General features: G+C 66.3%; 50 protein-coding genes and 1 tRNA gene. 38 read left to right on the forward strand and 13 right to left on the reverse strand.

Annotated features, from left to right (window positions below; all coding sequences use genetic code 11):
* Positions 1–158: 158 nt before the first annotated feature.
* Together ACIPXZ_RS02525 and ACIPXZ_RS02530 are read right to left on the reverse strand one after the other, a co-directional pair.
* A complete protein-coding gene (locus ACIPXZ_RS02525; RefSeq protein WP_400590609.1) occupies positions 159–761 on the reverse strand; it encodes a GDSL-type esterase/lipase family protein in 603 nt (200 codons plus the stop codon).
* Between the two features lie 153 nt (positions 762–914).
* Complete coding sequence (locus ACIPXZ_RS02530; RefSeq protein ID WP_400590549.1) at positions 915–4,712, reverse strand: multifunctional oxoglutarate decarboxylase/oxoglutarate dehydrogenase thiamine pyrophosphate-binding subunit/dihydrolipoyllysine-residue succinyltransferase subunit; 3,798 nt, start codon at positions 4,710–4,712, stop codon at positions 915–917.
* A 347-nt stretch (positions 4,713–5,059) separates the two neighbouring features.
* Between ACIPXZ_RS02530 and ACIPXZ_RS02535 the strand changes: the two genes are divergently transcribed.
* The 7 genes from ACIPXZ_RS02535 (at position 5,060) to ACIPXZ_RS02565 (ending at position 12,829) form a co-directional block, all read left to right on the forward strand.
* Complete coding sequence (locus ACIPXZ_RS02535) at positions 5,060–6,391, forward strand: hemolysin family protein (RefSeq protein WP_400590550.1); 1,332 nt, start codon at positions 5,060–5,062, stop codon at positions 6,389–6,391.
* Complete coding sequence (locus tag ACIPXZ_RS02540) at positions 6,384–7,466, forward strand: hemolysin family protein (protein ID WP_400590551.1); 1,083 nt, start codon at positions 6,384–6,386, stop codon at positions 7,464–7,466. Before ACIPXZ_RS02535 ends, ACIPXZ_RS02540 begins: the two co-directional genes overlap by 8 nt.
* Positions 7,467–7,689: 223 nt before the next feature.
* Positions 7,690–8,658, forward strand: a complete 969-nt coding sequence (locus ACIPXZ_RS02545) for a patatin-like phospholipase family protein (RefSeq protein WP_400590552.1) — start codon at positions 7,690–7,692, stop codon at positions 8,656–8,658.
* A gap of 133 nt (positions 8,659–8,791) precedes the next feature.
* Positions 8,792–9,760 carry a metal ABC transporter solute-binding protein, Zn/Mn family gene (locus tag ACIPXZ_RS02550; protein WP_400590553.1) on the forward strand — a complete coding sequence of 323 codons (969 nt, stop codon included), beginning with the start codon at positions 8,792–8,794 and terminating at the stop codon, positions 9,758–9,760.
* A gap of 110 nt (positions 9,761–9,870) precedes the next feature.
* Positions 9,871–10,635, forward strand: a complete 765-nt coding sequence (locus tag ACIPXZ_RS02555) for a metal ABC transporter ATP-binding protein (protein WP_400590610.1) — start codon at positions 9,871–9,873, stop codon at positions 10,633–10,635.
* Positions 10,636–11,523, forward strand: a complete 888-nt coding sequence (locus ACIPXZ_RS02560) for a metal ABC transporter permease (RefSeq protein WP_400590554.1) — start codon at positions 10,636–10,638, stop codon at positions 11,521–11,523.
* On the forward strand, positions 11,516–12,829 hold the full coding sequence (locus ACIPXZ_RS02565) for an MFS transporter (RefSeq protein ID WP_400590555.1): 1,314 nt from the start codon (positions 11,516–11,518) through the stop codon (positions 12,827–12,829). Before ACIPXZ_RS02560 ends, ACIPXZ_RS02565 begins: the two co-directional genes overlap by 8 nt.
* Here the strand turns inward: ACIPXZ_RS02565 and ACIPXZ_RS02570 are convergent.
* Positions 12,771–13,208 carry a Fur family transcriptional regulator gene (locus ACIPXZ_RS02570; RefSeq protein WP_400590556.1) on the reverse strand — a complete coding sequence of 146 codons (438 nt, stop codon included), beginning with the start codon at positions 13,206–13,208 and terminating at the stop codon, positions 12,771–12,773. The genes ACIPXZ_RS02565 and ACIPXZ_RS02570 overlap by 59 nt on opposite strands.
* A 155-nt stretch (positions 13,209–13,363) precedes the next feature.
* On the opposite strand from ACIPXZ_RS02570, the gene ACIPXZ_RS02575 reads away from it, so the two are divergent.
* Positions 13,364–14,197 carry an aldo/keto reductase gene (locus ACIPXZ_RS02575; RefSeq protein WP_400590557.1) on the forward strand — a complete coding sequence of 278 codons (834 nt, stop codon included), beginning with the start codon at positions 13,364–13,366 and terminating at the stop codon, positions 14,195–14,197.
* 30 nt (positions 14,198–14,227) lie between these two features.
* On the forward strand, positions 14,228–14,914 hold the full coding sequence (locus ACIPXZ_RS02580) for an MBL fold metallo-hydrolase (protein WP_400590558.1): 687 nt from the start codon (positions 14,228–14,230) through the stop codon (positions 14,912–14,914).
* A gap of 98 nt (positions 14,915–15,012) precedes the next feature.
* On the opposite strand, the gene ACIPXZ_RS02585 is transcribed toward ACIPXZ_RS02580, so the two are convergent.
* Both ACIPXZ_RS02585 and ACIPXZ_RS02590 read right to left on the reverse strand, forming a co-directional pair.
* Positions 15,013–16,113, reverse strand: a complete 1,101-nt coding sequence (locus ACIPXZ_RS02585; protein ID WP_400590559.1) for a PLP-dependent cysteine synthase family protein — start codon at positions 16,111–16,113, stop codon at positions 15,013–15,015.
* A gap of 27 nt (positions 16,114–16,140) precedes the next feature.
* Positions 16,141–16,506, reverse strand: a complete 366-nt coding sequence (locus tag ACIPXZ_RS02590; protein ID WP_400590560.1) for a cupin domain-containing protein — start codon at positions 16,504–16,506, stop codon at positions 16,141–16,143.
* Between the two features lie 108 nt (positions 16,507–16,614).
* On the opposite strand from ACIPXZ_RS02590, the gene ACIPXZ_RS02595 reads away from it, so the two are divergent.
* From ACIPXZ_RS02595 to ACIPXZ_RS02605, 3 genes are read left to right on the forward strand one after another with little or no spacing between them, the layout of a single operon-like run.
* The gene (locus ACIPXZ_RS02595; RefSeq protein ID WP_400590561.1) at positions 16,615–17,454 is read left to right on the forward strand and encodes a sulfurtransferase; all 840 of its coding nucleotides are present in this window, start codon (positions 16,615–16,617) and stop codon (positions 17,452–17,454) included.
* A gap of 42 nt (positions 17,455–17,496) precedes the next feature.
* Positions 17,497–18,660, forward strand: a complete 1,164-nt coding sequence (locus ACIPXZ_RS02600; protein ID WP_400590562.1) for an NAD(P)-dependent alcohol dehydrogenase — start codon at positions 17,497–17,499, stop codon at positions 18,658–18,660.
* Positions 18,657–19,085 (forward strand): HIT family protein, encoded by a 429-nt coding sequence (locus ACIPXZ_RS02605; protein WP_400590563.1) that lies wholly within the window; start codon positions 18,657–18,659, stop codon positions 19,083–19,085. The genes ACIPXZ_RS02600 and ACIPXZ_RS02605 overlap by 4 nt, the downstream gene beginning before the upstream one ends.
* Before the next feature lie 80 nt (positions 19,086–19,165).
* Here the strand turns inward: ACIPXZ_RS02605 and ACIPXZ_RS02610 are convergent, their stop codons facing one another.
* From ACIPXZ_RS02610 to ACIPXZ_RS02635, 6 genes are all read right to left on the reverse strand, one after another.
* On the reverse strand, positions 19,166–20,149 hold the full coding sequence (locus ACIPXZ_RS02610) for a beta-ketoacyl-ACP synthase 3 (protein WP_400590564.1): 984 nt from the start codon (positions 20,147–20,149) through the stop codon (positions 19,166–19,168).
* A gap of 85 nt (positions 20,150–20,234) precedes the next feature.
* A complete protein-coding gene (gene hrpA, locus ACIPXZ_RS02615) occupies positions 20,235–24,245 on the reverse strand; it encodes an ATP-dependent RNA helicase HrpA (protein WP_400590565.1) in 4,011 nt (1,336 codons plus the stop codon).
* 268 nt (positions 24,246–24,513) lie between these two features.
* A tRNA-Arg gene (locus tag ACIPXZ_RS02620) sits at positions 24,514–24,589 on the reverse strand.
* A 110-nt stretch (positions 24,590–24,699) separates the two neighbouring features.
* Positions 24,700–26,226 carry an FAD-dependent oxidoreductase gene (locus ACIPXZ_RS02625; protein WP_400590566.1) on the reverse strand — a complete coding sequence of 509 codons (1,527 nt, stop codon included), beginning with the start codon at positions 26,224–26,226 and terminating at the stop codon, positions 24,700–24,702.
* A complete protein-coding gene (locus tag ACIPXZ_RS02630; protein WP_400590567.1) occupies positions 26,226–27,098 on the reverse strand; it encodes an FAD:protein FMN transferase in 873 nt (290 codons plus the stop codon). Before ACIPXZ_RS02630 ends, ACIPXZ_RS02625 begins: the two co-directional genes overlap by 1 nt.
* On the reverse strand, positions 27,095–27,583 hold the full coding sequence (locus ACIPXZ_RS02635; RefSeq protein ID WP_400590568.1) for an FMN-binding protein: 489 nt from the start codon (positions 27,581–27,583) through the stop codon (positions 27,095–27,097). The genes ACIPXZ_RS02630 and ACIPXZ_RS02635 overlap by 4 nt, the downstream gene beginning before the upstream one ends.
* A 162-nt stretch (positions 27,584–27,745) precedes the next feature.
* Between ACIPXZ_RS02635 and argS the strand changes: the two genes are divergently transcribed.
* The 23 genes from argS (at position 27,746) to ACIPXZ_RS02750 (ending at position 51,168) form a co-directional block, all read left to right on the forward strand.
* Positions 27,746–29,395 (forward strand): arginine--tRNA ligase, encoded by a 1,650-nt coding sequence (argS, locus tag ACIPXZ_RS02640; protein WP_400590569.1) that lies wholly within the window; start codon positions 27,746–27,748, stop codon positions 29,393–29,395.
* Complete coding sequence (gene lysA, locus ACIPXZ_RS02645) at positions 29,396–30,880, forward strand: diaminopimelate decarboxylase (protein WP_400590570.1); 1,485 nt, start codon at positions 29,396–29,398, stop codon at positions 30,878–30,880.
* A 20-nt stretch (positions 30,881–30,900) separates the two neighbouring features.
* Positions 30,901–32,205, forward strand: a complete 1,305-nt coding sequence (locus ACIPXZ_RS02650; protein ID WP_400590571.1) for a homoserine dehydrogenase — start codon at positions 30,901–30,903, stop codon at positions 32,203–32,205.
* Entirely contained in the window at positions 32,206–33,309 is a 1,104-nt protein-coding gene (gene thrC, locus ACIPXZ_RS02655) for a threonine synthase (protein ID WP_400590572.1), read from the forward strand.
* Between the two features lie 12 nt (positions 33,310–33,321).
* Positions 33,322–34,284, forward strand: a complete 963-nt coding sequence (gene thrB / locus ACIPXZ_RS02660) for a homoserine kinase (RefSeq protein ID WP_400590611.1) — start codon at positions 33,322–33,324, stop codon at positions 34,282–34,284.
* 211 nt (positions 34,285–34,495) lie between these two features.
* Entirely contained in the window at positions 34,496–36,601 is a 2,106-nt protein-coding gene (gene rho, locus ACIPXZ_RS02665) for a transcription termination factor Rho (protein ID WP_400590573.1), read from the forward strand.
* A gap of 94 nt (positions 36,602–36,695) precedes the next feature.
* Positions 36,696–37,769 (forward strand): peptide chain release factor 1, encoded by a 1,074-nt coding sequence (gene prfA / locus ACIPXZ_RS02670; RefSeq protein ID WP_400590574.1) that lies wholly within the window; start codon positions 36,696–36,698, stop codon positions 37,767–37,769.
* Positions 37,770–37,776: 7 nt separating this feature from the next.
* Positions 37,777–38,664: a peptide chain release factor N(5)-glutamine methyltransferase gene (gene prmC / locus ACIPXZ_RS02675; RefSeq protein WP_400590575.1), complete on the forward strand. Its 888-nt coding sequence runs from the start codon at positions 37,777–37,779 to the stop codon at positions 38,662–38,664.
* A gap of 48 nt (positions 38,665–38,712) precedes the next feature.
* Positions 38,713–39,687 carry an L-threonylcarbamoyladenylate synthase gene (locus tag ACIPXZ_RS02680; RefSeq protein ID WP_400590576.1) on the forward strand — a complete coding sequence of 325 codons (975 nt, stop codon included), beginning with the start codon at positions 38,713–38,715 and terminating at the stop codon, positions 39,685–39,687.
* Complete coding sequence (locus tag ACIPXZ_RS02685; protein ID WP_400590577.1) at positions 39,688–40,437, forward strand: WecB/TagA/CpsF family glycosyltransferase; 750 nt, start codon at positions 39,688–39,690, stop codon at positions 40,435–40,437.
* Complete coding sequence (locus ACIPXZ_RS02690) at positions 40,434–41,396, forward strand: glycosyltransferase (protein WP_400590578.1); 963 nt, start codon at positions 40,434–40,436, stop codon at positions 41,394–41,396. The genes ACIPXZ_RS02685 and ACIPXZ_RS02690 overlap by 4 nt, the downstream gene beginning before the upstream one ends.
* Positions 41,397–41,612: 216 nt before the next feature.
* A complete protein-coding gene (locus ACIPXZ_RS02695; RefSeq protein WP_400590579.1) occupies positions 41,613–42,728 on the forward strand; it encodes an MraY family glycosyltransferase in 1,116 nt (371 codons plus the stop codon).
* An 86-nt stretch (positions 42,729–42,814) separates the two neighbouring features.
* Positions 42,815–43,318, forward strand: coding sequence for a hypothetical protein (locus tag ACIPXZ_RS02700; protein ID WP_400590580.1), 504 nt, complete (start codon positions 42,815–42,817; stop codon positions 43,316–43,318).
* 73 nt (positions 43,319–43,391) lie between these two features.
* Positions 43,392–43,607: an AtpZ/AtpI family protein gene (locus ACIPXZ_RS02705; RefSeq protein WP_400590612.1), complete on the forward strand. Its 216-nt coding sequence runs from the start codon at positions 43,392–43,394 to the stop codon at positions 43,605–43,607.
* A gap of 78 nt (positions 43,608–43,685) precedes the next feature.
* Positions 43,686–44,486: a F0F1 ATP synthase subunit A gene (atpB, locus tag ACIPXZ_RS02710; RefSeq protein WP_400590581.1), complete on the forward strand. Its 801-nt coding sequence runs from the start codon at positions 43,686–43,688 to the stop codon at positions 44,484–44,486.
* 74 nt (positions 44,487–44,560) lie between these two features.
* Positions 44,561–44,779 (forward strand): ATP synthase F0 subunit C, encoded by a 219-nt coding sequence (atpE, locus tag ACIPXZ_RS02715; protein WP_066210942.1) that lies wholly within the window; start codon positions 44,561–44,563, stop codon positions 44,777–44,779.
* 47 nt (positions 44,780–44,826) lie between these two features.
* A complete protein-coding gene (locus ACIPXZ_RS02720) occupies positions 44,827–45,375 on the forward strand; it encodes a F0F1 ATP synthase subunit B (protein ID WP_400590582.1) in 549 nt (182 codons plus the stop codon).
* Positions 45,375–46,202, forward strand: coding sequence for a F0F1 ATP synthase subunit delta (locus ACIPXZ_RS02725; protein WP_400590583.1), 828 nt, complete (start codon positions 45,375–45,377; stop codon positions 46,200–46,202). The genes ACIPXZ_RS02720 and ACIPXZ_RS02725 overlap by 1 nt, the downstream gene beginning before the upstream one ends.
* A gap of 79 nt (positions 46,203–46,281) precedes the next feature.
* Positions 46,282–47,919: a F0F1 ATP synthase subunit alpha gene (atpA, locus tag ACIPXZ_RS02730; protein WP_400590613.1), complete on the forward strand. Its 1,638-nt coding sequence runs from the start codon at positions 46,282–46,284 to the stop codon at positions 47,917–47,919.
* Between the two features lie 89 nt (positions 47,920–48,008).
* Positions 48,009–48,899 (forward strand): F0F1 ATP synthase subunit gamma, encoded by an 891-nt coding sequence (locus tag ACIPXZ_RS02735; protein ID WP_400590584.1) that lies wholly within the window; start codon positions 48,009–48,011, stop codon positions 48,897–48,899.
* Between the two features lie 84 nt (positions 48,900–48,983).
* Positions 48,984–50,438 carry a F0F1 ATP synthase subunit beta gene (gene atpD, locus ACIPXZ_RS02740; RefSeq protein WP_400590585.1) on the forward strand — a complete coding sequence of 485 codons (1,455 nt, stop codon included), beginning with the start codon at positions 48,984–48,986 and terminating at the stop codon, positions 50,436–50,438.
* Positions 50,439–50,440: 2 nt separating this feature from the next.
* Positions 50,441–50,716 (forward strand): F0F1 ATP synthase subunit epsilon, encoded by a 276-nt coding sequence (locus tag ACIPXZ_RS02745; RefSeq protein ID WP_400590586.1) that lies wholly within the window; start codon positions 50,441–50,443, stop codon positions 50,714–50,716.
* A gap of 20 nt (positions 50,717–50,736) precedes the next feature.
* Positions 50,737–51,168 (forward strand): DUF2550 domain-containing protein, encoded by a 432-nt coding sequence (locus ACIPXZ_RS02750; protein ID WP_400590587.1) that lies wholly within the window; start codon positions 50,737–50,739, stop codon positions 51,166–51,168.
* 68 nt (positions 51,169–51,236) lie between these two features.
* On the opposite strand, the gene ACIPXZ_RS02755 is transcribed toward ACIPXZ_RS02750, so the two are convergent.
* Together ACIPXZ_RS02755 and nucS are read right to left on the reverse strand one after the other, a co-directional pair.
* Positions 51,237–52,469: an N-acetylglucosamine-6-phosphate deacetylase gene (locus tag ACIPXZ_RS02755; RefSeq protein ID WP_400590588.1), complete on the reverse strand. Its 1,233-nt coding sequence runs from the start codon at positions 52,467–52,469 to the stop codon at positions 51,237–51,239.
* Between the two features lie 182 nt (positions 52,470–52,651).
* The gene (nucS, locus tag ACIPXZ_RS02760; RefSeq protein WP_400590589.1) at positions 52,652–53,347 is read right to left on the reverse strand and encodes an endonuclease NucS; all 696 of its coding nucleotides are present in this window, start codon (positions 53,345–53,347) and stop codon (positions 52,652–52,654) included.
* Positions 53,348–53,612: 265 nt separating this feature from the next.
* On the opposite strand from nucS, the gene ACIPXZ_RS02765 reads away from it, so the two are divergent.
* The 3 genes from ACIPXZ_RS02765 to ACIPXZ_RS02775 all read left to right on the forward strand — a co-directional run bounded on the left by ACIPXZ_RS02765 (position 53,613) and on the right by ACIPXZ_RS02775 (position 56,128).
* A complete protein-coding gene (locus ACIPXZ_RS02765; protein ID WP_400590590.1) occupies positions 53,613–54,839 on the forward strand; it encodes a hypothetical protein in 1,227 nt (408 codons plus the stop codon).
* Between the two features lie 70 nt (positions 54,840–54,909).
* Entirely contained in the window at positions 54,910–55,251 is a 342-nt protein-coding gene (locus tag ACIPXZ_RS02770) for an ATP/GTP-binding protein (RefSeq protein WP_400590591.1), read from the forward strand.
* Positions 55,252–55,324: 73 nt separating this feature from the next.
* Positions 55,325–56,128 (forward strand): alpha/beta hydrolase, encoded by an 804-nt coding sequence (locus ACIPXZ_RS02775; protein ID WP_400590592.1) that lies wholly within the window; start codon positions 55,325–55,327, stop codon positions 56,126–56,128.
* Positions 56,129–56,324 lie beyond the last annotated feature (196 nt).

Raw genomic sequence — 56,324 nt, forward strand, 5'->3', positions numbered from 1 at the left:
CCCCGCCTACATGGCTTATAACTCCCCTTTATACCTAAACTAAAATCTCCTATTTTGCGTACCACACGGGTGGGCCGGGGCCCGGGGGGGGGCGGGGGGGGGGGGGGGGTCCACCCCCCCCCCCCCCCCCACAACTGCGCACTCAACGGCGGGGAAAGTCAGGCGGTGGGCTCCGCGATGTTCAGCCACTGGAACCAGCCACGGTGCAGCACGAGCCACGCCATCAGACCGTAACCCGCCTGGCCGGGCGCTCCGGCGTTGGCCGAGAGGTCGTTGCGCCACTGCTCGTGATTGAGCAACGGCGAGAAGGTGTCCACGTAGAGGTGGTGGCGACGTGTGGTGACATCCGCGAAGGCCGTGTTGAGTTCCGCGAGGCGACGGTTCTGAGAGGGGTCCAGTGTGGGCGGCGGGCCGACCACGAAGACCGAGACGCTCGCCTGCGAGGCGTGGTCAAGAATATTGGCCAGGTTCAGCCGGCTCCGTGCCGTGGACATCCCGAACTCGATGTCCCGTCCCGAGAGGCCGATGACGAGGCGATTCTCATAGCCTTGGCCGAAACGGCGGCCGGTCTCCTCTGCCCAGCGGGCGGAGAGCCCCTCGGTGCCCTCCTCGGGACAGGGGAGGGTGTAACTCTCCAGGCTGAATTCCCCGCGTGGCGTGCGGGCGAGGACCCGCCCGAACCAGCCGAGAGCCCGGGGATCCCCGAATCCGGCGAGCAGTTCATCGCCGATGGCGGCAATCCGAAGCTTCCTGTCCTCCACGTCGTCCTTTCGCATGTTTGATGCGCCGTCTGCGGCGCTGACACCCCCACTCCATTAAACGCCAACACCCGCCCCCGCGCCGGAAGACGCGAATGGCGGGTGTGGCTCAGCCATGCGGCGTCGTCGTCGGAGAGCGACGACGACGCCGGTCGATCACGGCCTGTGGTCGAAAGCCTGCTGCAGCAGCAGGGCGTTCTCGGCAGCGTGGCGCTTGCCGGTTCCGGCCGCGGTGGACGCCGAAGCCGGGCGGCTGACGACGCGCAGCGGACGGTCCAGGGACGGCGCCAGGTTCAGGGCCATGAAGCCCCACGGGCCCTGGTTGGCCGGCTCATCCTGGGCCCACACGACGTCCGCGTTGGGGTACTTGGCGAGCTCGGCCCGGATCTCCTCCAGGGGCAGCGGGTAGAGCTGCTCGACCCGGACGATCGCCGTGCTGGTGTCCTGGGCCTTGTCCCGATTGGCCAGCAGATCGTAGTAGAGCCTGCCGGCGACCAAGATGACCCGCTTGACGCCCGCAGGATCCACCGCAGCGTGCTCGCTGATGACGGGCTGGAAACCGCCCGTGGTGAAATCGGCGACCGAGCTGGCTGCCGCCTTGAGTCGAAGCAGCTGCTTCGGCGTGAAGACGATCAGCGGCTTGTGCGGGCGGCTGTAGGCCTGACGGCGCAGCAGGTGGAAGTGGTTCGCCGCGGTGGTCGGCTCCGCCACCACCATGTTGTTCTCGGCGCACATCTGCAGGAAACGCTCGATACGGGCGGAGGAGTGGTCCGGGCCCTGGCCCTCGTAGCCGTGCGGCAGCATGACCACGAGGGAGGAACGCTGGCCCCACTTCTGCTCGGCCGAGGAGATGAACTCGTCGATCACGGTCTGGGCGCCGTTGACGAAATCGCCGAACTGGGCCTCCCACATGACCAGCGCTTCGGGACGCTCCACCGAGTAGCCGTACTCGAAGCCCATGGCCGCGTATTCGGAGAGCAGCGAGTCGTAGATCCAGAGCTTGGCCTGGTCCTCGGAGAGGTTGGCCAGAGGCATCCACTCCTTGCCGTTCTTCCGGTCGTGGAACACCGCGTGGCGCTGGACGAAGGTGCCGCGCCGGGAATCCTGGCCCGCGAGACGCACCGGGACGCCTTCCATGCTGAGGGAGCCGAAGGCCGCGATCTCGCCGAAGCCCCAGTCGATACCGCCTTCGCGGGACATCTGCTCACGCTTCTCCAGAAGCTGCTTGAGCTTCGGGTGGACCGTGAAGCCCTCGGGGATGGCCAGGTGGGTCGCGCCGATGTGGGCGAGCGTCTGGGGGCTGATGGCAGTGGTGGTCGGAGTGTTCACCAGGCCGTCGTTGCGCTGGGCCAGAGGGCGCTCGATGCCCGCGACGGCCGCGGAATCCGCCGTGATGACGGGGACCGGCGAGGTCTGTGCCGCGTGGGTCTCCGCGAAGACCCGCTCCAGGCGTTCCTGGTAGTCGCGGAGCAACTGCTCGGCCTCATCCTCGGTGATGTCGCCACGACCGATGAGAGCTTCCGTGTAGAGCTTGCGAACGCTGCGCTTGGCCTCGATCAGGCTGTACATGAGCGGCTGGGTCATGGAGGGATCGTCGCCCTCGTTGTGACCGCGGCGACGGTAGCAGACCATGTCGATGACGACGTCCTTGTGGAACCGCTCGCGGAACTCGAAGGCGAGCTGAGCCACACGGACCACGGCCTCGGGGTCGTCGCCGTTCACGTGGAAGATCGGCGCCTGGATCATCTTCGCGACATCCGTGGAGTAGGTGGACGAGCGCGAAGAGGACGGCGAGGTGGTGAAGCCGACCTGGTTGTTGACGATCACGTGGATGGTGCCGCCGGTGCGGTAGCCCCGCAGCTGGGAGAGGTTGAGGGTCTCCGCCACGACGCCCTGGCCTGCGAACGCGGCGTCGCCGTGGACGAGGATCGGCAGCACCGGGAAGCTGGTTCCCTGATCGAGCAGGTCCTGCTTGGCGCGGACGATGCCCTCCAGCACGGAGTCGACGGCTTCCAGGTGGGACGGGTTCGCTGCGAGGTAGACCTTGGTGGTGTTCCCGGCTTCGGAGGTGAAGGTTCCCTCGGTGCCGAGGTGGTACTTCACGTCGCCGGAACCTTGGACGCTGCGCGGATCCTGGGTTCCTTCGAACTCGCGGAAGACCTGAGCGTAGGTCTTGCCGGCGATGTTCGTCAGGACGTTCAGGCGGCCACGGTGGGCCATGCCGACGGCGACCTCGTCCAGGCCCTTGTCCGCGGCGTCGGAGATGATCGCGTCCAGCAGCGGGATGAGCGATTCGCCGCCTTCGAGGGAGAAGCGCTTCTGACCCACGAACTTGGTCTGGAGGAAGGTCTCGAAGGCTTCAGCTGCGTTCAGACGGGAGACGATGCGCAGCTGCTCGTCGCGGCTCGGCTTCGAGTACGGGTGCTCCAGCTCGTCCTGGAACCACTGCCTCTCCTCGGGATCCTGGATGTGCATGTATTCGATGCCGGTGGTGCGGCAGTACGCGTCGCGGAGCACGCCGAGGATCGTGCGGAAGGGCAGGAACGGCTTGCCGCCGAATCCACCGGTCGGCCACTCGCGGTCCAGGTCCCAGAGCGTCAGGCCATGGGTGAGGATGTCGAGATCGGGGTGCTTACGCTGGACGTACTCCAGAGGATCCGTGTCCGCCATGAGGTGGCCGCGCACACGGTAGGAGTGGATGAGCTGCTGGATGCGGGCGACCTTGTTGATCTCGTCGCTCGGGTCCACCTGGACGTCGGGGCGCCAGCGCACGGGCTCGTAGGGGATGCGCAGTTCTTCGAAGATCTCGTCGTAGAAGTTCTGCTCGCCCAGCAGGAGCTGGTGCACGATGCGCAGGAACTCACCCGAGCCGGCACCCTGGATGACACGGTGGTCGTAGGTGGAGGTCAGGGTGATGATCTTGCCGACGGCCATCTCGGCGAGCTTCTTCTCGCTGCTGCCCTGGAATTCTGCGGGGTACTCGAGAGCGCCGACGCCGATGATCGCGGCCTGGCCCTTGGAGAGGCGCGGAACCGAGTGCACGGTGCCGATGCCGCCGGGATTGGTCAGCGAGACGGTGGTCCCGGAGTGGTCGTCGGCGGTGAGCTTGCCGTTACGGGCGCGCTTGATGAGGTCCTCATAGGTGCGCCAGAACTCTGCGAAGCGAAGGGACTCGGCCTTCTTGATGTTGGGCACCACGAGAAGACGGGTTCCGTCCGGCTTCGGCATGTCGATGGCGATGCCGAAGTTGACGTGCGCGTTCTGGACGGCGACGGGCTTGCCGTCCTGCTCGTCGTAGGTCACGTTCATGGACGGGAACTGGTGGAGCGCCTTCACGACGGCATAGCCGATGAGGTGCGTGAAGGAGACCTTGCCGCCACGGGCGCGGGCGAGGTGGTTGTTGATCACGACGCGGTTGTCGATCAGCAGCTTCGCCGGGACGGCGCGGACGCTGGTGGCCGTGGGGACTTCCAGGCTGGAGACCATGTTGGCCGCGATCGCCTTGGCCGGGCCACGGAGGACCTGGACGACGTCCTGCTCGTTCGGGGAAGAGGAAGAGGGGGCGCTCTTGGGCAACTGGGCCGGGATCGGCGCAGTGGCCGTGGTGCGGTTTCCGTCCTTGGCGACGACGCGCGGCGGGGCCTTGGGCGCTGGGGCCGGAGCCGTGCTCGCAGCGGGGGCCGCGGTGGAGGCGGGGGCCGTGCTGGCCGCCGCGGGCGCAGGCGCTGCGGCGGGTGCCGGGGCCTGCTGGGTCTTCGTCGCGGTCGAGACGGCCGGCAGAACCTGAGTCTGCGTGGCCGAGCCCTGCCCGGCGGAACCGTAGTTTTCGAAGACAGACCACCACTTGGAGTCCACGGAGGACTTGTCCTTCAGAAACTGCTCGTAGAGCTCATCTACAAGCCACTCATTTCCGCCGAACTCTTCGGGTAGACGGTGGTTTGGCTGCTCTGGCACGTGATACGCCTCTTCCATTTTTTGTTTGCCCGCTGGAATGAGAGCCGGCCTCGGTGCCGGCCTGGTCCAGTGCCGGGGTTGCGTGAACCCAGACCCTTGCCAGTCTAATGAGGTGCCTTGCTGAGGGCTAATCTACAGAGCGTAAAAGTTTGCGTGCCGTTCGGGCGCTCCTGCGGATAGACTGTTGGAGTTATGGACAGTCATTCCAGGTGCCGGCCTGGACGATCCCGACGCCGACGCAGCAGGACTGCGCATCAGGCCTCGAGTCCGGCCGGCAGACACCGAAACCGTGCCCATCGACCCTACTGCAGCGTGCCTGCCTCCGTCCGGGGAGGTGAGAGCGCGCCATGGAATGGCTTCTTCTGCTGATCGGCTTCCTGCTGATCCTGGGAACCGGATTCTTCGTCGCGGTCGAATTCTCCCTGGTCGCGCTTGATCAGGCCCAGGTTCAGGCCGCAGTCGACGACGGCGATCAAGCCGCCGTTCCTCTGCTCGCCTGTCTGAAATCACTTTCCACCCAGCTGTCGAGCTGCCAGCTCGGCATCACACTCACCACCCTGCTGACCGGCTACGTCCTGGAGCCGTCCGTGGGCAAGTTGTTGGAGACCCCTCTCCGGGCGGTCGGACTCGCTGAGTCGGGTGCCGTCTCCCTCGTGATCGCCATGATCGTGGCGACCGTCTTCTCGATGATCCTCGGCGAGCTGGTGCCGAAGAACCTCGCCATCGCTCAGGCCATGGTCATCGGCAAGGCGGTGGCGCGGCCCCAGCTGGTCTTCACCGCGATCTTCAAGCCGGCGATCGTGCTGCTGAACGGCTTCTCCAACAAGGTGCTCGGCATCTTCGGGCTGGAAGCCAAAGAGGAGATCTCCGGCGCCCGGACACCGGACGAACTCGCCTCCTTGGTGCGGCGGTCCGCGGAGCTCGGAACGCTTGATGCGGGCACTGCCGAATTCGTCGCCAGAACCCTCCGCTTCTCGGACAAGACCGCGGCCGACGTCATGACGGCCCGTTTCCGGATGGAGGCCTTGGGGGCGGATGAGCCGGTCACCGCCGTGCTCGACGCGGCCCGCGCGTCGGGATACTCGCGTTTCCCGGTGACGGGGGATTCCGTGGATGACATCCGCGGCGTCGTTCACATCAAGAAGGCAGTGGCGGTCCCTCCCGCCAAGCGTGCCGAGCTGGAAGTGGGATCCCTCATGACCGAGGTGTTCCGTGTCCCGGAGACCATCCCGCTGGATGATCTGATCGCTGAACTGAGGGCCGCCAATATGCAGATGGCGGTCGTGCTGGACGAATACGGTGGCACGGCCGGCGTAGTGACCCTTGAGGATCTGGTGGAGGAGATCGTGGGAGAGGTGGCCGATGAACACGACCGCCGTCGTCCCGGAGTCCTCCAGGCGGCCGACGGCCGCTGGTTCTTCCCCGGCCTGTTGCGGCCCGACGAGGCGGAAGCCCAGATCAAGGGCCTCGCGATCCCCGAGGACGGCGCCTACGAGACGGTGGGTGGCTTCGTCATGAGCGCGCTCGGCCGGATCCCGGTGGCCGGCGACCACATCCCGGTGCTCTCCGGGGAGCTTCGGGTGGTCCGGATGGACGGCCGCCGGGTGGACCGGCTGGCCTATCTGCCGGCGCCGGAACCGGATGGTCTGTCTGCTGAGGAAGGAGGCCGTCATGAGTGACTGGATGGGCATCGTCTGGCTCGTCGTGCTGCTGCTCGGCAACGCCTTCTTCGTGGCGGCGGAGTTCGCCATCATGTCCGCTCGACGCAGTCAGATCGAGCCGTTGGCCGAGGCGGGTTCGCGTCGGGCGCAGACCACTCTGAAAGCCATGGAACAGGTTTCCCTGATGCTCGCCTGCGCGCAGCTGGGCATCACGGTCTGTTCGCTGCTGATCCTGCAAGTGGCCGAACCGGCGATCCATCATCTGATCGCCGAACCGCTTGAGCATCTGGGCATTCCGGAGGCTCTTGCCGGCGGTCTGGCGTTCGCCGCGGCGCTGGCCGTGGTGACGTTCCTTCACGTGACCTTCGGTGAGATGGTGCCGAAGAACATCTCGGTCTCCGCGGCGGACAAGGCGGCCCTGCTGCTGGCTCCCGTGCTCTCGGCGCTCGCAACGATCGTCCGCCCGATCGTGGGCACGCTGAACTGGACGGCCAACCACGTGCTGAAGCTCATGCGTGTCGAGCCGAAGGACGAGGTGACCTCGAGCTTCACCTTGGAAGAGGTGCAGTCGATCGTCCAGGAGTCCACCCGCCACGGCCTGGTGGAGGACGACGCCGGCTTGTTGAGCGGTGCTCTGGAGTTCTCAGAACGGACCGCGGCCCAGGTCATGGTTCCGCTGAATCGTCTGGCGACCCTCAGCGAGGGTGCGACCCCGCAGCAATTCGAGCGCATGGTGGCCAAGACCGGCTACTCGCGTTTCCTGCTCAAGGATGAGGACGGTGAGCTCTCCGGATACCTTCACGTGAAGGACGTCATCTCGATCCCCGAATCGCAGTACGGTCTTCCGATCGCGGAGAACCGCCAGCGTTCCCTGGTGAACATCGCCCCCGAGCTGGAGGTCGAGGATGTGCTGGCCAGGATGCAGAAGAGCGGATCCCACGTGGCCCGGGTGGTCGAGCCGGACGGCTCGACTCTGGGGGTGCTGTTCCTGGAGGACGTGATCGAGGAGCTGGTGGGGGAGATCCAGGACGAGACCCAGGCGAAGGACGCCGGGCGGTACTGGGAAGCCCACCGCGGTTCCGAAGCGGACTGATTCTGAAGAGGCCCGCCGTCGTTGACGGCGGGCCTCCGGTCTTTCCGGATCGATTGCGTCCTGCGCCGTGGGTGTGCAACCATTTTCCTGATCGTGATCCACGGCAGGAGGTGAGACCCATGTGTGCAGTATCCGTAATGGGTGCTCCCTCCAAGGTACGGTCGCGCGGCTGAGGTAGCCGCTCTGGGAGCGCCTGACAGGCAATTCGCGAAAGGCGACTCCCATGAACACCACATCTTCTTCATTCCCGGTCTCTTCATTCCCAGGTCCTGAGGCACTGGAAGACTCTGACCGCCAGGAAATGCCCAGGACTCCCCGCCGCGCCTTGGTGATCGGTGGCGGAGGTGCGGCAGGCAACGCCTGGGCACTCGGCCTGATCGCCGGACTGGCTGAGGCGGGCCTCGATGTCACCGAATCGGATCTCATCGTAGGGACCTCCTCCGGGTCCACCGTGGCCGCACAGATCACGTCCGGCGCCGGTCTGGCGCAGCTCTACGAAGCGACCCAGGCACCGATTCCGCCGCAGCACCGTGCCGGGACGCGGCACGGCCACGGTCCAGGGCCGAAGGTCTCCGGAGCGGGCTACCTGGACTGGTCTCAGCAGCTCATCGACTCCTCGAAGGATCCGGGCGAGATGCGACGCCGTCTCGGTGCGGCGGCCCTGGAACGGGACGGCTCAGGGGGTGCGGACGCCGAGCAGTGGCGCACCGTGGTCGCGTCCCGCTTGCCCGGGGCGCACTGGCCGCCGCAGCGAGTGCTGATCCCCGCCGTCGATGCCTTCACGGGGGAGCCGGTCGTGTTCGACCGGGACAGCGGGGTGGACATCGTCGACGCGGTGGCGGCGAGCACGTCGGCCATGGTCCCGTACCGCATCGGCGAGCGACGCTATCTCAACGGCGGGTACCGGCGCAGCGAGAACGCCGATCTGGCTGCCGGGTACGAGCGGGTGCTGGTGCTCGTGCCATTCGGTGGGCGGTCCAGAATGCCCGAGGCCTGGGGGATGGATCTGGCGACCCAGCTCCTGGAACTGCGCGAGGCGGGCAGCCGTGCCGAGGCCGTCTTCCCGGACGCGGGTGCAGGCGAGGTGTTCGATGCGAACGCGTTGGATCCCTCCACTCGTCGTCAAGCCGGCCGCGGCGGCTACGAACAAGGGATGGCCATCGCCGCGGACCTGGGCGATCTCTGGAGGTGATCTCCGGTCCGGCGCCGCACACGATGTGTGCGCGCCGGGCCGACCCCCAGGGGGTCTTAAATGGAAATGATTCTCATTTATGTTTAGGCTTAGGGGTAGCAACCATCCTCAGAGCTGAAATAGAGGTGTCCTCGTGACCTTCCGCAGTAAGTCCCTCTCCGTCGCCGCGCTGGCCGGTGCGCTGATCCTCGGCGTCTCCGCCTGCGCCAGTCCGGGTGGCGCTGCCGCTGCGGGGCAGTCCAGCGGTACGGATACGGTCGACGTCGTCGCTTCCACCAGCGCCTACGGAAGCATCGTCCAGGCGATCGGCGGCGACAAAGTCAAGGTCGAATCGATCGTCTCGAAGGTCAGCCAGGACCCGCATTCCTATGAGGCGACGGCGCAGGACCGTCTGAAGGTCTCCAAGGCCAAGCTCGTGGTGGTCAACGGAGGCGGCTATGACACGTTCATGGACGGCATGGTCTCAGAAGCCAAGCTGGATCCGGCCAACGTGATCAACGCCGTGACGGTCTCCGGACTGCAGGACGCGACACCGACAGCGGCCGCAGACGATCACGGCCACAGCCACGGTGAGTTCAACGAGCACGTCTGGTACGACTTCCCAGCCATGCAGAAGGTCGCAACCGTCGTAGAACAGCGTCTGGCGGCCTTGGCCCCCGCCTCCGCGGCGGAGTTCAAACACAACGCGGAAGCATTCACCGCTCGCCTGACCAGCCTGCAGAAGGATGCGGCAGCGGCCGCAGGCGGCAAGCACGTGCATGTGGCGATCACCGAACCGGTGCCGTTGTACCTTCTTGAGGCTGCCGGATTGCACAACGTCACTCCGGAGGAGTTCTCCGTCGCCGTGGAGGAGGGGCATGACGTCCCGGCCTCCGTTCTGGACAGCACCCTGAAGCTGTTCTCCACCAAGAAGGCGGCTCTCCTCGCCTACAACGAGCAGACCTCGGGCCCTCAGACCGAAGCGGTGCGCAAGGCGGCGGAGGCTGCAGGAGCACCGGTGGTCTCCTTCACCGAGACCCTCCCTGACGGCAAGGACTACCTGGGCTGGATGAACGAGAACGTCCACAACCTCCAGCAGGCCCTGAAAACGGTGCAGGGCTGAGGTGACCCGGGACTACAGTGGTAGCGGTACGCGTGGCGCGTGCCGACGATGAGCGGCCCCTCAGGGAGAGCATGAACGAGCAAGTATCAGCAGCGCGGCCGGCACCTCTGATGTCCCTCAGAGGTGCCGGTCTGCGGTTCGGGCAGCGCAGACTCTGGGAAGGGCTGGACCTGGACATCCGAGCCGGGGAGTTCCTTGCCGTGCTGGGGGCCAACGGCAGCGGGAAGAGCTCCTTGCTGAAGGTCCTCCTGGGTCTCCTGCCGCTGAGTGACGGCACCCTCGAACGTGAGGTTCCGCGCGAGAAGGTCGGCTATGTGCCGCAGCAGAAGAACTTCGCTCCGGACACGGCGCTGAGGGCCCGGGATCTTGTCGCGCTCGGCGTCGACGGGCACCGCTGGGGCATCCGGATGGACCGCAAACGCGTCAATCGACAGGTCGACGCGCTGCTGGAACACGTGGGAGCGAGCGACTATGCCCGGGTCCCTGTGGGCCAGCTCTCCGGTGGGGAGCAGCAGAGGCTCCGGGTCGCTCAGGCGCTGGCCGCCGATCCGCAGGTGCTTCTCTGCGACGAGCCGCTGCTCTCGCTCGACCCGCGGCACCAGAACGTCGTCAGTGAGCTGGTCAACAGGCAATGCCGGGACGCCGGTTCGGCGGTCGTCTTCGTCACCCACGAACTCAACCCGGTGCTGCCCTATGTGGACCGAGTGCTTTACCTGGCGCAGGGGCGGTTCAGGGTGGGCACGCCCGACGAGGTGATGAACACCGAGACCCTGTCCGAGCTCTACCAAGGGCACGTTGAAGTGGTGCGATCCAAGGACCGCCTGCTGGTCTCCGGCATCCCGGAACAGCCGCACCACGAGCAGGAGGCCGAGTAAGTGGACCTGAATTCCATGCTGGGTGCCATCTTCAATTTCGAGAACTACGGCGAGCTGCTGGCACTCCTGCAGAACTCCATCTGGGCCGGAGCCGTCCTGGGCGTGCTCGGTGGGCTGGTGGGCGTCTTCGTCGTCAAGCGGGATCTCTCCTTCGCGGTGCACGGCATCTCCGAACTGTCGTTCGCGGGGGCGTCGTTCGCCCTTCTCATCGGGGCCGATGTGATCCTCGGCTCACTGCTCGGCTCTGTCGCGGCAGCCCTGTTGCTGGGCGTCATGGGCTTGCGCGCCCGGGAGAAGAACTCCCTGATCGGCGTGCTCATGCCGTTCGGCCTAGGCCTCGGAATCCTCTTCCTCTCGCTCTATCAGGGCCGTGCCGCCAACAAGTTCTCGCTGCTCACCGGACAGATCGTTTCGGTGGACACCGTGCAGTTGCAGATCCTCGCCATCACCGCGGCGCTGGTCATGGTGGCCCTGGCGGTCCTCTGGCGTCCGCTCAACTTCGCCAGCGATGACCCCGATGTGGCGCAGGCCAGAGGAGTGCCCGTGCGGGGCCTCGCGCTCGCGTTCATGCTCATCCTGGGCGTCTCCGTGGCGCTCTCGATCCAGGTGGTGGGCGCGCTGCTGGTCCTCGCGCTTCTCATCACGCCCGCCGCGGCGGCCTTCAAGGTCACCGGGTCGCCGGGACTGGTGGTCCTGTTGAGCGTGCTCTTCGCGGTGACCGCCACGGTCGGCGGCATTCTGCTGGCCCTGGGCGGCAGCATTCCCATCAGCCCCTATGTCACCACGATCTCGTTCCTGATCTATCTGATCTGCTGGGGGATCGGTTCGTGGCGCAAGCGGCTGGGCCGCAACGGCCGTCGGCTGCACGTGGAAGCCGTCCATGGCTGAGCCGGCCACGGCGTCCGGAGCGGCTCCGCTGCACACGGACGACGTCGAGCGCGCTCGCCTGCAGCGACGCACACTCGCCGTCGTGGCCACGAGCCAGGTGCTGGGCGGTGCGGGACTGGCGGCAGGTATCACCGTGGGCGCGCTGCTCGCCCAGCAGATGCTCGGCACCGACGGCGTGAGCGGCCTTCCGACCGCGCTGTTCACCTTGGGCTCGGCGCTCGCGGCATATCTGGTGGGCCGGACGACGCAACGCTTCGGACGGCGCCCGGGGCTCGCTTTCGGGTTCGGGGCGGGAGCACTCGGAGCCTTCGGGGTGGTCCTTGCGGCCGTGCTCTGGAACCCTGTGCTGCTCTTCGTCTCGTTGTTCATCTATGGCGGCGGCTCGGCCACCAATCTGCAGGCCCGCTACGCGGGCACGGATCTTGCCACCCCGGAGCGGCGTGGCAAGGCCGTCAGCATCGCCATGGTCTCGACGACCCTCGGTGCCGTGGCCGGGCCCAATCTCGTGGAACCCCTCGGATCCTTGGCGATGACGCTGGGCCTGCCGATGCTGGCCGGCCCGTTCCTGCTCGCCGGGGTGGCCTATCTATGCGCCGGCGCAGTGCTCTGGATCTTCCTGAGGCCCGATCCCTATCATGTGGCGCGTGCGCTCGACCGGGTGCGCCTCGGGGACGACCCGGCGGACGGTCCCGCCCGCGCCGCCGGATCCGTGGTGGCAGGGCAAACGGCGCGACCGGCGCGCGGCGCCTATCTGGCCGCCCTCATCCTGGTGCTGACGCAGATCACCATGACCGCGATCATGACCATGACTCCCGTCCACATGAGGGCCCATCATCACGGACTCGGCGAAGTGGGCCTGGTGATCGGTGTTCACATCGGGGCCATGTACCTGCCGTCGCTCGTGACCGGCTGGCTCGTGGACCGTCTGGGGCGGATGGTGATGGCCTGGGCCGCGGGAGCGACGCTCGTGGCGTCGGCGGTGGTGGCTGCGATGGCGCCCAGCGACTCCCTTTCCATGCTCCTGCTGGCGCTCGCGCTCCTGGGCCTCGGCTGGAACTTCGGGCTCATCACGTCCACTGCACTCCTGGTCGACTCGACGGTCCCGGAGAACCGTGCCCGTTTCCAGGGAAGTGTCGACGTCCTGGTCGCGCTCTCGGGCGCCGGCAGCGGGGCGATGTCCGGAGTGGTCATGGCAGCCGGTGACTACTCGGCAGTGACATTGGGCGCAGGCGTCCTGGCCCTGCTGTTCATCCCCGCGCTGTGGTGGTTCCAAGCGCGAGGGAGCATTCGGCGCACAGGCCCGTGATCTCCACCGTGTGAGACACCGCCGTGAAACCGTGCTCGGCGGCGACCTTCGCGGCCCAGGCCTCCACGGCAGGCGCCTCGATCTCCACCGCCTTGCCGCAGCTGCTGCACAGCAGATGGTGATGGTGGCTGTCGGCTTCGCAACGGCGGTAGACCGCCTCGCCGTCGTTGGTCCTCAGGACGTCGACAGCACCTTCGTCGGCCATCGACTGCAGGATGCGGTACGTGGTGGCCAAAGAGACGGACACCCCGGCGTCCTGCAACGAACGGTGCAGGTCCTGGGTGCTGACGAAGTCCTCCAGACGGTCCAGCGCAGCATCCACTGCGATGCGTTGTTTCGTCACCCGCGTCTGCACGCGGGGCTCCGAACTGTGCTCCACCTCTGCTCATCTCCTCATCCGCCGGAATTCTCAGCCTCCAGTTTAACAAGCAGTGTCGCCCCAATAGTCCCGGCTTCAGTTCCGGGCCGGGGAGAGAACGGCAACAATAGCGCTTCTACAGCAGCTGCGGGGCAGGACCGTTAGGCTTCACAGGCATGGCATCCAAGAAGACAGTGACATTGGCGGACGGGAACATCGTGCCTGCCCTGGGCCAGGGCAGCTGGTTCCTGGGAGACGACCCCTGGGCCAGGGACCGCGAGATCGCGACCCTCCGCGAGGGGATCGAACTGGGAATGTTCCTCGTGGATACGGCGGAGATGTACGGGGACGGGCGGAGCGAGAGTCTGGTCGGTGAGGCCATCGCGCCGGTCCGGGACAGTGTGTACCTGGTGGACAAGGTGCTCCCCTGGAACGCATCGCGCCGCGGCACGGTGCAGGCGTGTGAGCGCTCCCTGGAAGTGCTCGGCACGGAGTGGATCGATCTCTATCTCTTGCACTGGCCCGGCCCCCATCCGCTGGAGGAGACGGTGGACGCCTTCGAAGAACTGGTGGCCCGCGGGCTGATCGGGGCGTGGGGCGTCAGCAACTTCGACGCCGACGCACTGGACCTCTTCCCAAGTGCGCCCCTGGTCAATCAGGTGCTCTACAACCCGTCCCGTCGTGGTCCGGAGTTCGATCTGTTCCCGACGCAGGAGCGCAACGTCCCGCCGATCACCACGATGGCGTACTCGCCCATCGAACAAGGCCGCTTGCTTCAGGACCCGACCATCCAGCGTCTCGCCGAGGCGCGCGAGGTCAGTGTCGTCCAGCTGCTGCTGGCCTGGGCGATCCGGTCAGGAACGGTCGTCGCCATCCCCAAGGCTTCCAGCCTGGAACACGTCCGGGAGAACGCCGCAGCGGTCCGCTTGCGGCTCAGCGAGTCGGAACTGGACCAGATCGATCTGGCCTTCCCCGCACCGGCACGGAAGGTGCCCTTGGAGATCCTGTGACGGTCGTGGTGGCGGGCGTACGCTGAAGGCATGCAGCTGACCAAGTACACCCATTCCTGTGTCCGTTTCGACAAGGAGACGGTGGAGGGCCGCCGCACCTTGGTGATCGACCCGGGCACGTTCTCAGAGACGGAACGGGCCCTGGACGGCGCCCACGCGGTGCTGGTCACCCACGAACACGCGGACCATCTCGACGTCGGTGCCGTGGTCGCAGCCCTGCTCCAATCCCCGGACCTTGAGATCTACGCTCCGGCGGGCATCGCGGCCACGCTTCGCGCGGAAGCCGCGGCAGCGGGGGCGCAGCACACCGAGACGAGAGTGCACGACGCCGGGGAAGGGCTCGACGTCGTCGTCGCCGGTTTCTCGGTCAAGGGCTTCGGCAGCCAGCACGCCCTGATCCATTCGATGGTCCCGGTGGTGGCCAATACCGGGTACCTGGTGGACGGCACCGTGTTCCATCCGGGAGACAGCTTCACCGTGCCGTACGGCCTGGAGGTGGACACCCTCCTGGTTCCCATCCATGCGCCATGGTCGAAGGTCCAGGAGGTCGTGGATTTCGTCATCAGCGTGAGGGCCCGGCAGGCCTTCAACATCCACGAAGGCCTGCTGAACCCTCTGGGCCTCGGTCTCGTGGAGGGGCACGTTCAGCGCCTCGGCGGGCTGTACGGCACCGAATACCGGCACCTTGGCTCCGGGGAGACGGTCCAGCTCGGCTGAGACCGCCCTTCCCGTTGAGTGCTCACCAGTGGCGAGTCCGAGGCCGAAGATCCCGCCATGACTGAGCACACAAGTGGGCAGTCGGGGCGTCCGGCGCCTCAGCCGTCCCAGCGGCCGGTGTCGAGGAACCGTTCGATGCGCTGTTCGTAGGGGGCGGGGTCCAGCCCCTTCTCCCGCAACCAGTCGTCATTCTGGTGGCTGCAGGCATAACGTTCGCCGGGATCGCACATCAGTGTCACGACCGCGCCCTTCTCGCCGCGTGCCACCATGCCGGCGATCAACTGCCAGACACCCCAGAGGTTCGTCCCCGTGGAAGGCCCGGCGTCGAGCTGGGCATAGCGCTTGAGGTGACGCATGGCGGCGATCGAGGCGGCATCGGGTACCTGCACCATGGCGTCGATGACCGCCGGGACGAAGCTCGGCTCCACCCGGGGACGCCCGATTCCTTCGATCCGGGACGGCAACCCCGTGGTCAACCGGGGGTCACCTGCCTGCCAGGACGGGAAGAACGCCGAGTTCTCGGGGTCCACCACCAGCAACCGCGTGGAGTGGCGGTGGTAGCGGAGGTAGCGTCCGATGGTGGCGCTCGTGCCACCGGTGCCCGCGCCGACCACGATCCATTCGGGGACGGGATCCTTCTCCAGGGCCAGCTGGTCGAAGATGGACTCGGCGATGTTGTTGTTGCCCCGCCAATCGGTGGCGCGTTCGGCATAGGTGAACTGATCCATGTAGTGGCCGCCCGTGGTGCGTGCGACCTCCTCGGCGGTGGAGTAGACCTCGCCCGCGTGGTCGACCAGGAGGCAGGATCCTCCGAAGTCCTCGATCAGGCGGATCTTCTCCTCGCTGGTGCTGCGAGCCATGACGGCGATGAACGGCAGACCGAGGAGCCTGGCGAAGTAGGCCTCGGAGACGGCGGTGCTGCCGCTGCTGGCCTCCACGATGGTGGTGCCGGGTTTGATCCAGCCGTTGACCAGACCGAACAGGAAGAGGGACCGGGCCAGGCGGTGTTTCAGGCTGCCGGACCGGTGGGTCGACTCGTCCTTGATGAACAGCTCGATGCCCCACTGTTCAGGCAATGGGACGCTGTACAGGTGAGTGTCGGCGGAGCGGTTGGCCTCGGCCGTGATCTTGCGGATGGCTTCATCGGCCCACGCCCGCTCGGTGCTTCGGACGATCTGGGGGAAATCTGCTGCGCTCACGGAACCAAGCCTAGTGCGGAGGCGATCTCAGTCCAGTTCACGCAGCGGCGAGGTGCGGTCCCCGCCGGCATCGCCCGTGTTGACGGTTCCCTGCGGTTCGAAAAGGATCGCATGCACCTCACCGTTGGCTTCGGGACAGTGCTCCACGCCGCGAGGCACGACGAAGACGTCATCCGGACCGAGGACGACGTCGCGGTCCCGCAAGTGGATCGTCAGCTCACCGCTGAGCACCATGAACAGTTCGTCGGTGTCGGGATGCGTGTGCCAGACGAACTCTCCCTGCAGCTTGACCACCTTCATGTCGTAATCATTGATGCTGACCAGCCGATGCGGCTGCCAAGGATCCTTGATGCCGGAGAGGGCCTGGCGGACATTTCGCACATCATCGCTCATACCGGAATCCTAAGAGATTCTGCGCGGCTGCGTGCTGTGGAATCCGGTGCTTCGTGCGGCTGCGGAAGGTGTCCTCCCACGGTCCGGACTCGGGCATAGAGTGGCTCTATGGACCAAGAACTCCCTGTGACCATCACTCCTGCCGATGTCCATGACCTGGACCCGGACAAGCTCGTCATTCTGGATGTCCGGTGGAAGCTGGGCGACCCCAAAGGCCGTGACAACTACCTCATGGGTCATCTTCCCGCGGCGGTGTTCGTCGACATGGAAGCGGATCTCGCGGCACCGGCGAGCCCCGAGGACGGACGTCATCCGCTGCCGTCCCTGGAAGACTTCCAGGCGACCGCACGCCGCTGGGGGATCAACGACGGCGACACCGTGGTGGTCTACGACAATTCGGGTTCGATGGCGGCGGCCCGGGCCTGGTGGCTGCTCCGAGCTCACGGGCACGGGGACACCCGCATCCTGGACGGCGGCCTGATGGCCTGGGTCCTGGAGGATTTCCCCATCGAGAAGGACGACGTGACTTTGCCTGCCGGGAACGTCACGCTCCAGCCGATCGATCCGGGATCCGTGATCGGAACCGAGCAGGCGGCCTCCTGGTCCGGCCGGGGCGTCCTGCTGGATGCCCGTGCCACTGAACGTTTCCGCGGCGAAGTCGAACCGATCGATCCGCGGGCCGGGCACATCCCGGGTGCGGTCAGCGCTCCGACCACCGGGAACCTGGACGAGGACGGCGCGTTCCTGACTCCCGAAGCACTGCGCGAACGCTTTGCCGCGCTCGGCGTCGAGCCTGGCCGTCCCGTCGCCGTCTACTGCGGCTCCGGGGTGACGGCTGCTCACGAGGTGGCCGCCCTGAAACTCGCAGGTATCGAGGCCGCGCTTTACCCGGGTTCCTTCTCACAGTGGTCCAACGACTCCTCCCGTGAGGTGGCGACGGGGGACTGAGCTCCTGGCCAGCGGAGCGGCGCTGACGGTAGCGTCAGACACATGACTGTTGGACGTCCCGTACCTCCGCCCCTGGGAAAGCCGCTTCCCGACACTTCGACAGAACTGAGCCGTGTGGCACCGGATGAGGGCCGGCTCGTCCCGGCGCTGGGCGCGCTGAGCGCCGCGGGTGGTCTCGAAGCGCTCACTCTTGCCCGTCGTGCGCCCGGGCCGGAGGACGTGGAGATCCTCATCCAGTTCTGCGGCCTCTGTCACTCCGATGTCCATTCGACCCGGGGTGAGTGGGGGCCGGAGAATTATCCCTTGGTCCCGGGTCACGAAATCGTGGGCGCGGTGCTCCGGACCGGAACCGATGTCACGGAGTTCTCCGTGGGAGACCGCGTGGGAGTGGGCTGCATGGTCGACTCGTGCCGAAACTGCGAGGCCTGTCTGGAGGGGCTTGAGCAGTACTGCGAGAACGGGATGGTCGGCACCTACGGGGGAACGGACCCCCGGAACGGGAACGTCCGTACGCAAGGCGGCTACGCCCAGACCATCGTGGTGGACCGCCGCTACGTACTGAACATCCCGGACGGACTCGACGCCGCAGCTGCTGCGCCGCTGCTGTGTGCGGGCATCACCACCTACTCGCCCTTGCGGCACGCCGGGGTGGAAGAAGGCGACGACGTCGGCGTCGTCGGGCTGGGCGGACTCGGACACATGGCGGTGAAACTCGCCAAGGCCATGGGAGCCGGGGTGACCGTCTTCACCACCTCAGAGTCCAAGCGGGAGGATGCTCTGGCGCTCGGCGCTGACCGGGTGGTGAACTCGCGTGATGCGGATCAGATGCTCGCGGCCACGAAGTCCGTCGACGTCATCATCGACACGGTCGCGGCATCCCACGATCTGAACCCGTACCTCAGAGCCCTCCGGCGGGACGGAGTCGTCTTCCAGCTCGGCCTTCCGTCAGGGGCGATGCCTCCGGTGGATCCACGCTTGCTCATCCGGCGCAGGGCGGCGTACGCGGGCTCACTGATCGGCGGCATCGCGGAGACCCAGGAGATGCTGGATTTCTGCGCCGAACACGGTGTGGCCAGCGAGATCGAGACGGTCAGCGCGGACGGTGTCGACCATGCCTTCGACCGTATGGTGGCCGGAGACGTGAAGTACCGTTTTGTCCTGGACACCAGTACTCTCCACTCCGCAGGGAAGGAAGCAGACGCGTGAGCACGCTCTTCACCAAGATCATCAACGGGGACATCCCTGGCCGCTTCGTCTGGCGTGAGCCGGAGCTGGTGGCATTCCTGACCATCGGCCCGCTGGCGCCAGGACACACCCTGGTGGTTCCCGTCGAGGAGGTGGACCGCTGGACCGATGCCTCGCCGGAGATCCTTTCGAAGGCCATGCAGGTGGCGCAGAAGATCGGGAAGGTCCAGGTGGAGGCCTTCGGATCAGCCCGGGCCGGGCTTCTGGTGGCGGGCTACGAGGTGGAGCATCTGCACGTTCACGTGTGGCCCTCCAACTCGATGGCGGACTACGACTTCGCGAGCGTGGACAACAACCCGGACCCGGCTGAGCTGGACGCCAGCGCAGAGAAGATCCGTGAGGGACTGCGCGCTGCGGGCTACGGGGAGTTCGTCCCGGAGGCCTGATAAAACACATCGACTGCTCCGTAAGTGTCACTTTGAACGCTCAAAGCGACACTTACGGAGCAGTCGATGTGTTTTAGGACCTACTTCTTGCGCGGGGTCATGGCGACCATGCCGGCGAAGGTGAAACCGCCGCCGAAGCCGAAGAGCAGCGCCGGGACATCGGAGGGGATCTTCCCGGCATGCCACCACTTGCTGTAGCCGAGCGGGACGCTGGCGGCCGAGGTGTTGCCGGACTCGATGACGTCCGTCACCACCACCTTGTCCGTGAGGCCGAGGGCCTGCGCCATGGGCTCGATGATGCGCAGATTCGCTTGGTGGGTGACCAGAACTTCGATGTCGGACATCTCCAGGCCGGCCTGCGCGACGGCGGCGCGCGCATGCCGCTCGGCATCCTTCAGGGCCCAGCGCAGCACTTCGCGGCCGTTCTGCCAGAACTTGTTCGTGGGCGGGGCGATCAGTACCGCGTCGGCGAGTTCGCCCTTGGAACCCCACACCACGGGGCCGATGCGCGGTTCGTCGCTCACACCGATGACCATGGCGCCCGCGCCGTCCGCGGTCAGCACTGCCGTGCTGCGGTCCGTCCAGTCCGTGACCTTGGAGAGGGTTTCGGCGCCGATCACGATGGCATGGCGCGCGGTGCCGGAACGGATCGACTGATCGGCCAGGCCGAGGGCGTACTCGAAGCCCGAGCAGGCCGTGTTGATGTCGATGATCCCGGGGCCGCGCTCCGGGGAACCCAGTCCCAGCGCCTGAGCCACCCGTCCGGCCGTGTTGGGGGAGCGCTCGGCCGCGGTCGTGGTGGCGATGATCACCAGATCGATCGAGGAGGCAGGGACTCCGGAGTCCTCCAGCGCCATACGTGCCGCGGAGATCGCCAGATGAGCCACGGTCTCTTCCTCGGACGCCACATGCCGGGTCACGATTCCGGTCCGCTGACGGATCCACTCGTCCGAGGTCTCCATCATGCCCTCGAGCTCATGGTTGTCCATGATCCGCTCCGGCTGGGCATGACCGAGCCCGAGGATTTCAGTGCCGGCGTTCGGCGCGGGGAAGCTGAGCTTCATGGGGAGTCCTTCGTGTTGCGAAAAGGCGGGCGATCCCAGCTTAAAGGACAGCCCGCCCTTCCCTCATGCATGACGTCGCCGACGTTCAGGGCGCGAGAGCCTTGTTCAGGGCCACGCGGATCCGCTTTTCGCTGACGGAGTACTGCGTTCCGAGTTCGACGGCGAAGAAACTCACCCGGAGCTCCTCCAGCATCCAGCGCACATGGGTTAACTCCGGTCCCGGGCCGTCTCCGGAGCGCAGGGCGGCCACCGCGTCGTCGTACTCGTCCTCCAGCCGCTGCACGGCGGCCATACCGTTGGCGTCCCGCTGCACATTGCCGGAGAGCTTCTCCAGCCGTCGTTCGATCGCCGTCAGATAGCGGGGCAGCTGCGAGAGCTGGAGATAGCCGGTCTTCGCGACGAAACCGGGGTACACCAGCTGGGCGAGATGGCTCTTCTCGTCGCTCAGGGCGCTGAAGAGCGCGGGACTCACCGATCCTCTGAGCTGTTTGCCGATCCTCAAGGAACTCGAGAGGATCTTCTCCACCACTGCGGTCACGGTGAAAACCGTGTCGATGAGTTCTGCGCGGACCTTTTCGTAGAGCGCGTCGAATGATGCGGTGTCCCAGGGCAGCTGTGCCGGGACGAGCTTGTCGATCGCCGCCTGGGCGCAATCGGCGATCAGCGCACCGATGCTGCCATGCGGATTCTGGCTGAAGGTCAGCTTCTCGGTGTTGCTCAGATGCTCCAGCACGTAGCGGTCCGGTGATGGCACCTTCAATGCGATCAAGCGGATCACACCACCGCGCATCGCGGCTTCCTGGCGTTCCCGGGTCTGGAACACCCGCAAGCCCACCGTCGTCCCCTCATCAACCAGCGCAGGGTAACCGGTCACCGTGTGGCCGCCCAGCTCGCGACTGACACTGCGCCGGACCTCGCCGCCGCTGGCGGCGGTGAGCGCCGCCCAGTCGGAGAGGCCGCTCAGTTCCTGGACTCCGGAGGCGTGCAGGCCGGGAGCCGTGCCCGACGCGGCGCCCTTCGTAGCGTTCTTCGGGCCGGTTCCGTCCTGGGCGGCCTTGCCGCGCGTTCCGGGCGTGACCGATTTGGGCGTGGCCCCCAGGCTTTCGGCGATGGCGCGCCGGGTGGCGGGCGCCAGCTCGTCCTGAAGCTCGGAGAGGTCCTTGCCTTCGCCGAGCAGGACGCCTTTGGAATCCACCACGCGGAACGTCATCCGCAGATGAGGTGGCACGCTCTCCCAGGAGAAGCTGCCGTCGGGGATCACCTGGCCCCGCAAACGTCGCAGGGTGAGCGCCAGTGCGTCCTCGATGCGATCTTCGGCGGGTGAGAAGTCCTCGACGAGGGCGGGCACCGCCTGCCGGGCCACATCAGGTGCCGGGACGAAATTCTTGCGCACGGCCTTCGGCAGGGACTTGATGAGTGCCGTGACGAGTTCGACGCGCTGTCCGGGGATCTGCCAGCGGAACGGTTCGGGATCCACCTGGTTCAGGAAGAGGGCGGGGATCTCCACGGTGGCGCCGTCCGTGGGATCCGGCGTCGCGCCGGGCGCCACCGGGTGGAATTCGTAGCTCAGGGGGAACTCGAAGCCCTGTCCGTGCCAGACCTTGGGGAAGGCCGACTCGTCCAGGTCCTCGGCCTCCTCGCTCATCACGAGGGCCCGGTCGAAGTCCAGGAGCGTCGGATCTTCCTGGCGGGCGTTCTTCCACCACAGGTCGAAGTGCCGTTCGGAGACGACCTCACGCCCGATCCGCCGTTCGTAGAACTCGAAGAGCGTCTCATCGTCCACCCGGATGTCCCGGCGGCGCATACGGGTCTCCAGCTCCTCCACTTCGCGCAGCAGGGCACGGTTCCGTTGGAAGAACTTATGATGGGTGCGCCACTCGCCGTCCACGAGTGCATGGCGGATGAACAGTTCGCGGCAGAGCTCCGGATCCACCTTCGCGTAGTTCACCCGGCGCTTGGGGATGATCGGCACTCCGTACAGGGTGACCTTCTCGTAGGCCATGACGGAGCCGGATTTCGACGACCAATGCGGCTCGCTGAAGCTGCGCTTCACCAGTTCCGGAGCCACCTGTTCGGCCCAGGACGGGTCGAATGCGGCGGCCACTCGTGCCCAGAGTCTGCTGGTCTCGACCAGTTCGGCCGCCATGACGAAGGCCGGCGACTTCTTGAACAACGCGGAACCGGGGAAGATCGCGAAACGTGTCCCGCGGGCGCCCGCATACTCACGTTTGCGCTCGTCGTAGAGGCCGATCTGACTGAGCAGCCCGGACAGCAGCGACATGTGCACCGCGTCGTGGTTGCCCACCGGGTCCGTTTCACGGTCGTTGCCCACGGAGATGCCCAGCGGCTTGGCGAGCTGGCGGAGCTGGCTGTAGAGTTCCTGCCATTCGCGCACGCGCAGGTAGTTGATGAATTCCGCGTGACAGAGTCGCCGGAAAGCACTGGAGGAGAGCTCCCGCTGTTTCTCCTGGAGGTAGTTCCAGAGGTTCAGGAAACCGGTGAAGTCGCTCTTCTCATCCCGGAAGCGAGCATGCTTCTCCGCAGCCTGCTGCTGCTTGTCCGTGGGGCGTTCGCGGGGATCCTGGATGGTCAGGGCGGCGGCCAGCACCAGGACCTCGCGGGCACAATCCCGGCGGCCGGCTTCGACGATCATTCGGCCCAGGCGCGGGTCCACGGGCAGCTGGGCCAGCTGATGGCCGACGGCGGTCAGCCCGGACGGCTTGCGGCCGCCTCCTCGGCCGTTGCGCCCGCGTCCGCGCGGCTGTGCGTTTGCCGGCCGCGCGTCGTCGTCGGTCCCCGGGGAGGGGAGTGCTCCGAGCTCGCGAAGCAGCGTGACGCCGTCGTTGACCGCGCGTGTATCAGGGGATTCCACGAACGGGAACGCCTCGACATCTTTCGGGGTGACCGCGACGCCGATGGCGATCATCTGGAGGATGACGGCGGCGAGGTTGGTGCGCAGGATCTCCGGGTCGGTGAACTCGGGCCTCGAGTCGAAGTCCTCTTCGGAGTACAGGCGGATCGCGATGCCGTCGCTGACACGGCCGCAGCGGCCGGAACGCTGGCTGGCGGAGGCTTGGGACACGCGTTCGATCGGAAGCCGCTGAACCTTGGTGCGGTGTGAGTACCGCGAAATGCGGGCCGTTCCGGTGTCGATGACGTATTTGATGCCCGGCACGGTCAGGGAGGTCTCGGCGACGTTGGTGGCCAGGACGATCCGTCGCTTGGGCCCGGGGTGGAACACCTTGTGCTGTTCGGCGAGGCTCAGCCGGGCGAACAAGGGGAGGATCTCCGCATCCGCCAGGCGCGGGTTGCGGGGCAAACGGCCCCGCAACGCCTCGGCTGCTTCGCGGATCTCGCGCTCGCCGGAGAAGAAGACCAGGATGTCGCCGGGGGCCTCCCGGGACAGCTCGTCCACGGCATCGCAGACCGCGTCGACCGGGTCGCGGTCCTCTTCGAGTTCATCGTCCAGTTCCTCGCCGCCGGGGGCTTCGGACAGCGGGCGATAGCGGATTTCGACGGGGAAGGTGCGTCCGGAGACCTCGACGATGGGAGATGGCGTGTCGTCACCGCCGAAGTGGCGCGCGAAGCGTTCCGGGTCGATCGTCGCGGACGTGATGATGACTTTGAGGTCCGGGCGCTGGGGGAGAAGTCGCCTCAGATAGCCGAGGATGAAGTCGATGTTGAGGCTGCGCTCGTGGGCTTCGTCCACGATGATCACGCTGTATTTGCGCAGGAGCCGGTCGCGTTGGATCTCGGCCAGCAGGATGCCGTCCGTCATGAGCTTCACCTGCGTCTGCGGTCCGACTTCGCCGGTGAAACGGACCTGGTATCCGACCTCCTGGCCCAGCTCCACACCGAGCTCCTCAGCGATGCGCTCGGCCACGGTCCGTGCGGCGAGGCGGCGGGGCTGGGTGTGCCCGATGAGGCCGTTCTCGGCGAGGCCGAGTTCAAGGCACATCTTGGGAAGCTGAGTGGTTTTACCGGAGCCGGTCTCGCCCGCCACGATGACCACCTGATGGTCCCGGATGGCGGCCATGATCTCCTCGCGGCGCTCGGAGACGGGAAGCGCGGCGGGATACGTGATGTTCAGAGGCATGACGTGATCAAGCCTAGTCGTCGCGGGGGTCCCGGACGAGCTTGTGTGTCCGGTACAGGCGTTGGAGATGGCTTTTGGAATCCCTCCAGCCTCCGTGAACTCGCGATGTGCGTGCGAGATCGCTCTTGGCGGGAGCGATCTCGCACGGATCCAGCGGGGTCGGTGTGGCGAGTTTCCACGGTGTCCGCCGAGGCCCCGCTCCGGGACCGGGCGTCAAGCCGCCGGTGGGACGGCAAAAGGGCCCGGTTCCGTGGAACCGGGCCCTTCGTGGTGCCCTCGATAGGATTCGAACCTACGGCCTTCTGCTCCGGAGGCAGACGCTCTATCCCCTGAGCTACGAGGGCGCACCAGGGATCCCGGGAGCTCCCGGGAACGTCCTCGAGCTTAGCAGCTTTCCACCCCCGGATGCGAAATCGGCCCCGCCCCAGCGAGCCGCTGGAGGCTCGGTGAAGCGTCAGTAACCGAGGAAGGAATCGCGCAGTACCTTCCGGACTCCCGCAGAGCGCAGCGCACCACGGAGGGCGTGCACGAACTCGGGGGTCCCGGCGAGCAGGGCCGTGCGTGTCGCAGCATCGGGTACCAGCTCAGCGATCCTTTCGGCGCTGAAGCGCTCGGCCCCCACGTGCTCGACGCCGTCGGGCAGCTCCGCGCCCTCTGGCAAGGGACGGCTGGTGCGGAGCAGGACACGGGCGCCTGACGCCGCCAGCTCGGGAAGGTAGGCGGCAGCGGCATGGTCCGGCACGGAGTACAGCAGGATGATGTCCCGCCCGCCATCGTGCCCGTTTCCGAGCAGACTCAGGAACGGCGTCACGCCGATGCCGCCGGCCACCAGCAGCAGGGGGCTGTCGCCGGAGGGCAGCCCGAAGTCGCCACCGGCGCGGCTGAGCTGCACGAGCGAGCCTTCGGGCAGCTTCAACAGGGTCTGCTTGGCGGCTGAGAGCGGCTCTGAAGTCCGGGTCGCGATCCTCAGGACGCCCCCGCCCGCCTGTACGGGCGTGAACACGCGGCGGGCGGAACCCAGTCCCGGAGTCGGGATGCCCAGTTCGACGTACTGCCCGGCCGGAAGGGATAGCCGCTCGGGCAGCTGGAAGCTGAACTCGGTGACGCCGTCGGCCACGTCCCGCCGGGCACTCAGAGCGGCTTTTCCGAGACCCCGGGGCCGCAGCAGCAATGCGAGGAGATTGCCCAGCAGCAGGACGGCCTCCGGCGCATTGCTCAGCACGACTGTGCCCAGCTGGGCGGAGAAGGGCAGGGAGAACAGCACGCCGACGACGGCGCCCACCAGTGCGCGCTGCCAGCGGCGGGGCGGCAGGGTGAGGGGTTCGCTGAGCATGAAGCAGGCGAAGAACACCGTTGCCTGGCTGGCCAGCCACAGGGAGGGGGCGGTGCCCGCAGGTAGACCGCGCGACAGGGTGACGAGGACCGTGGTGGCCAGCGAGAGCACGAGGAACGGGAACGCGGCAGCATACTGGCCTGCCCGATGGAGGGCCAGGAGTCCGAGAGGGATGACGGCCCAGAGCATGATCGGCGATCCCACCCACCAGGTGGCCGCATTCAGGCCTGTCAAGGAGACTACGAAGGCGCCGAGCGCCGCCGGGTTGAACACATGCCGGCCATGCCAGGCGAGGGCGTACTTGGAAGCGGAGGCGAGGACCGCGGCCAGGGTGATGCCGAGGAACTCCCGCACGGTGCTGCCCGGCCAGAACAAGAAGTACAGCAGACCGGCGGTCACCAGGGACGAATCCCAGTACGGCTTGAGCCGGAAGAGCGCGGCGCAGGCCGCATTGCTCAGCACCGTGGCGCCGACGCAGAGCAGAAGATGGAGTGCCAGGGCCGGGAAGCCGAACTCTGTCCATCCGAGAGCATCCATGACCATGCTGTAGAGGACCAGCACCCCGAGCGCCGACGCTACCAAGCGGACCATGGGAAGTCGTCCCAGGGCGCGGTCGGCGCGGAACGTCGTATTCAGCACTGCGTTCATCAGAAGAGCCCTTCCAGGAAGTACCGGGAACCCTCGGCGTGCCCGTCGCTGTGCACGCTCAACCATTCAACAGCGTAGCGGCGGGACAGTTCTTCCCCCGGAACGAAGAACAGGGCCGTGGCCAGGCCGTCCGCCAGCATGGCCGTCGGAGCGAGGACCCAGGTGGCCATGACCTTCCGTACCGGAAGCCCGCTCAGCCCGTCCAGGACGTGATGCAGTCCTTCGCCCCAGCTGCGCCGGTTCACGGCAGACGCGGCGAGCGCGGCATCGGCGACGGAGACCACTCCGATGGCCTGGGAGGTGTCGAAAGGGTTCTCCAGCGCGATGCGGTCCTCACTTCCCGCTCCGCTGCGGAGATCACCGCTCGCATCGACGAGAAACGGGCCTGCACCGGACGCACCGAGGAATTCACTCACCAGATCCACGGCCAGGCCCTTGCCGGCCGCTCCGATGTCCACGATGACGGGCCCGGTCGCGCGGATCTCGCGATCTTCCCAGTGGGCGTCCACGCCCCAACGGGGCGCCGGCACCGCGGCCCCTTGGGCACGGAATGAGTAGTGCTCGTCGTAACCCAGGCGGGCCAGCGAGGCTCCGATGAACGGCGTGACCGATCCTCCACTGAGTTCGTGCAATTCACCGTACAGACGTCCCAGTTTCCCGGCCTCCTCGGGGAGACTGAGGGTCCGGACTTCACTCGATGCGGCTTCAGCCAGCTGCCGGATCGCAGCGTCGGGGCGGAAGCGGGACCATGTGGCGTCGAACTCGGTGATGATCCCGGTGATGCTCGCGCGAAGATCAGGACTCAGGCCGGTGGCGCGGATCCACCACCGCGTGCCGAGCGCCTCGAACTCCCACACCTCGCTCGTGCTCAACCTGCCTGCTTCTTGATGGCCTCCACCGCGTCGTTGAAGCCTCCGCTGGTGAGACTGGAACCGGCGACACGGGAGACGTCGAGTTCATCGATGCTCTTGCCCACGACGAGGTCTTTGATCCCGCCGGCGAAACGGTTCTGAAACAGCTGGGTGTTGGCGCTGGTGGGATGCGGCGTGATGTTCACGTCCGTGATCTTCCCGGCGGAGAGGGTCAGCGTCACGCCGACCGTCTCCTCACCATTGGGGGAGACGTAGTGTCCGTCAGCGCTGTAGGTGCCGTTCTTGTAGTGGCCGGTGGTGTGGGAAGCAGCCGTGCTGCCCTGTGCACTGGGCTGTGCCTGGGGTTCGGTCACCGAGGCGTCCTTTGCGGGGGCGCAGCCCACCAGGATGGCGATTCCCCCGGCCGCGGCTGCGAGACCGACGGGGAGCAGGGAGCGTCCGCGGCTGGGCCGGGTGGGTTCTGCCGGTGGATGGGTCTGCTGCACGTTCTTCTCCTCGCGGGGGATTGCTGGCCATGGGGCCTGATACCGGTCTCACTGTGCCTGGACACACTTCATGATCCACGGTAGAGCTCTCGTCTGGGTGCTTTCTGTGCCCACGGCCGTCACGCTTTTCGGCGCACTGCCCCTGCCACGTAGGATTGGAGGGTGACTCCCGAACAACTTTCCGCAGCAATCACCGCATGCCTGAAGGCCGCCGTCGCCGACGGTGCCATCTCCCTCCCGGAGGAGGCGCTGAGCGCCGAAGTGCGCGTGGAGCGACCGAAGAACCGGGAGCATGGGGACTGGGCCACCAATGCCGCCATGCAGTTCGGCAAGCGCGCAGGCATGGCCCCGCGTGACTTCGCCGGAATCCTCGCGGATCGCCTTCGCGCCGTCGAGGGCGTCGCCGCGGTGGACATCGCCGGCCCCGGCTTCATCAACATCACACTGGACGCCGGTGCCGCCGGTGAACTGGCCCGCACCATCGTGGCGGCGGGAACCTCGTACGGCACGAGCGATGCGCTCGCCGGCCACACCGTGAACATGGAGTTCGTCTCCGCCAACCCGACGGGCCCGCTGCACATTGGCCACACCCGCTGGGCTGCGCTGGGCGATTCCATCGCCCGCGTGCTGCGCGCCGCCGGTGCCGAGGTCGCTGCCGAGTACTACATCAACGACGCCGGCAGCCAGATGAACGTCTTCGCCAACTCGGTGCTCTCCCGCCTGCACGGCCGTGACGTGCCGGAGGGCGGGTACCCGGGCCAGTACATCGTCGACCTCGGCCAGGAGGTGCTCAAGGAGCATCCAGCCGTGCGCGAACTGACGGATGAAGCCGCTTTGCCCGTGGTCCGTGAAGCCGCATATCAGGCGCAGATGGAGGACATCAAGCAGACCCTGGCCGACTTCGATGTGCACTTCGACGTGTACTTCTCCGAGCGCACCTTGCATGAGTCGGGTGCCCTGGAGGCCTCTGTGGACCGCCTGCGCGAACAGGGCCACGTCTTCGACCAGGATGGGGCCGTCTGGCTGCGCACCACTGATTTCACGGATGACAAGGACCGCGTCCTCATCCGTGCGAATGGTGAGCCCACCTACTTCGCCGCAGATGCCGCGTATTACCTGAGCAAGCGGGATCGCGGCTTCGAGGAGAAGATCTACCTTCTCGGCGCCGATCACCACGGCTACGTCAACCGTCTCAAGGCCATCGCCGCCTGCGCGGGCGATGATCCGGAGAAGAACATCGAGGTGCTCATCGGGCAGCTCGTGTCCGTCAACGGCGCCAAGCTGTCCAAGCGCGCCGGCAACATCATCGAGCTCAAGGACCTCATCTCCTGGCTCGGCAAGGACGCGGTGCGCTACTCCCTGGCCCGTTTCCCGGCGGACTCGCCCATCACCCTCGAACCCGAGGTGCTGAAGAAGAACAGCAACGAGAACCCGGTGTTCTACGTGCAGTACGCGCATGCCCGGTCTCGCGGCACCGCACGCAACGCGGCGGCTGCCGGTGTGGACCGCAGCGAGTTCGACGCGGCGCTCCTGACCGACCCCACAGAGAACGAACTGCTGTCCCAGCTGGGCAGCTTCCCGTCCATCGTGGCCAAGGCGGCGGAACTGCGCGAGCCGCACCGCATCGCCCGCCATCTCGAGGTCATCGCCGGCGCGTACCACCGCTGGTACGACGCATGCCGTGTCACGCCGCTGGGCGACGAAGAGGTCGGGACGGTCAACCGCACCCGTCTCTGGCTCAACGACGCCACCAGCCAGGTGCTCGCCAACGGCCTCGACCTGCTGGGTGTCTCCGCCCCGGAGCGCATGTAAATGGCCGCCGCGAGCCCGCTGGCACCGAGCTGGCTGGACCTGCCCGGAGATCTCAACACCCTGCACGCTCCCAGTTGGGCGCACGACGTCGTCCGGGACGCCGACGGCGGACTCGCCGTCGGCGGTGTGCCGGTCAGTGCGTTGAAAGAGCAGTTCGGCACCCCGCTGTTCGTCCTCAGCGAGGACGACTTCCGGGCCCGCGCACGGGCGTTCCGGGATGCTTTCGATGCCGCGTTCCAGGATCTTTGCGGGGGAGTGGATGTCTACTACGCCGGTAAGGCGTTCCTGAGCGTCGAGGTGGCCCGCTGGGTCCAGGAGGAGGGCCTCCGCCTGGACACCTGTTCCGGCGGCGAACTCGCGGTGGCGCAGCGGGCTTCCTTCCCGGCGGAATTGCTCGGATTGCATGGCAACAACAAGTCCGCGGCGGAGATCGGCCGTGCCCTGGATCTGGGGCTCGGCCGCATCGTGGTGGACAGCATCGATGAACTGGAACGAGTGGCCCGCATCGCCCAGGAGCGTCGCGCCGAAGGCCGTGACGCGGTGGCGAAGGTCATGCTGCGCCTGACGCCAGGCGTACATGCCCACACGCACGAGTTCATCGCCACCGCCCATGAGGATCAGAAGTTCGGCCTGTCGATGGCCCCCTTCACCGCCGAAGACGCCGCCGAACGCGGTGTGGACCCGCAGCTGTCGGCCGCCGAGCAGGCCGTGGACGCGGCGGTTGCGCTGGACGGCATCGAACTGCTCGGCCTGCATTGCCACATCGGCTCGCAGATCTTCGAAGCGGACGGCTTCGCGGTCGCCGCTCGCAAGCTTCTCGCCTTCCACGACGCGATGCAGCGCAAGCATGGTGTCGTGCTGCCGGAAATGGACCTGGGCGGCGGACACGGGATCGCCTACACGCCCGTGGACACCCCGCGCCCGCCCGCCGAGATCGCCTTGGCTCTGGCCGCCGTCGTCCGTGAATGCTGCAGTGAGCTGGGCATCGAGTGCCCCAGGATCTCCATCGAGCCGGGACGTGCGATCGTCGGCAGCACCACCTTCACCCTCTATGAGGTCGGCACCCGGAAGACCGTTCAGGTCGAGGACCCGGAGGATGCTTCACGGACGTTCCCACGGCGTTACATCTCCGTGGACGGAGGCATGAGCGACAACGCCCGCCCGGTGCTCTACGACGCGGACTACTCCGCGGCACTGGCCAATCGGACATCCGGGGCGCCTGCCCAACTGTCCCGAGTGGTGGGCAAACATTGCGAGAGCGGCGACATTGTTGTTAAAGATGTTTACCTGCCCTCAGACGTGCGGGCCGGTGACCTTCTGGCGGTTCCCGGAACCGGCGCCTACTGCTGGGCACTCGCGAGCAACTACAACTACCTGGCCCGGCCGGGGGTGGTCGCGATCTCCGGTGGGACCGCCCGGTGGATCATTCGTGGGGAGACCGAGGAAGACCTCTTGAGCCGAGACATGGGAGCCCGACAGCTGTGAGCCTGGACGTGAATACTGGCGTGACCGAGACGAAGACGTTGAAAGTGGCCCTGCTGGGCTGTGGCACGGTGGGGTCGCAGGTGGCCCGCATCCTGCTCGAGGACGCGGAGACGCTCGCCGCCCGCACCGGTGCCCGCCTTGAACTGGTCGGCATCGCCGTCCGCACGCTGGGGAGTCCGCGCGACGTCGAGCTTCCGCAGGAACTCTTCACCACCGATGCCGAGTCCCTCGTGGCCGAGGCCGATCTGGTGATCGAGCTGATGGGCGGTATCGAGCCGGCCCGCAGCCTGATCCTCCGTGCAGTCCAGCACGGTGCCTCCGTGGTGACCGGCAACAAGGCCTTGCTGGCTCAGGACGGTCCGACGCTTTACGAGGAGGCGGACAAGGCGGGGGTGCAGCTCTCCTACGAGGCCGCCGTCGCCGGGGCGATCCCGATCCTGCGGCCCATCCGGGACAGCCTGTCGGGTGACCGGATCACACGAGTGCTCGGCATCGTCAACGGAACCACCAACTTCATCCTGGACCAGATGGACTCCACCGGCGCGCAGTTCGCCGACGCCCTCGCAGAGGCCCAGCGTCTGGGATACGCCGAAGCCGATCCGACCGCTGATGTCGAGGGTCATGACGCTGCGGCGAAGGCTGCGATCCTCGCCGCGTTGTCCTTCCACACCCGTTTCTCGCTGGATGACGTCCACTGTGAAGGCATCACCAAGGTCAGCGCCGAAGACATCGCGGCGGCCAAGGATGCCGGTTTCGTCATCAAGCTGCTCGCCATCGCCGAAAAGCTCAGCGACGACGCCGGTTCCGAAGGCGTGAGTGTCCGCGTGCACCCCACGCTTCTGCCGCGTGAACATCCGCTGGCCGCCGTCCGGGGAGCCTTCAACGCGGTGTTCGTGGAAGCGGAGAACGCCGGTGAACTGATGTTCTACGGTCAGGGAGCGGGCGGCAACCCGACCGCTTCGGCCGTGCTCGGGGACTTGGTGTCCGCCGCCCGACGCGTGGTTCTGGGTGGCCCGGGCCGCACCGAGACCACCACCGGGCACGTTCCTGCCCGGCCGATCGCAGCGAGCCGGACCAGCTACCATGTGGGGCTCACCGTCGCGGATCAGCCGGGTGTGCTGGCCCGCATCGCCCAGGTCTTCAGCGACAACGGCGTGTCCATCGAACTGTTCCGGCAGAGCATCAACAACGCCGACGGAACCGCGGAACTGCGCATCGTGACGCACCGCGGGAGCGAGGCCGACCTGGCCTCCACCGTCGAATCCGTCTCCCAGCTGGACGTCGTGAATGACGTGACGTCCGTCCTCCGTGTGGAAGGTGTCTAAGTGGCCCATCAGTGGCGCGGTGTGATCCGCGAATACGCCGAGCGTCTGCCTGTCGACGAGAACACCAGGGTCGTGACCCTGGGCGAGGGCGGCACGCCGCTCGTTCACGCGCAGAAGCTCTCCGAGCTGACCGGGAACACGGTCTACCTCAAGGTCGAGGGCATGAATCCGACCGGTTCCTTCAAGGACCGGGGCATGACCATGGCCATGACCGCCGCGGTCGCCGCGGGCGCCCAGGCCGTGGTGTGTGCGTCCACAGGCAACACCTCCGCCTCCGCTGCCGCCTATGCCACATCGGCAGGCCTGCGCTGCGCCGTGCTGGTGCCCGAAGGCAAGATCGCCATGGGCAAGCTGTCCCAGGCCATCGCCCACGGCGCGACCTTGCTCCAGGTGGACGGCAACTTCGACGACTGCCTTGAGATCGCGCGCAAGCTGAACGAGGCCTACCCGGTGTTCCTGGTGAACTCGGTGAACCCGGCTCGTATCGAGGGGCAGAAGACCGGCTCCTTCGAGGTCGTGGACGCCTTGGGCGATGCCCCTGACATCCACATCCTGCCCGTCGGCAACGCAGGCAACATCAGCGCATACTGGAAGGGCTACAAGGAGTACGCGGCCCCGTACCAGTCCGCCACCGCCGGTGAGCTGCCTGCCGTCGCGAGCAAGACGCCCGTCATGTGGGGCTTCCAGGCGGCCGGTGCGGCTCCGTTCGTGGCGGGTCACCCGATCACCCACCCGGAGACCATCGCCACCGCCATCCGCATCGGCAACCCGGCTTCCTGGGACACCGCCGTCGCCGCACGTGATGAGTCCGGCGGAGTGATCGAGGCCGTCACCGACGAGCAGATCCTCGAAGCACACCGCTGGCTTTCCAGCAAGGAAGGCGTCTTCGTGGAGCCTGGTTCAGCGGCAGGCGTCGCGGGCCTGATCAAGAAGCACGCCGCGGGCGAGGTGCCCACGGGCAAGACCATCGTCATCACGGTGACCGGGCACGGCCTCAAAGATCCCCAGTGGGCCTTGCGCACCGAGGATGGCAGCGATGTCAGCCCCGTCAAGGTCGGCAACGACGTGGTCTCCGTGGCCGCTGCCCTCGGCCTCGAAGGCTGAGTCTTGACGGATCTGCTTGACGACGCCGGCGCGGCGGGCCTCACGGTCCTGCCCGCCGGCCTCTCCGTGACCGTTCAGGTTCCCGCCACCAGCGCGAATCTCGGGCCCGGCTATGACAGCCTCGGTCTGGCGGTCTCGCTTTCCGACACGGTGACCGTGACAACGCTCGACGGCGGTGAATTGGAGTTCGATCTCCGAGGTGAAGGTGTCGAATCGGTGCCGCGCGACGGACGGCACCTGGTCGTCCGCTCGTTCGAGCAGGCCCTGGCCCGTCTGGGCTACCGCCATGGCGGCTTGGCGCTCAGCGCGGAGAACGTGATCCCGCATGGCCGTGGACTCGGCAGTTCCGCCGCCGCCGTCGTGGCCGCCGCCCTGGCGGCCAATGGTCTGGTTCCCGAGGAGGCGCGGCGTGGCCTGGACTGGATCCTGCAGTTCACCAGTGAGATCGAAGGCCATCCGGACAACGTCGCGCCCGCGATCTTCGGTGCCCTTGCGCTGTCCTGGCAGGAGGGCGAGTCCTTCCACAGCGCCCGGGCCGATGTCGACACGAGGGTGCACCCCGTCGTCGCGATCCCCGACTTCGAACTGTCGACCGAGCTTGCCCGTGAACTGCTGCCTGCTCAGGTGGATCACCACGAGGCGGCCATGAACTCCGGACGTGCCGCCCTGCTGGTGGCGGCATTGACGGCCCAGCCGGAGCTGCTGTTGCCTGCGACCAGGGATTATCTTCATCAGGGTTACCGGGCACAGGCCATGCTGCCGAGCGCGCAGCTCATCGAAGCCTTACGTCAGCGGGGTCACGCGGCCGTGGTCTCGGGGGCCGGGCCCACGGTCATGACCCTCACGTCATCCCCGGAGGAAGCGGCCGCGGTGGAGGACTTCATCACCGGAATGCGGCAGGACAGCGTGTCCTGGCGTGTTCTGAGGCCGGAAGTGGACCGTGAAGGTGCTAAGGTAGTAGTGCATTCGCGGTGAATCCGCAATGAATGCCACCTTTGCGCGCGGGTCAGTTCCCGCAGATCCCTTGTGACAGACCTTAGTTCCGCGCGGCAAAATCCCTTGCAAAAAACTCATGCGTCGCCCCATTGCGCGGTCCATGAGCAGCCCAGGACGATCTGAAGGCCTGAGCTGTCAAACCCAACCGCCTGGCTCCAGTCCGGGCGCCGTCGAGGGGGAAGGATCCTTCGTGACTGAAACCATTGTCCCAGCATCGTCTGAGGACACTTCATCGTCTGCTTCTCCGGCAGCGAAGAGCAGCGGTCTGGCGGGCCTGAAGCTGGCCCAGCTCCAGGCCTTGGCGAGCCAGCTCGGCATTTCGGGAAGCTCCCGGATGCGCAAGGGTGACCTTGTGACCGCCATTTCCGACCATCAGCGGGGCTCCTCTGTGGCGGACCGTCCCGCGGCCAAGTCCGCGGACGCCCGTGCGACACAGGCGAAGGGCGCCGAGGCTAAGGCCACGGGACGGTCCACCGCCAAGACCGAGAAGCCGCAGGCCGAACAGGCCGATGCTGCTCAGACCGAGCAGGAAAGCACCGAGGCTCCGGCCCGTGCCCGCAGCCGCAGCCGTTCCCGGCGCGCCGGCAGCGACGGGGTCGTGGCCGCAGCTGAGGCCTCCACTGAGCCGTCCGCTGCCGAGTCCCCGGCGGCCGAGGCTCCGGTGGAGAACGCTGAAGGTAATGAGCCGGGCACGGGGGAGCGTCGTAACAGCCGCACCCGTAACCGCAACCGTCGTGGCGAGAACGCGGCTGAGGGCGCCGAGGCGAAGACCGACGCCCCCGCTGAGACCGCCGAGAACGCGGACAACCAGGGCGAGGCCCGTGCCGAGGGCGATGGCAACCGCCGTAACCGCCGCGACCGCAACGAGCAGCGCAATCAGCGCAACGCCGATGCGGGGAACCAGCAGGGTGATCGCCAGCAGGGTGGCAATCAGCAGGGCGGCCGCCAACAGGAACAGCGCACCAATGACGACGACGAGGGCGGCAACCGCCGTAACCGTCGGAACCGGCGTGACCGCAATGAGCGCAACAACGATCGCAATGACCGTTTCCGGGACCGGAACGAGCGCCGTCGCGGCCGTAACCAGGGCCCCGAGGTCGACGACACCGAGTTGAGCGACGACGATGTCCTGGTCCCCGTGGCAGGCATCCTCGATGTGCTGGACAACTACGCCTTCATCCGCACCTCCGGCTACCTGCCGGGCCCGCAGGATGTCTACGTGACCCTGAACCAGGTGCGCAAGCACAATCTGCGTAAGGGCGACGCCGTCGTCGGTGCGATCCGTGCCCCGCGTGATGGTGAAAACGGCGGCAACCAGCAGAACAACAGCCGTCAGCAGAAGTTCAACGCGCTGGTGCGTGTCACGAGCGTCAACGGCCTGCAGCCGGAGGAACTGAAGAACCGCGTCGAGTTCAACAAGCTCGTCCCGCTTTACCCGTCCGAGCGCCTGCGCCTGGAGACCGATCCCAAGAAGATCGGCCCCCGCATCATCGACCTGGTGGCCCCGATCGGCAAGGGCCAGCGCGGCCTGATCGTGTCCCCGCCCAAGGCCGGTAAGACGCTCATCCTGCAGTCGATCGCGAACGCCATCACCACCAATAACCCTGAGGTCCACCTCATGATGGTCCTGGTGGATGAACGTCCCGAAGAAGTCACCGACATGCAGCGCACGGTCAAGGGCGAGGTCATCGCCTCCACCTTCGACCGTCCCGCCGATGATCACACCACGGTGGCCGAGCTTTCCATCGAGCGTGCCAAGCGCCTCGTGGAGATGGGCAAGGACGTGGTGGTCCTCCTGGACTCCATGACCCGCCTGGGCCGTGCCTACAACCTGGCCGCTCCCGCGTCCGGTCGTATCCTCTCCGGTGGTGTGGACTCCGCGGCGCTGTACCCGCCGAAGCGCTTCTTCGGTGCTGCGCGCAACATCGAGAACGGCGGCTCTCTGACCATCCTCGCCACCGCACTGGTGGAGACCGGGTCCAAGATGGACGAGGTCATCTTCGAAGAGTTCAAGGGCACCGGCAACATGGAGCTGCGTCTCTCCCGCCACCTGGCGGACAAGCGCATCTTCCCGGCCGTGGACGTCAACGCCTCCAGCACCCGGCGCGAGGAGAACCTCCTCTCGCAGGACGAGGTCAAGATCATGTGGCGCCTGCGCCGCCTGCTCTCCGGTCTGGAGCAGCAGCAGGGTCTGGAACTGCTCACCAGCAAGATCCGTGAGACGCAGAGCAACGCGGAGTTCCTGCTCCAGGTGCAGCGGACCACCCTGGCTGCCAAGTCGGAGAACGACAAGTAGCGTCTGACGGGGATGGGATCGGCCGTGCGCCGGTCCCATCCCCGTTTGCCGTCTCCCGATAAACTTGTCATCAGGTCGAAAGAGGTTTTGAACAATGTTTGAGTCCGTCCAGGGGCTGCTCGACGAGCACGCCGAGATCCAGGCGCAATTGAGCGACCCTGCCGTCTACGCCGATCAGTCGCAGGCCCGTAAGCTGGGCCGCCGCTCTGCGCAGCTCAATGGCATCGTGGAGGCGTACAAGACCTGGCGTGGGCTCAGCGACGACCTTGAGGCGGCTCGCGAGATGGCCGCCGAGGATCCCGATTTCGCGGAGGAAGTCGCTCAGATCGAGGAGAAGCTGCCCGCCGCTCAGGAGAAGCTGCGGCGCCTGCTCATCCCGCGCGATCCTGACGACGCCCGCAACATCATCATCGAAGTCAAGGGTGGCGAAGGCGGCGAGGAAGCGGCCCTGTTCGCTGCCGATCTGCTCCGCATGTACACCCGCTACGCCGAAGCGCGCGGCTGGAAGACGGAACTGATCTCCTCCAACGAGTCCGATCTGGGCGGCTACAAGGACGCCCAGATGGCCATCAAGGGCTCCTCCAACGACCCCGCCGAGGGCGTCTGGGCACGCCTGAAGTTCGAAGGCGGCGTGCACCGTGTGCAGCGTGTGCCGGCCACGGAGTCTCAGGGCCGGATCCACACGTCGGCCGCCGGCGTGCTCGTGTTCCCCGAGGTGGACGAGCCGGAGGAGATCGAGATCAACCAGAACGACCTGAAGATCGACGTCTACCGTTCTTCCGGTCCGGGCGGCCAGTCCGTCAACACCACCGACTCGGCCGTCCGCATCACCCACCTGCCCACGGGCATCGTGGTGGCGATGCAGAATGAGAAGTCGCAGCTGCAGAACCGTGAAGCCGCCATGCGCGTGCTCCGGGCCCGTCTGCTGGCGCACCAGCAGGAGCAGCTCGACGCGGAGAGCGCGGAACACCGCAAGTCCCAGATCCGGACCATGGACCGCTCCGAGCGCATCCGCACCTACAACTTCCCGGAGAACCGCATCGCGGATCACCGCACCGGGTACAAGGCCTACAATCTGGACGCGGTCATGAACGGCGACCTGGAGCCGGTCATCCAGTCGGCCATCGAAATGGACGAACAGGCGCGCCTGGACGCACTGGGCGAGTAAACACGCCGTGATCGACGACGACGCCCTCCTGCCGGGGGCGCCCCTTTCAACGGCGGTGCGGGCGGCTTCCGCCCTTCTCGCGGAGGCAGGCGTCCCCAGTCCCCGCCGGGATGCGGAGCTGTTGCTGGCCCATGCCCTCGGACTGGACTTGAAGGCGCTTCACCATGCGATGCTGCTCGGCAACGGCGAGGTGCCCGAAGGCTACGTGATGCTGCTCGAACAGCGCTCCGAACGCATCCCCCTGCAGCATCTGACGGGCGTGGCCCATTTCCGGCGTCTTGACCTGTCCGTGGGGCCGGGAGTCTTCATTCCGCGTCCGGAAACCGAGGAAGTCGCCCAGTGGGCGATCGACCGCTGCCGTGAACTCCAGGCCGAAGGGCTGGACGAGCCGCTCGTGGTCGACCTGGGCACCGGTTCCGGCGCCATTGCAGCGTCCTTGGCTCAGGAGGTTCCGGGCGCCCGCGTGCACGCCGTCGAGCTGAGCCCGCTGGCGATAGCGTGGGCTGAGCGCAACATGCGGCCGCACGGCGTCGCCCTCCACCAGGGCGATCTGAGGAGTGCGCTTCCGGAGCTGAACGGCACGGTGGACATCGTGGTCTCCAACCCCCCGTACATCCCGCGGGAGGCCGTTCCCCGCGAGCCCGAGGTCGCGGAACATGATCCGCACATGGCTCTGTACGGTGGGGGAGAGGACGGAATGGATCTTCCCCTCGCCGCCGCGGCCAGCGCGGCCCGGTTGTTGCGTGGAGGCGGCTTCTTCATCATGGAGCACGCCGAGGTCCAGGCACCATGGCTCGCTGCCCGGCTGGGCAAGGATCCTCGGTGGGAGGCGGTGCAGACGCACCAGGACCTCAATGGCAAGGACAGGGCGACTTCGGCACGCCGGGCGTCGTGATCGACGACCAGGACCTGAACGCACGCGAAGAGATGGGAGAATGTCACCGTGACTTCCAGTTATGACTGCTCCACGGAGGAAAGCCGTTTCGAAGGGCTTGCCCATGCACAGCGGGCCATCACGGCTCAGCAGTGCATCGTCATGCCTACCGACACGGTCTACGGCATTGCTGCGGACGCTTTCTCGCCCCTCGCGGTGAGGCTCCTGTTGGCTGCCAAGGGCCGGTCCCGGACGATGCCGCCCCCCGTCCTGATCCCGCGCATGCAGACCATGGATGGGCTGGCGGTGGACATCAGCGATGACGCCCGCAAGCTGGCGGAGACCTTCTGGCCTGGGGCCCTCACGGTCATTCTGCATGCTCAGCCGTCTCTGGACTGGGATCTCGGCGAGACCAAGGGCACCGTGGCACTGCGTGTCCCGGACGACGAACTCGCGCTGGACATTCTCGCCCGGACGGGGCCGCTTGCGGTCTCCTCCGCCAACCGGACCGGTCAGGCGGCCGCCCAGACCGCGGAGAATGCCCAGGAACAGCTTGCTGAATCGGTGGAGGTGTACCTCGACGGAGGGCCGCGTCCCACCGCGGACGCCGACGCCGACGCTTTGCCGTCGACCATTGTCGACTGCACGGGCACGCGGGTGCGCATCGTGCGCCAGGGGGCCATTTCGCTGGAGTCGCTGCGCGACGTCGTGCCCTCCATCCTCGCGTTCGGCCAGGAGGTGGTCACCTGGCAGCCGGGTGAGGACAGCCCACTGACGGCGCAGGCCGCCGAGGGCACGGAGCCGTCCGTCGACGCCACGCAGGCTGAGGAGACCACGCAGGGCGAGGAAACCGAGCAGACGCCCGAGGCCGCGCGTCCCGAAACCGAGACTGAGACCGTGGCCGAGGCCGAGGACAGTCCAGCCGCTGACACCGAAGCCGTGGAGGAAGTCTCCGCTCCGGACGCAGAAGCGTCCGAGACCGCGGAAACCGAGGCATCCCCGCGGACCGTGCCCCAGGATCCCAGCGGACCCCAGGGTTCCTGAGTGCTGCGTCAGCGAGTGCCGCTCCTCGGCGTCGAGGTGACGGCGCTGACGGCTTCCGAGGTGATCGATGAGCTGAGCCGTCTGATCGCAGAGCCTGGAGTCCACACCGTCGTAGGGCACAATCTGCACAGCGTCACGCTGTGTCTCGAGGATCCCGGTTTCGCCCGGTTCTATGAGCAGAGCAGCTTGATCTTGCTGGATGGAGCGCCGGTCGCGAAGCTCTGGGCCCGGGCTCACGCCGGGGGGAAGCCTGCCGGCCGCTACCGGGTGGGGTCGACAGACTGGCTTGCCGAGATCTCTTCGATGCGCGGCCTTGAGCGGCTCGCAGTGCTCGGCTCGGCCCCGGCGGCGAATGCCGCTGCCGTCGAAGAGCTTCGGCGGCGCCTGCCGGAGACAGCGGTGGAAGGACACTCCGGCCAGGACTGGGACGACGCCGTGGAGGAGTCCGCCGGGCTGTGGCTGGAGGGCTTTGCGCCCCAGATCGTGCTGGTCGGCCTGGGAATGCCGCTGCAGGAGCGCGTCATCGCACGCCTGGGCTCACGGCTGCCCGCTGTGTACTGTGCGGTCGGCGGCGCGATCGAGCAGCTGGGAGGATCCCAGCGACTTGCCCCGCGCTGGATCGGACGGCTGGGTTTCGAATGGGCCTGGAGGCTCCTCTTCCATCCCAGGAGAGTGGCCTACCGGGTGTTCGTCGAACCCTGGAAACTGGCCTGGCTGCTGGCCAGGCGCCCCCGAGGAGGAGAGCAGTGAGCCATCAGGAAGCGGCCGGCGGAGCCCGGGTCGCCGCCGTCGTCGTCAGCTTCAACCGCAAGGATCTGCTGGCCAAGACTCTCGCCGGCATCGCCGGTGGCCGTCGCCGGCCGGATATCGTGGTCGTGGTCGACAATGCGTCCACCGACGGTGCCACGGACTTCGTACGGAACGGTGATTTCGGGCTTCCGGTCGATCTCGTGGAGCTGAGCACGAACGTCGGGGGAGCGGGCGGCTTTGCGGTCGGGATGGACCGGGCCGTCCACGTCCATGAAGCCGATCTGGTCTGGGTCATGGATGACGACACCGAGCCGCTCGAAGGCACCCTCGACGAACTCGTGAGTGCCTGGGAACAGTATGCGGAGCGCCCCGAACAGCGCCCATCGGTCGTCGCCAGCAAGGTCCTCTGGAGCGATGGCCGGGAACACCCGATGAACAGCATGCGCACGCGCTTCCTGGCCGGCCGTGCGCAGCATGCGGCGGCGGAGCGTGTCGGGGCCCGCCCCATCAGGAGCGCCTCCTTCGTCTCCTGCATGCTCAGTGCCTCCGCCGTCCGGGAACTCGGCCTTCCTGTGGTCGACTACTTCATCTGGGTCGATGACTTCGAGCACACCATGCGGCTTGCCAGAAGGCACGACGCCATCCAGGTCCTCGCGTCTGAGGCCATGCATCACACCAAGCGTTTCGGAGGCTTCGACAGCGACCCCGGGCCCCGTTTCTACAACGAGGTCCGGAACAGGATCTGGTGTTACACGAGATCACGGGCGCTGAAACCCTGGGAGCTTCCCCTCTACATGTTCTCCACGGTCCGTTTCTGGTCCGGTACCTTCCGCCGCTCCGGGGACAAGAAGCAGCTTCTCTCCTGTCTCCGCCGCGGGATCAAGGACGGCGTGCGGCGTCCGAGGCCCAATCAAGCGGTCCTGGACGGCGTTTATGAGTTGAGTGGACCGCAACCATGATCAATGTCGCACCCGGCACGTCCTCGGAGGACTGAGGCCGGCTTCCTAGTATGTTGGTTACGTGAAAGGCCGGATCGCCGTGAAACAGGGCGTCTCATCCCGGCCTCTGAACGGCGCGGCTCACCCTGCGCCGATGAGAGCAGGAACAGTGCAGAACGTCACTCCGGGTAGAGGCAGGGGCCTTGCCCCAGCCCGTCCGTCGCGGGGCGGCCACGCATGATCATGTATTCCCTCATGGCGCTCACCGCCATGATCGTGTCCTACTTCGCCACGTGGCTGGCCCGTTCTCTCGGGAACAAGTATCAGCTGTTCACTCCCATCCGGCTGCGCGATCAGCATCGGAAGCCTGTTCCGCGGCTGGGCGGGCTCGGGATCTTCCTGGGTGTGCTGGTGGCTTTGCTCGTGGCGAGTCAGTCCTTCTTCGTCAAGGACATCTTCCGGGGCAACGCCTCCCCATGGGGGGTGCTCGCCGGGGCCGCGGTGATCGTCGTGGTCGGCTTGCTGGATGACCTCCTGGATCTGCGGTGGTGGATCAAGCTGCTGGGACAGCTCGCGGCCGGTCTGATCGTGGCCTTGTGGGGCGTGCGGATGACCGTGATCCCGTTCTTCACGGAGCCGATCGCGATCACTTCCTATCCACTCAGCGTCGTCCTCACGGCATTTCTCATCGCGGTGACCATGAACGCGCTGAACTTCATCGACGGCCTGGACGGTCTCGCCGCGGGAGTCTCGGTCATCGGCGGTTCGGCGTTCTTCCTGATGGCCTACTGGGTACATCGCAATGCGGTGCTGCTGGACTACTCGGATCTGGCCACCTTGCTGACCGCGGTGATCGTGGGCAGCTGCCTCGGCTTCCTTCCGCACAATTGGTACCCCGCCAGGATCTTCATGGGTGACTCCGGCGCCATGCTCATCGGACTGCTGATGGCTTCCGCTGGAATCGTGGCTACGGGACAGGTCGGTTCCGGACTGTATCAGCGCATCAACGGCCTGCCCACGGTGCTGCCGATGCTGCTTCCCTTCATGGTCCTGGCAGTGCCTCTGCTCGACTTCATTTCGGCCGTGGTGCGTCGCACCGCGAAGGGCCGTTCGCCGTGGTCCGCGGACCGGGGACACCTTCACCACAAGCTCCTCGATCTGGGACACAAGGACCGTTCCGCGGTGCTGCTGATGTACGCCTGGACCGCGGTGCTCGCATACGGATGCGCGGCCTTGGCGTTCTTCGCCTGGGACGTCGTGCTGCCGGTGGTCCTGCTGCTTTGCGCAGCCCTGACGGTCGTCACATTGTGGCCACGGCTCGCCCCGGGGTCTGCATCCCGGAAAGACGGCTGAAGGCCCTCTTTCTATCTCGTGTAGAATTGTCGGTGCGAAGGTCCCCACAGGATCCGCGTACCAACTCACTCACCCGATAGGCCTCCATGTCTGCATCCTCGCATCGCCCTGCCCGGTCATCCCGGGCTTCGCGAGCGACGGCGGCCTCCGGAACTGAATCGCTCTGGCTTCGCCTGCTGGCCCTCAGCTCGGCAGTCGCCGGGGTGGGCCTGCTACTCACGTCCGTCGTGGCCTGGCTGCTCAACGGAGGACTCGGGGCACTCTCGGCGTTCTGCGGCGGGCTCCTCGTGATGGTCTTCTTCGGCATCTCGCTTCTGGCGGGCCACTTGATCGGCCGGCGCAATCCTTCGGGTGCCGTCGGACTGATGGCGGGCCTCTACTTCGTCAAGGTCATCGTGTTCGGGGTGCTCTTTCTCGTGCTCGGTCCTCCGAGCTGGCTCCTTGGCCGCTGGTTTGTGACAGCTGCCGTGGTGACGGTCATTCTCTGGCAGGTCGCTGAACTGTACGGCTTCTCGAAGGCGCGTCTGTTGATCTTCAACGAGCGGAAAGGGCCTGAAAACCCTTCCAGCGCCTCGGAAGAGAGGTCCTGACGTGGCAAAAGACCAAACGCCTCAGCCGGCCGCGGATTCCGGTGAATCCGGCGACGGCGGATACAACGCAGGCATGGCCGTCTTCAGCTACATCGTCGGCGGAATCCTGGTCTGGAGTTTGATAGGGTGGGGACTGGATTCACTGTGGGGAACGCGCTGGTTGGTGCTCGCTGGAGCCCTTCTCGGTGCCGCCGGAGGTTTCTATCTCGCCCAGATGCACGGTTTCTTCAAACACCGCGCGGAAAGTTCTGGGCCTGAGCCCGGGAAGCCCCACAAGCCTTCCAAATAATTTCACAGGGGGAACCGCTCTCAGAGCGAGCACGCCCCGCCACATGCCCAACGATGGACACTGCAGAGAGGAAACGCGTTGTTCGCGCTTACGCTCCCCGCTCAGGATTCGGGTTCTTTCAACCCGCCTGGTATTGACGAAATGCACCTCCCGGCGATTCTGCCTTGGGGGGCGGCGGACGGCTTCTCCAAGCAGATGCTTCTGGTGATCCTCTCCGTGGTCATCATCGCGGCCTTCTTCCTGGCCGCCGCCCGCAAGGGCCAGCTGGTGCCCGGCAAGCTGCAGTTCGCGGGAGAATCCGCTTACGGCTTCGTCCGCAACGGCATCGCCAAGGACATCATCGGCGGCAAGGACTTCATCAAGTACGTCCCGCTGCTATTCAGCCTCTTCTTCTTCATTCTGGTCAACAACATCTACGGTGCCATTCCGGTCATCCAGTTGCCGTCCTTCTCCCATGTGGGCGGGGCTTATGTGCTGGCGGTCCTGGTGTATGTCACGTGGATCGCGATCGGTGTGAAGAAGAACGGTCTGCGCTACTTCAAGCTCGCGGTCGTGCCGTCCGGTGTGCCGTGGTACATTCTGCCGCTGGTGGTCCCGATCGAGATCATCTCGAACTTCGTGGTCCGCCCCGTCACGCACAGCCTCCGTCTCTTCGCGACCATGCTCGCGGGTCACTTGATCGTCATGATCGCGGGTTCCGGCATCGAGTTTCTCATCGCCCAGGAAAACGTCCTCCTGAAGGGCACCTCGATCCTCGTGCTGGTCGGCGCCGTTGCAATGTACATGCTGGAAGCGCTGATCATGGTGCTTCAGGCCTATGTCTTCACGCTGCTGACCGCCATCTACATCGAGGGCGCGCTTCACGCGGACAGTCACTAAGTCTTCTCCACACTTCCCCTCTCGGGGAAAAACAACCCCGTAACAGCCGCTCCGCGGCGACTGAAAGGAAAACCATGAACGGCGAAATCAACGGCTCTCTCAACCTCGTCGGCTACGGCCTCTCCGCCATCGGCGGTGGTATCGGTGTGGGTCTGGTCTTCGCGGCCTACATCAACGGTGTTGCTCGTCAGCCGGAGGCCCAGCGTGTGCTGCAGCCGATCGCGTTCCTCGGTCTTGCTCTGACCGAAGCTCTCGCCATCCTCGGCCTGGTCTTCGCGTTCGTCCTGAAGTAAACCTTCAGCCAACGCCAAACCAGTAACGAGTAGATAGGACGGGTGAAATGGATCGACTGATCCTCGCCTCCGGCGACAGCAGCGCCAACCCTCTCGTTCCCAACGTCTGGGAAATGGGCGTGGTCCTGGTCGGCTTCCTGGTCTTGCTCTTCATCGCGGTCAAGTTTGTTGTCCCGATGTTCGAGAAGACCTTTGCCGAGCGCGCAGAGGCCATTGAGGGCGGCATCGCCAAGGCCGAAAAGGCCCAGGCTGAAGCCACCGCAGCGCTTGAAGAGTACAAGCAGCAGCTCACGGACGCCCGCACGGAAGCCAATCGCATTCGCGAGGAAGCACGTGCAGAGGGTGCTCAGATTCTCGCCGAGCTCAAGGAGAAGGCGGCCGCAGAGGCCTCCCGAATCACCGAGCAGGCCCACGTACAGATCGAGGCAGAGCGCCAGGCCGCCGTCGTCTCCCTCCGCAGCGAAGTCGGCAGCCTTGCCACGACGCTGGCCGGTCGGATCGTCGGAGAGTCCTTGGAGGACGATGCACGCGCGGGCCGCGTCGTCGACCGCTTCCTGGCTGATCTGGAGAACCAGAGCGCAGGTGCAGCAAAGTAATGGCAGGTGTATCGAGCGAATCGCTGAAGGCGGCGCTGGCCGAGGTCGAGCCCAAGCTCGCCACGGCTCCGCTGTCGCTGGCAACTGAGCTTTTCGGAATCCTCGAGGTGCTTGACGGTTCGGCCGGTTTGCGCCGGGCAGTGACCGATCCTTCCCGCAGCGCGGAGGAGAAGTCCGGCCTGATTCGCGGAATCCTGGCCGGCAGGGTCTCAGCCGACGCCGAGCAGATCGCCAGTTCGCTGGCGGCCTCCCGCTGGGCGGACGCCCGCGACATCGGCGATGCGCTCGAAACTATCGCCGCTACCGTGGCGATCGCCGTCGCTGAGTCCAAGGGAGCCGCCGCCGGTGGTGGTGCTTCCGGACTTGAAGCGCTGGAGAACGATCTGTTCGCCTTCAACACCGTGGTGGGGTCCAGTCACGAGCTGCAGAGCGCTCTCGCAGACCAGGCCGCCAACCCGGAGAAGAAGGCAGAGCTGGCACGGAAGCTGGTGCCTGGCGCCAGCGACGAGGCACAGCTTCTCATCCGTCAGGCCGTCGTCGCCCCGCGTGGCGTCAAGCCGGTCAAGCTGGTGGAACGTTTCGCAGAGTTGGCCGCCAAGCGTCAAGAGCGCTGGATCGCCACCGTGGATGTGACCCGTCCCCTCACCGAAGAGCAGTTCGGCCGCCTCCAGGCTGGTCTGAACGCCCTCTACGGCCGGGATCTCAAGGTCAACGTCGCCGTTGATCCTGAGCTCATCGGTGGAATCCGCGTCAAGGTCGGTGACGAAGTGGTAGACGCTTCGGTTCTGACCAAACTCGGCGAACTGCGCCGCAAGCTTGTCAGCTGAGCCAGGCAAGTAACCTTTCACAGAACACCAGGTCATCGTGAGCAGCGATGATCACGAAACAGGAGAGCAGGGACTGCAGATGGCCGAATTGACCATCAACGCCGACGACGTCCGCAATGCCTTGAACGAGTTCGCGGCGTCCTACGAACCCGGCAACGCCGAGCGTGTCGAGGTCGGTCGTGTGACCACCGCCAGCGATGGCATCGCCCGTGTCGAGGGTCTTCCCTCCGTCATGGCCAACGAGCTGCTTCGCTTCGAGGACGGCACTCTGGGCCTGGCCCAGAACCTGGATGTCCGCGAGATCGGCGTGATCGTTCTCGGTGACTTCACCGGCATCGAAGAAGGCCAGGAGGTGCACCGCACCGGACAGATCCTGTCCGTGCCCGTCGGTGACGGCTTCCTCGGCCGCGTCGTGGATCCGCTGGGTCAGCCCATCGATGATCTTGGCGAGATCAAGGCCGAAGGCACCCGTGCCCTCGAGCTGCAGGCGCCGGGCGTCACCGAGCGTAAGTCGGTTCACGAGCCGATGCAGACCGGCCTGAAGGCCATCGACGCCATGATCCCGATCGGCCGTGGCCAGCGTCAGCTGATCATCGGTGACCGCCAGACGGGTAAGACCGCCATCGCGGTGGACACCATCATCAACCAGAAGGCCAACTGGGAGTCCGGCGACGTCAACAAGCAGGTGCGCTGCGTCTACGTCGCCATCGGCCAGAAGGCGTCCACCATCGCGGCAGTGCGTCAGACCCTCGAGGAGAAGGGCGCCCTGGAGTACACCACGATCGTGGCCTCCCCGGCTTCCGACCCCGCAGGCTTCAAGTACCTTGCTCCGTATGCGGGTTCCGCCATCGGCCAGCACTGGATGTATGGGGGCAAGCACGTCCTCATCATCTTCGATGACCTGTCCAAGCAGGCCGAGGCCTACCGTGCAGTGTCCCTGCTCCTCCGTCGTCCGCCGGGACGTGAAGCCTACCCGGGCGACGTGTTCTACCTGCACTCCCGCCTCCTGGAGCGTTGTGCCAAGCTGTCCGACGAGCTGGGAGCCGGTTCGATGACCGGTCTGCCGATCATCGAGACCAAGGCCAACGACGTCTCGGCGTACATCCCGACGAACGTCATCTCCATCACCGACGGTCAGATCTTCCTGCAGTCGGATCTCTTCAACGCCAACCAGCGTCCGGCCGTCGACGTGGGCATCTCGGTGTCCCGAGTGGGTGGCTCCGCTCAGGTCAAGGCCATGAAGAAGGTCTCCGGCACCTTGAAGCTGGACCTGGCGCAGTACCGTGACATGCAGGCATTCGCCATGTTCGCCTCGGATCTGGATGCCGCGTCCCGCCAGCAGCTGACCCGTGGCGCCCGCCTCATGGAGCTGCTCAAGCAGGGCCAGTACCAGCCGTTCCCGGTCGAGGACCAGGTCGTCTCCATCTGGGCCGGTACCAACGGCTACCTGGACGACGTCCCGGTGGAGGACATCTCCCGCTTCGAGGCCGAGTTCCTGGAGCACCTGCGTCACAAGTCCTCGATCCTGACCACGATCGGGCAGACCAACCTGCTGGAGAACGACACCGTCGAAGCACTGAAGGCGGCCATCACCGACTTCAAGAAGGGCTTCTTCGGCGAGGGCGACAGCCACTTGGTCGGCGCCGGCCACGAGGAGCACGAGGCCATCTCGGGCGACTCCGTGGACCAGGAAAAGATCGTCAAGCAGAAGCGCTAAAGGCGCACCATCCCAGGGCCGCCTTCGCGGGCGGCCCTGGGATACCGCACCGGAGCCTTGGATCCGCAGGATCCTAAGAAAGGACAAGTATGGGAGCCCAGATCCGGGTCTACCGCCAGAAGATCGCCTCGACGACGTCGATGCGCAAGATCTTCAAGGCGATGGAACTGATCGCGACCTCTCGCATCGGCAAGGCGCGTGCCCGTGTGGCCGCCTCGCAGCCCTACGCTCGCGCCATCACCCGTGCCGTTTCTGCTGTCGCCAGCCAGAGCCAGGTGGATCACCCGCTGACCACCGAGCCCACCCAGGTCCGTCGTGCCGCCGTCGTCATCCTGACGGCAGACCGCGGCCTTGCCGGTTCCTACTCCGCGGGTGTGCTCAAGCAGGCCGAGGGCCTGATCGAGCTGCTCCACGGTGAAGGCAAGGACGTCAAGACGTACCTGGTCGGCCGCAAGGCGCAGGCCTACTTCGAGTTCCGCACCCGGCCGTATGAGCGGGTCTGGACCGGCGGTACCGACGCTCCGGAGTTCTCCACTGCTCAGGAGATCAGCAAGGTCCTCCTGGAGGACTTCGCCACCGACTTCGAAGAGGGCGGCGTGGAGGAGATCCACGTGGTTTACACCCGCTTCAAGTCCATGGTGACGCAGGAACCCACCGTGGTCCGCCTCCTGCCGCTGGAGGTCGTCGAAGAGGAAGCCACTCCTGAGACGGAGCTGCTGCCGCTTTACGATTTCGAGCCGGAGACCGAGAAGGTGCTGGACGCACTGCTGCCGCGCTACATCGAATCCCGCATCTTCGCGGCGATGCTGCAGGCTGCAGCATCCGAGCTGGCAGCACGCCAGCGTGCGATGAAGTCGGCAGGCGACAACGCGAGCGAGCTGATCAAGAAGTACACGCGACTGCGCAACACGGCCCGTCAGGCCGAGATCACGCAGGAGCTCACCGAGATCGTGGCAGGTGCGGACGCACTCGCGTCCTGATCCGAAGCACGTTCCGGCGCAGCCTTCGCGGCTGTACCACCGTTTAGACTTAACACACGCCATCTACTGAGTGAAGTGAGAGAGATGACTGCCACCGCTACTGAGCACGCAGCGACTGCGGCCGGCGCCACCGGTCGTATTGCCCGTGTCATTGGGCCGGTTGTCGACGTCGAGTTCCCGGCCGACGCCATCCCGGAAATCTACAACGCCCTGACCACTGAGATCACCCTCAATGGTGAGACCAAGACCATCACCTTCGAGACCTCGCAGCACCTCGGCGACAACCTGGTGCGCGCGATCTCCCTGCAGGCCACCGACGGCCTCGTCCGTGGCACGCAGGTGCGGGATTCGGGTTCCCCGATCTCCGTGCCCGTGGGCGACGGCGTCAAGGGTCACATCTTCAACGTCCTGGGCAAGCCGCTCGACGTTGCAGAGTCGGAGATCCAGGCCGCTGACTACTGGCCGATCCACCGCAAGGCTCCGAGCTTCGCCAGCCTTGAGGGCTCCACGGAGATGCTCGAGACCGGTATCAAGGTCATCGACCTCCTGACCCCCTACATCAAGGGTGGAAAGATCGGCCTGTTCGGCGGCGCCGGCGTGGGCAAGACCGTGCTCATCCAGGAGATGATCACCCGTGTGGCCCGCAACTTCGGTGGCACCTCGGTGTTCGCCGGTGTCGGCGAGCGTACCCGTGAGGGCAACGACCTCTGGGTCGAAATGGAAGAGGCCGGCGTTCTGAAGGACACCGCTCTTGTGTTCGGCCAGATGGATGAGCCGCCGGGAACGCGTCTGCGTGTGGCGCTGTCCGCGCTGACCATGGCGGAGTACTTCCGCGATGTCCAGAACCAGGACGTGCTGCTCTTCATCGACAACATCTTCCGCTTCACCCAGGCCGGTTCCGAGGTGTCGACCCTGCTGGGCCGCATGCCTTCCGCCGTGGGTTACCAGCCGAACCTGGCCGATGAGATGGGTCTCCTCCAGGAGCGCATCACCTCGACCAAGGGCCACTCCATCACCTCGATGCAGGCCATCTACGTCCCGGCTGATGACTACACCGACCCGGCTCCGGCGACCACGTTCGCCCACCTGGATGCGACCACGGAACTTTCCCGTGAAATCGCCTCCCGTGGTCTGTACCCGGCCGTGGACCCGCTGACCTCCACCTCGCGAATCCTCGATCCGCAGTACATCGGTCAGGACCACTACAACACCGCGGTGCGCGTCAAGCAGATCCTCCAGAAGAACAAGGAACTGCAGGACATCATCGCCATCCTCGGTGTGGATGAGCTCTCCGAAGAGGACAAGATCGTCGTGGCCCGCGCCCGCCGTATCCAGCAGTTCCTCTCGCAGAACACGTACACGGCCAAGCAGTTCACCGGCGTCGAAGGCTCCACCGTGTCCATCAAGGACACCATCGAAGGCTTCCAGGCGATCTGCAACGGCGACGTGGACCACATCGCCGAGCAGGCGTTCTTCAACGTCGGCGGCATGGACGACGTCGAGCGTCAGTGGGCCAAGATCCAGTCTGAGACTCGCTGATCATGGCCGAACTGGATGTAGAGGTTGTCGCGGCGGACCACTTCGTGTGGTCCGGCACGGCCAAGGTCGTCAACGCCCGCACCAGCGATGGCGCGATCGGCATCCTCCCCGGCCACTCGCCCTTGCTGGCGATTCTGGCCGAGGGGGAGCTCTCCATCGAGCCGGTGACGGGCAGCCGCATCCGTGTGAACGTGGATGGTGGCTTCTTCTCCGTGGACAATGACCGAGTGGTGATCGTGGCTGACAATGCTCAGCTGAACGATTCCGCCGCGGCGTAGGACTGAACAGTCCGCGCTACATGGGGGACTCACTCATTGTCACTCTGGGCATCGCAGCGATCCTTGCGATCATCGTCCTTGCCCTGTGCCTTGTAGGGGTGCGCCGCATCAATCTGCGGCGCGCCCTGGGCACCATCGACGCCTCCATCTGCGTGGCCACCGGCCGCTGGCAGATGGGGGTTTGTCGTTTTCAGGGGGCGGAACTCGAGTGGTTCCGGATGTTCTCTCTGAGCCCCACCCCGCGCTACAGTTTCGAACGCAGCAGGCTGGAACTGCTGCGACGGCGTGAGCCCGGGGAGGCGGAAGCCGCACGGGTCCAGCCGGGAACCGTCGTGGTCGAGCTGAGCTATGCCGGTCAGGAGGTCCTGCTGGCCATGCGTTTCGACGAATACACCGGTCTTTCCTCCTGGTTGGAGGCCGGGCCGCGCCCGGGGCTCAACCGACTGGACTGACGGCCTGCAGTGAACGGCGAATGGCCCGCTCTTCGTGACGAAGAGCGGGCCGTTCCGTGTTTAACGGCTCAGCTGAGCCAGACGCCTTCGCGCATGACGCGCTGGAGCTGCAGCGCGCCGTCGAGCACGACGACGTCGGCGCGCAGCCCGCGGCGCAGGCTCCCCACCTCATCGTCGAGGCCGAGCACATCGGCAGGAACCGCTGTGGCCGAACGGACGGCATCCTCCAGGCTCACCCCGGCTTCGACGGTCCGCTGGACCACCTGGAGCAGCGTGGCGGTGCCGCCGGCGATGGAGCCCGTGGCGTCCAGGGTGGCGACGCCGCCGTCGACGGTGACAGGGGAGGGGCCGAGCATGTAGTGTCCGTCGCTCAGGCCCGCAGCGGCCATCGAATCCGTCACGAGCACGACGTTGGCGGAACCGACCAGGGCGAACACCGTGAGAGTCGTCCTCGGGTCCAGATGGGTGTTGTCAGCCACGAGCTCCACGGCGGCGCGGCCACTCTGGGCGGCCCGGAGGCAGGCCGTCACGGGGCCGGGGGAGCGGTGGTGGATAGGCGGCATGCCGTTGAAGAGATGTGTGACGGTGGGGCGGCTGGTGGATCCGTCGAAGCCGGCCGCTGCGAGACCGTCCCGGGCGGCGGCGAGCGACTGGGCTGCGGTCAGGTCGTCGGAATCCGTGTGGCCGAGCGATGGCACCACGCCGTGCGTGGTGAGGAGATCCACGAGGTCGGCCGCGCCGGGAAGCTCGGGGGCGTAGGTCATGGTCTTGAGGCGGCCGGCGGCGGCCAGAATCAGCTCTTCGGCCAGTTCCAGGTCAGGGTCGAGAAGGAACGCCGGGTTCTGGGCGCCGCATCGGGCTTCGGAGAGGAACGGACCCTCCAGGTGAATGCCCGACACCAGGTCTTCATCGGTGAGCCGGGTGAAGAGTTCGATCCCGGCCAGGAGGTCTTCCCGTGGGGCCGTGACCATGCTCGCGAGGAGGCTGGTGGTCCCGGAGCGGTGCAGGAATTCGATGGCAGTCCGGGCGGACGCCTCGTCGCCGGACGGGAAGTCCCCGCCATTGCCGCCGTGGCAGTGGATGTCGACCAGGCCCGGGATCAGGATGGCGTCGGGCGAGGCAGGTGCGGCGTCCACACCGTCGAAACCGGGCTCATGAAAGTCTGCGGCCGGGCCGGCGTAGGCGATTCTCCCGTCGGAGATGGCGATGAGCCCCTCGGGAATGCTGTCCCCATCGGAGACGATACGGCCGCGCAGGATGGTGCGTCCTCCTGCAGGAGAGACGGTGGAGTCCAAAGGCATGACTTGAGTCTACGGCCACAACTGATCGCTGCTGCGAGGCACAGCTCGCGGTGAGGCCGCGGTCGGCCATCCGCCTGCCGACCAACTCGCTGATAAGGTGCGAAACCGCTCAGTGAATGCGCGAACTCGCAGGTAACTCGCGAGTTCGCGGGGACAGGGAAGCCCGCAACTGCACCGAGGTTCTAGAACAGCCGGCTTTCCGCGTCGTCCACGCCGCGCATCGCGTCGTAGTCGAGGGTCACGCAGTCGATGCCGCGGTCCTGGGCGAGGACGCGGGCCTGCGGTTTGATCTGCTGGGCGGCGAAGATGCCCCGTACCGGTGCAAGGACCGGATCGCGATTGAGCAGCTCGAGGTATCGCGTGAGCTGCTCGACGCCGTCGATGTCACCGCGGCGCTTGAGTTCGACGGCGACCGTGGCACCCTGCGCATCGCGCGCCAGGATGTCCACGGGCCCGATCGCTGTGAAGTACTCGCGGCGGATCAGGCTGTACCCGGCGCCGAGCAGTTCGATCTGCTCTGCGAGGAGCCGCTGAAGATCGGCCTCGACGCCGTCCTTGATGAGGCCAGGGTCCACGCCGAGGTCGTGTGCGGTGTCGTGGAAGACCTCGTGGATGTTGACGATGAGCCGGTCATCCGTCTTCGCCGACTGAACAACCCATTGCTCGGAGACCCCCGATTCCAGCTCGGTGTCTTCTGGCGCCTGAACCCGAAGGGTCGCCGGAGGGCTCATCCAGTTCAGGGGCTTGTACGAGCCGCCGTCGGAGTGGACGAGAACGGAGCCGTCGGCCTTGACCACCAGAAGGCGCTTCGCCAACGGCAGATGGGCCTTCAGCCGGCCGACATAATCCACGGAGCACTGAGCAATCACCAAACGCACGCACAGAACAATACCGGCTCTGGCCAGGATCGGGCCGCCGGGCCACGCGCGGCGTCGTTCCGGCCGTGAGAGTGAACGGCTCGTGACCCAGGAGAACGGTCTCTGAACGCTGCCGGAGCGATGCGCGAACTCTTTCCCGAAGTTGATTCACGACCCTGGGCATGAAGGTTACCGGCTGGTAATTTCGGCCTCGGCCCCACTACCGGGGCCGTTCACCAGTCCCAAACGGGCTGGGGAACGCGTCACCAGCCAGGAGTCTCCAGACATGCAGCACCATGCCCGCGGGATGCGTTCCCGCCTTTTCACAGCCTTGAGCATCGCCGCTCTCGCCTTCGCCTCTCTTGTGGCCGCTACGCCGGCCGCCCGGGCCGACAGCCCCGGTTCAGGCACCCCCTGGGTGGTCTCCGTCGGGGACTCCTACATCTCCGGTGAGGCGGGTCGCTGGGCCGGCAACACCAACAAGAGTGCCTCCGGCATCGATGCGCTCGGCGCCACGGCCTACAACGACAACGCCGCCAATACCGCCGAGACCATCGCCCGCTGTCACCGGAGCCATTCGGCAGAGATCGGCATCGGCGGCTCCGTGAGCAGTCTCAACCTCGCCTGCTCCGGGGCCCGCACCTCAACGTTCACCAACTCGAGCGGCAACTTCAAGCCGGGCCTGGACTTCTACAACTCGGGTGGTCAGCAGGGTCAGGCACTCATGCTTCAGAACTTCGCGGCCAACCACAACGTCACGATGGTGGCCCTGTCGATCGGCGGCAACGACTTCGAGTTCGGCACGATCATGCAGGAGTGCGTCACGGACTTCCTCACCTCCTTCGGATGGAGCCCGAGCTACTGCAAGAACGGCAGCACGGTCGCCAACGCGATGAGCGCCGGCACGGTCGCGTCCAACACCGGCAAGATCGCGACGGCGATGCAGAACATCCGTACGGCCATGCGGAACGCCGGCTACTCCGACAACGCGTGGACCCTGCTCGTTCAGAACTATCCGTCGCCGCTGCCCGCCAGCGGCGGGATGCGTTACAGCCAGAGCGGATACACCCGCCAGAACACCGGCGGGTGCGGGCTGTGGGACGCCGACGTCGACTACGCCGCGAACACCTTGCTGCCCACCATCAACGGTGCCGTCGCCAACGCCGCCTCTCAGAGCGGTCTGAGCAACGTCCGGACTCTGGATGTCTCCTCTCTCTTCGCGGGCCGGCGCTTGTGCGAGAACACGGTGGGACTGCTCGAGGAGAAGGGCCTGAGTTCCTGGACCCAGTCCGGGGCGGCCGATGCCAGCGAATGGGTCAACCAGATCCGGACGGTCAGCACCGCGAATTCGGACTACTTCGTCCAGGAGTCATTGCACCCCAACTACTGGGGGCAGCTGGCGCTGCGGTCCTGCGTGCGCCAGGCCTACAACCAGGGAGCCCCGAAGAGCGGAAGCTGTTCGCGCAGCGGCACCGGCCTGCTGAACGGTGAGCCCGTCGTCGCACTCCGCTAGCCGTCGGTGAGGTGGACGCCGCCCGTCATGGAACGGGCGGACGACCACCGGCTACTGGCAGAATGAAGGGGTGCCCCGCAGCAATCAGCCCCGACGACGCCGGGGCACCCCTGGAGCCTCCGCCGGTAAGCGCGGTGCTCAGGACCGTCCTGAGATTGAGCTCGACAGAGCACGCATCGGCATCGATCGCCGTGAAGTCGCACCTGACGGTGTCTGGACGGTGCGGACCATGACCGCGCTGAGGGCCGGCAAGGACTACACCTGCCCAGGATGCCATCGGCCGATTCCTCCGGGGCAGGCGCACCTCGTGGTGTGGGAGGAAGACCATCTCTTCGGAGAGGCGGCCGGAATAGCCGAGCGGCGCCATTGGCACACCCGTTGCTGGACGGGCCGCACGTACCGTTACCGGTGAGCCTTCACGCTGCTCTGACAGCGTATGTCCTGAGAATCCGTCGCCAGGGACCCACTGTTCTAGGCTTGACCCCATGACTGCCTACGACCCGGCCGACCCGTCGACCCTTCAGTTCGCGGAAGCCGACACACCCCAGACGATCCGGGCCACCAGCGTTCTGCCTGCGCGACGGGAGAACATCGAACTGCGTACCGAAGACGGGCTCACGCTGTTCGGCGAGCTGGCTCTGCCGATGGACGGACCGGTGCGGGCCACCCTGATCACTCTTCATCCGCTGCCCACTCATGGCGGTTTCATGGACTCCCATGTCTACCGCAAGGCGTCGTACCGTCTGCCGGCGCTCGCCGGAGTGGCGGTGCTGCGGTTCAACACCCGGGGCACGTCGAGTCCTAGGGGTACCAGCGACGGCGAGTTCGACGGCGGCGTCGCCGAGCGGTACGACGTCGAGGCCGCGGTGCGTTTCGCCGTCGAGCGAGGACTGCCGCATCGCTGGCTCGTCGGCTGGTCCTTCGGTACGGAACTCGCTCTGCGGTACGGGAGCCAGGCGCCGGTGGCCGGGGAGATCGAAGGCGCAGTGCTCCTGTCCCCTCCGCTGCATCGTGCAGGTGACGAGGACCTCCGGCGCTGGGGAGCCAGCGGGCTGCCTCTGAAGGTATTGGTGCCTGAGCACGACGACTATCTGCAACCCGAGGAGGCGCTGCGGCGCTTCGGACTTGTACCCCAGGCCGAGGTGATCGGCGTCGACGGCGCCAAGCACCTCTGGGTGGGGGAGAAGCACGTCCAGCGAGTGTTGCAGGAGATTCTGGCCTCGGCGGCACCCGAGGTTCCGGTTCCGCTCCCCGAGCGGTGGGAAGGCCCCGTGGCCCAGGGCCAATGATCGGCTGAGCTCGATGAAGGACCATGACCCATCAGGCACTGAATGGAAACTCAGGCACTGAATGGAAACGACGGCGGGGGGGGGGCCCCCCCGGGGGGGGCCCCCCCCCCCACGGAAAAAAAAAAAAAAAAAAAAATGTGGGGGGGAGTTGGAGTTGTGAGGACGAATTTAAAATGGAATATGACCCCCCCCGGGG

Source organism: Arthrobacter sp. NPDC090010 (genome assembly GCF_044748305.1).
Lineage (GTDB): Bacteria > Actinomycetota > Actinomycetes > Actinomycetales > Micrococcaceae > Arthrobacter_E.

Excerpts from the sequence above, each read along its gene's own strand:
- ACIPXZ_RS02535 (WP_400590550.1), top strand. The coding sequence starts at position 5,060 with ATGGAATGGCTTCTTCTGCTGATCGGCTTCCTGCTGATCCTGGGAACC.
- ACIPXZ_RS02540 (WP_400590551.1), top strand. The coding sequence starts at position 6,384 with ATGAGTGACTGGATGGGCATCGTCTGGCTCGTCGTGCTGCTGCTCGGC.
- ACIPXZ_RS02545 (WP_400590552.1), top strand. The coding sequence starts at position 7,690 with ATGAACACCACATCTTCTTCATTCCCGGTCTCTTCATTCCCAGGTCCT.
- ACIPXZ_RS02555 (WP_400590610.1), top strand. The coding sequence starts at position 9,871 with ATGTCCCTCAGAGGTGCCGGTCTGCGGTTCGGGCAGCGCAGACTCTGG.
- ACIPXZ_RS02565 (WP_400590555.1), top strand. The coding sequence starts at position 11,516 with ATGGCTGAGCCGGCCACGGCGTCCGGAGCGGCTCCGCTGCACACGGAC.
- ACIPXZ_RS02575 (WP_400590557.1), top strand. The coding sequence starts at position 13,364 with ATGGCATCCAAGAAGACAGTGACATTGGCGGACGGGAACATCGTGCCT.
- ACIPXZ_RS02580 (WP_400590558.1), top strand. The coding sequence starts at position 14,228 with ATGCAGCTGACCAAGTACACCCATTCCTGTGTCCGTTTCGACAAGGAG.
- ACIPXZ_RS02590 (WP_400590560.1), bottom strand. The coding sequence starts at position 16,506 with ATGAGCGATGATGTGCGAAATGTCCGCCAGGCCCTCTCCGGCATCAAG.
- ACIPXZ_RS02595 (WP_400590561.1), top strand. The coding sequence starts at position 16,615 with ATGGACCAAGAACTCCCTGTGACCATCACTCCTGCCGATGTCCATGAC.
- ACIPXZ_RS02600 (WP_400590562.1), top strand. The coding sequence starts at position 17,497 with ATGACTGTTGGACGTCCCGTACCTCCGCCCCTGGGAAAGCCGCTTCCC.
- ACIPXZ_RS02610 (WP_400590564.1), bottom strand. The coding sequence starts at position 20,149 with ATGAAGCTCAGCTTCCCCGCGCCGAACGCCGGCACTGAAATCCTCGGG.
- hrpA (WP_400590565.1), bottom strand. The coding sequence starts at position 24,245 with ATGCCTCTGAACATCACGTATCCCGCCGCGCTTCCCGTCTCCGAGCGC.
- ACIPXZ_RS02625 (WP_400590566.1), bottom strand. The coding sequence starts at position 26,226 with ATGAACGCAGTGCTGAATACGACGTTCCGCGCCGACCGCGCCCTGGGA.
- lysA (WP_400590570.1), top strand. The coding sequence starts at position 29,396 with ATGGCCGCCGCGAGCCCGCTGGCACCGAGCTGGCTGGACCTGCCCGGA.
- prfA (WP_400590574.1), top strand. The coding sequence starts at position 36,696 with ATGTTTGAGTCCGTCCAGGGGCTGCTCGACGAGCACGCCGAGATCCAG.
- ACIPXZ_RS02695 (WP_400590579.1), top strand. The coding sequence starts at position 41,613 with ATGATCATGTATTCCCTCATGGCGCTCACCGCCATGATCGTGTCCTAC.
- ACIPXZ_RS02700 (WP_400590580.1), top strand. The coding sequence starts at position 42,815 with ATGTCTGCATCCTCGCATCGCCCTGCCCGGTCATCCCGGGCTTCGCGA.
- ACIPXZ_RS02705 (WP_400590612.1), top strand. The coding sequence starts at position 43,392 with ATGGCCGTCTTCAGCTACATCGTCGGCGGAATCCTGGTCTGGAGTTTG.
- atpE (WP_066210942.1), top strand. The coding sequence starts at position 44,561 with ATGAACGGCGAAATCAACGGCTCTCTCAACCTCGTCGGCTACGGCCTC.
- ACIPXZ_RS02720 (WP_400590582.1), top strand. The coding sequence starts at position 44,827 with ATGGATCGACTGATCCTCGCCTCCGGCGACAGCAGCGCCAACCCTCTC.
- ACIPXZ_RS02725 (WP_400590583.1), top strand. The coding sequence starts at position 45,375 with ATGGCAGGTGTATCGAGCGAATCGCTGAAGGCGGCGCTGGCCGAGGTC.
- atpA (WP_400590613.1), top strand. The coding sequence starts at position 46,282 with ATGGCCGAATTGACCATCAACGCCGACGACGTCCGCAATGCCTTGAAC.
- ACIPXZ_RS02735 (WP_400590584.1), top strand. The coding sequence starts at position 48,009 with ATGGGAGCCCAGATCCGGGTCTACCGCCAGAAGATCGCCTCGACGACG.
- atpD (WP_400590585.1), top strand. The coding sequence starts at position 48,984 with ATGACTGCCACCGCTACTGAGCACGCAGCGACTGCGGCCGGCGCCACC.
- ACIPXZ_RS02745 (WP_400590586.1), top strand. The coding sequence starts at position 50,441 with ATGGCCGAACTGGATGTAGAGGTTGTCGCGGCGGACCACTTCGTGTGG.
- ACIPXZ_RS02750 (WP_400590587.1), top strand. The coding sequence starts at position 50,737 with ATGGGGGACTCACTCATTGTCACTCTGGGCATCGCAGCGATCCTTGCG.
- ACIPXZ_RS02755 (WP_400590588.1), bottom strand. The coding sequence starts at position 52,469 with ATGCCTTTGGACTCCACCGTCTCTCCTGCAGGAGGACGCACCATCCTG.
- ACIPXZ_RS02765 (WP_400590590.1), top strand. The coding sequence starts at position 53,613 with ATGCAGCACCATGCCCGCGGGATGCGTTCCCGCCTTTTCACAGCCTTG.
- ACIPXZ_RS02775 (WP_400590592.1), top strand. The coding sequence starts at position 55,325 with ATGACTGCCTACGACCCGGCCGACCCGTCGACCCTTCAGTTCGCGGAA.